The organism is Gilliamella apicola (assembly GCF_003202655.1).
GTDB classification, from domain to species: domain Bacteria; phylum Pseudomonadota; class Gammaproteobacteria; order Enterobacterales; family Orbaceae; genus Gilliamella; species Gilliamella apicola_R.
Genome location: NZ_QGLR01000010.1, coordinates 1 through 57,671 on the forward strand (window position 1 = coordinate 1; position 57,671 = coordinate 57,671).

General features: G+C 34.1%; 53 protein-coding genes and 1 tRNA gene (1 of these 54 running past the window's edge). 23 read left to right on the plus strand and 31 right to left on the minus strand.

The genetic code is table 11. The features are described from left to right. From DKK70_RS08185 to DKK70_RS08200, 4 genes are all read right to left on the minus strand, one after another. The coding region (locus tag DKK70_RS08185) for a DUF6531 domain-containing protein (RefSeq protein WP_146210854.1) at positions 1 to 1,680 on the minus strand (1,680 nt) is incomplete at its 3' end. A 29-nt stretch (positions 1,681 to 1,709) separates the two neighbouring features. Further along, positions 1,710 to 2,444, minus strand: coding sequence for a DUF4123 domain-containing protein (locus DKK70_RS08190; RefSeq protein WP_110433559.1), 735 nt, complete (start codon positions 2,442 to 2,444; stop codon positions 1,710 to 1,712). Positions 2,445 to 3,166: 722 nt separating this feature from the next. After that, complete coding sequence (locus tag DKK70_RS08195) at positions 3,167 to 3,955, minus strand: acid phosphatase (RefSeq protein WP_110433560.1); 789 nt, start codon at positions 3,953 to 3,955, stop codon at positions 3,167 to 3,169. A 299-nt stretch (positions 3,956 to 4,254) separates the two neighbouring features. Continuing rightward, positions 4,255 to 4,971, minus strand: coding sequence for a GntR family transcriptional regulator (locus DKK70_RS08200; protein ID WP_110433561.1), 717 nt, complete (start codon positions 4,969 to 4,971; stop codon positions 4,255 to 4,257). Positions 4,972 to 5,228: 257 nt separating this feature from the next. Between DKK70_RS08200 and DKK70_RS08205 the strand changes: the two genes are divergently transcribed. Together DKK70_RS08205 and DKK70_RS08210 are read left to right on the plus strand one after the other, a co-directional pair. Beyond that, positions 5,229 to 6,557, plus strand: coding sequence for a 6-phospho-alpha-glucosidase (locus DKK70_RS08205; protein ID WP_110433562.1), 1,329 nt, complete (start codon positions 5,229 to 5,231; stop codon positions 6,555 to 6,557). 113 nt (positions 6,558 to 6,670) lie between these two features. Next, positions 6,671 to 8,269 (plus strand): alpha-glucoside-specific PTS transporter subunit IIBC, encoded by a 1,599-nt coding sequence (locus DKK70_RS08210; protein ID WP_110433563.1) that lies wholly within the window; start codon positions 6,671 to 6,673, stop codon positions 8,267 to 8,269. 157 nt (positions 8,270 to 8,426) lie between these two features. On the opposite strand, the gene DKK70_RS08215 is transcribed toward DKK70_RS08210, so the two are convergent. Beyond that, positions 8,427 to 9,263, minus strand: coding sequence for a hypothetical protein (locus tag DKK70_RS08215; protein WP_110433564.1), 837 nt, complete (start codon positions 9,261 to 9,263; stop codon positions 8,427 to 8,429). A 697-nt stretch (positions 9,264 to 9,960) separates the two neighbouring features. Beyond that, the gene (locus DKK70_RS08220) at positions 9,961 to 11,403 is read right to left on the minus strand and encodes a sigma-54 interaction domain-containing protein (RefSeq protein ID WP_110433565.1); all 1,443 of its coding nucleotides are present in this window, start codon (positions 11,401 to 11,403) and stop codon (positions 9,961 to 9,963) included. 159 nt (positions 11,404 to 11,562) lie between these two features. Here DKK70_RS08220 and DKK70_RS08225 point away from each other — a divergent pair, with 159 nt between their 5' ends. The 6 genes from DKK70_RS08225 (at position 11,563) to DKK70_RS08250 (ending at position 17,183) form a co-directional block, all read left to right on the plus strand. Next, positions 11,563 to 12,357, plus strand: a complete 795-nt coding sequence (locus DKK70_RS08225) for an AraC family transcriptional regulator (protein WP_110433566.1) — start codon at positions 11,563 to 11,565, stop codon at positions 12,355 to 12,357. A 315-nt stretch (positions 12,358 to 12,672) separates the two neighbouring features. After that, on the plus strand, positions 12,673 to 13,938 hold the full coding sequence (locus DKK70_RS08230; protein WP_181415951.1) for an L-cysteine desulfidase family protein: 1,266 nt from the start codon (positions 12,673 to 12,675) through the stop codon (positions 13,936 to 13,938). A gap of 21 nt (positions 13,939 to 13,959) precedes the next feature. Next, the gene (locus tag DKK70_RS08235; protein WP_110433567.1) at positions 13,960 to 15,192 is read left to right on the plus strand and encodes a M20 family metallo-hydrolase; all 1,233 of its coding nucleotides are present in this window, start codon (positions 13,960 to 13,962) and stop codon (positions 15,190 to 15,192) included. 46 nt (positions 15,193 to 15,238) lie between these two features. Further along, positions 15,239 to 15,754 carry an L-2-amino-thiazoline-4-carboxylic acid hydrolase gene (locus tag DKK70_RS08240; RefSeq protein WP_110433568.1) on the plus strand — a complete coding sequence of 172 codons (516 nt, stop codon included), beginning with the start codon at positions 15,239 to 15,241 and terminating at the stop codon, positions 15,752 to 15,754. Beyond that, positions 15,751 to 16,455, plus strand: coding sequence for a DUF5058 family protein (locus DKK70_RS08245; RefSeq protein ID WP_110433569.1), 705 nt, complete (start codon positions 15,751 to 15,753; stop codon positions 16,453 to 16,455). Before DKK70_RS08240 ends, DKK70_RS08245 begins: the two co-directional genes overlap by 4 nt. 14 nt (positions 16,456 to 16,469) lie before the next feature. Continuing rightward, positions 16,470 to 17,183, plus strand: coding sequence for a hypothetical protein (locus DKK70_RS08250; protein WP_110433570.1), 714 nt, complete (start codon positions 16,470 to 16,472; stop codon positions 17,181 to 17,183). Between the two features lie 54 nt (positions 17,184 to 17,237). Here the strand turns inward: DKK70_RS08250 and DKK70_RS08255 are convergent. Further along, a tRNA-Leu gene (locus DKK70_RS08255) sits at positions 17,238 to 17,324 on the minus strand. 390 nt (positions 17,325 to 17,714) lie between these two features. Between DKK70_RS08255 and DKK70_RS08260 the strand changes: the two genes are divergently transcribed. Then, the gene (locus DKK70_RS08260) at positions 17,715 to 18,650 is read left to right on the plus strand and encodes an alpha/beta hydrolase (protein ID WP_110433571.1); all 936 of its coding nucleotides are present in this window, start codon (positions 17,715 to 17,717) and stop codon (positions 18,648 to 18,650) included. A gap of 131 nt (positions 18,651 to 18,781) precedes the next feature. On the opposite strand, the gene DKK70_RS08265 is transcribed toward DKK70_RS08260, so the two are convergent. From DKK70_RS08265 to hemA, 3 genes are all read right to left on the minus strand, one after another. Beyond that, positions 18,782 to 19,024: a zinc ribbon domain-containing protein gene (locus DKK70_RS08265; RefSeq protein WP_110433572.1), complete on the minus strand. Its 243-nt coding sequence runs from the start codon at positions 19,022 to 19,024 to the stop codon at positions 18,782 to 18,784. A gap of 118 nt (positions 19,025 to 19,142) precedes the next feature. Further along, complete coding sequence (locus tag DKK70_RS08270) at positions 19,143 to 19,436, minus strand: DUF1289 domain-containing protein (RefSeq protein WP_110433573.1); 294 nt, start codon at positions 19,434 to 19,436, stop codon at positions 19,143 to 19,145. A 34-nt stretch (positions 19,437 to 19,470) separates the two neighbouring features. Further along, complete coding sequence (hemA, locus tag DKK70_RS08275; RefSeq protein ID WP_110433574.1) at positions 19,471 to 20,742, minus strand: glutamyl-tRNA reductase; 1,272 nt, start codon at positions 20,740 to 20,742, stop codon at positions 19,471 to 19,473. Between the two features lie 157 nt (positions 20,743 to 20,899). On the opposite strand from hemA, the gene lolB reads away from it, so the two are divergent. Together lolB and ispE are read left to right on the plus strand one after the other, a co-directional pair. Further along, positions 20,900 to 21,520: a lipoprotein insertase outer membrane protein LolB gene (gene lolB / locus DKK70_RS08280; protein ID WP_110433575.1), complete on the plus strand. Its 621-nt coding sequence runs from the start codon at positions 20,900 to 20,902 to the stop codon at positions 21,518 to 21,520. Positions 21,521 to 21,531: 11 nt separating this feature from the next. Next, positions 21,532 to 22,374 carry a 4-(cytidine 5'-diphospho)-2-C-methyl-D-erythritol kinase gene (ispE, locus tag DKK70_RS08285; protein WP_219999728.1) on the plus strand — a complete coding sequence of 281 codons (843 nt, stop codon included), beginning with the start codon at positions 21,532 to 21,534 and terminating at the stop codon, positions 22,372 to 22,374. Between the two features lie 80 nt (positions 22,375 to 22,454). On the opposite strand, the gene DKK70_RS08290 is transcribed toward ispE, so the two are convergent. Next, entirely contained in the window at positions 22,455 to 23,105 is a 651-nt protein-coding gene (locus DKK70_RS08290; protein WP_110433577.1) for a DUF421 domain-containing protein, read from the minus strand. 350 nt (positions 23,106 to 23,455) lie between these two features. On the opposite strand from DKK70_RS08290, the gene DKK70_RS08295 reads away from it, so the two are divergent. Then, a complete protein-coding gene (locus DKK70_RS08295) occupies positions 23,456 to 24,514 on the plus strand; it encodes a bifunctional transcriptional activator/DNA repair enzyme AdaA (RefSeq protein ID WP_110433578.1) in 1,059 nt (352 codons plus the stop codon). Between the two features lie 190 nt (positions 24,515 to 24,704). On the opposite strand, the gene DKK70_RS08300 is transcribed toward DKK70_RS08295, so the two are convergent. The 3 genes from DKK70_RS08300 to DKK70_RS08310 are packed head-to-tail and all read right to left on the minus strand — an operon-like array spanning position 24,705 to position 28,231. After that, positions 24,705 to 25,388: a response regulator transcription factor gene (locus tag DKK70_RS08300; RefSeq protein ID WP_110433579.1), complete on the minus strand. Its 684-nt coding sequence runs from the start codon at positions 25,386 to 25,388 to the stop codon at positions 24,705 to 24,707. Then, positions 25,369 to 26,835: a sensor histidine kinase gene (locus DKK70_RS08305; RefSeq protein WP_110433580.1), complete on the minus strand. Its 1,467-nt coding sequence runs from the start codon at positions 26,833 to 26,835 to the stop codon at positions 25,369 to 25,371. The genes DKK70_RS08300 and DKK70_RS08305 overlap by 20 nt, the downstream gene beginning before the upstream one ends. Positions 26,836 to 26,893: 58 nt before the next feature. Beyond that, complete coding sequence (locus DKK70_RS08310; RefSeq protein ID WP_110433581.1) at positions 26,894 to 28,231, minus strand: vWA domain-containing protein; 1,338 nt, start codon at positions 28,229 to 28,231, stop codon at positions 26,894 to 26,896. Between the two features lie 263 nt (positions 28,232 to 28,494). On the opposite strand from DKK70_RS08310, the gene apt reads away from it, so the two are divergent. The 3 genes from apt (at position 28,495) to DKK70_RS08325 (ending at position 31,511) form a co-directional block, all read left to right on the plus strand. Beyond that, complete coding sequence (gene apt / locus DKK70_RS08315) at positions 28,495 to 29,040, plus strand: adenine phosphoribosyltransferase (RefSeq protein WP_110433582.1); 546 nt, start codon at positions 28,495 to 28,497, stop codon at positions 29,038 to 29,040. A 248-nt stretch (positions 29,041 to 29,288) separates the two neighbouring features. Then, complete coding sequence (gene ddaH / locus DKK70_RS08320) at positions 29,289 to 30,059, plus strand: dimethylargininase (RefSeq protein WP_110433583.1); 771 nt, start codon at positions 29,289 to 29,291, stop codon at positions 30,057 to 30,059. 42 nt (positions 30,060 to 30,101) lie between these two features. After that, complete coding sequence (locus tag DKK70_RS08325; protein ID WP_110433584.1) at positions 30,102 to 31,511, plus strand: basic amino acid/polyamine antiporter; 1,410 nt, start codon at positions 30,102 to 30,104, stop codon at positions 31,509 to 31,511. A 251-nt stretch (positions 31,512 to 31,762) separates the two neighbouring features. Here the strand turns inward: DKK70_RS08325 and DKK70_RS17180 are convergent, their stop codons facing one another. The 3 genes from DKK70_RS17180 to nfi all read right to left on the minus strand — a co-directional run bounded on the left by DKK70_RS17180 (position 31,763) and on the right by nfi (position 33,409). Then, on the minus strand, positions 31,763 to 31,888 hold the full coding sequence (locus DKK70_RS17180; protein ID WP_258363918.1) for a hypothetical protein: 126 nt from the start codon (positions 31,886 to 31,888) through the stop codon (positions 31,763 to 31,765). A gap of 113 nt (positions 31,889 to 32,001) precedes the next feature. Then, positions 32,002 to 32,790 carry a tRNA1(Val) (adenine(37)-N6)-methyltransferase gene (locus tag DKK70_RS08335; RefSeq protein ID WP_110433586.1) on the minus strand — a complete coding sequence of 263 codons (789 nt, stop codon included), beginning with the start codon at positions 32,788 to 32,790 and terminating at the stop codon, positions 32,002 to 32,004. After that, complete coding sequence (gene nfi / locus DKK70_RS08340; protein WP_110433587.1) at positions 32,738 to 33,409, minus strand: deoxyribonuclease V; 672 nt, start codon at positions 33,407 to 33,409, stop codon at positions 32,738 to 32,740. The genes DKK70_RS08335 and nfi overlap by 53 nt, the downstream gene beginning before the upstream one ends. Positions 33,410 to 33,463: 54 nt before the next feature. Here nfi and DKK70_RS08345 point away from each other — a divergent pair, with 54 nt between their 5' ends. Then, the gene (locus DKK70_RS08345; protein ID WP_110433588.1) at positions 33,464 to 34,045 is read left to right on the plus strand and encodes an IMPACT family protein; all 582 of its coding nucleotides are present in this window, start codon (positions 33,464 to 33,466) and stop codon (positions 34,043 to 34,045) included. Between the two features lie 623 nt (positions 34,046 to 34,668). On the opposite strand, the gene DKK70_RS08350 is transcribed toward DKK70_RS08345, so the two are convergent. The 5 genes from DKK70_RS08350 to DKK70_RS08370 form a co-directional block, all read right to left on the minus strand. Further along, complete coding sequence (locus tag DKK70_RS08350) at positions 34,669 to 35,679, minus strand: hypothetical protein (protein WP_110433589.1); 1,011 nt, start codon at positions 35,677 to 35,679, stop codon at positions 34,669 to 34,671. Positions 35,680 to 36,144: 465 nt separating this feature from the next. Further along, a complete protein-coding gene (locus DKK70_RS08355; protein ID WP_110433590.1) occupies positions 36,145 to 37,122 on the minus strand; it encodes a hypothetical protein in 978 nt (325 codons plus the stop codon). A gap of 501 nt (positions 37,123 to 37,623) precedes the next feature. Then, entirely contained in the window at positions 37,624 to 38,259 is a 636-nt protein-coding gene (locus DKK70_RS08360; protein ID WP_110433591.1) for a hypothetical protein, read from the minus strand. A gap of 213 nt (positions 38,260 to 38,472) precedes the next feature. Then, positions 38,473 to 39,264, minus strand: a complete 792-nt coding sequence (locus DKK70_RS08365; RefSeq protein WP_146210855.1) for a Vgb family protein — start codon at positions 39,262 to 39,264, stop codon at positions 38,473 to 38,475. A 36-nt stretch (positions 39,265 to 39,300) separates the two neighbouring features. After that, positions 39,301 to 40,494, minus strand: coding sequence for an MFS transporter (locus DKK70_RS08370; RefSeq protein WP_110433593.1), 1,194 nt, complete (start codon positions 40,492 to 40,494; stop codon positions 39,301 to 39,303). Positions 40,495 to 40,716: 222 nt separating this feature from the next. Here DKK70_RS08370 and DKK70_RS08375 point away from each other — a divergent pair, with 222 nt between their 5' ends. Then, entirely contained in the window at positions 40,717 to 41,610 is an 894-nt protein-coding gene (locus DKK70_RS08375) for a LysR family transcriptional regulator (protein ID WP_110433594.1), read from the plus strand. Positions 41,611 to 41,784: 174 nt separating this feature from the next. Here the strand turns inward: DKK70_RS08375 and DKK70_RS08380 are convergent, their stop codons facing one another. The 9 genes from DKK70_RS08380 to DKK70_RS08420 all read right to left on the minus strand — a co-directional run bounded on the left by DKK70_RS08380 (position 41,785) and on the right by DKK70_RS08420 (position 51,350). Continuing rightward, positions 41,785 to 43,182, minus strand: a complete 1,398-nt coding sequence (locus tag DKK70_RS08380; RefSeq protein WP_110433595.1) for a glycoside-pentoside-hexuronide (GPH):cation symporter — start codon at positions 43,180 to 43,182, stop codon at positions 41,785 to 41,787. An 83-nt stretch (positions 43,183 to 43,265) separates the two neighbouring features. Beyond that, positions 43,266 to 44,723 carry an MFS transporter gene (locus tag DKK70_RS08385; RefSeq protein WP_110433596.1) on the minus strand — a complete coding sequence of 486 codons (1,458 nt, stop codon included), beginning with the start codon at positions 44,721 to 44,723 and terminating at the stop codon, positions 43,266 to 43,268. 152 nt (positions 44,724 to 44,875) lie between these two features. Then, a complete protein-coding gene (locus DKK70_RS08390) occupies positions 44,876 to 46,123 on the minus strand; it encodes an AGE family epimerase/isomerase (protein WP_110433740.1) in 1,248 nt (415 codons plus the stop codon). 46 nt (positions 46,124 to 46,169) lie between these two features. Then, complete coding sequence (gene dhaM / locus DKK70_RS08395; protein ID WP_110433597.1) at positions 46,170 to 46,556, minus strand: dihydroxyacetone kinase phosphoryl donor subunit DhaM; 387 nt, start codon at positions 46,554 to 46,556, stop codon at positions 46,170 to 46,172. A 15-nt stretch (positions 46,557 to 46,571) separates the two neighbouring features. Beyond that, a complete protein-coding gene (gene dhaL / locus DKK70_RS08400) occupies positions 46,572 to 47,150 on the minus strand; it encodes a dihydroxyacetone kinase subunit DhaL (RefSeq protein WP_110433598.1) in 579 nt (192 codons plus the stop codon). Between the two features lie 12 nt (positions 47,151 to 47,162). Then, a complete protein-coding gene (dhaK, locus tag DKK70_RS08405) occupies positions 47,163 to 48,152 on the minus strand; it encodes a dihydroxyacetone kinase subunit DhaK (protein WP_110433599.1) in 990 nt (329 codons plus the stop codon). A 14-nt stretch (positions 48,153 to 48,166) separates the two neighbouring features. Further along, complete coding sequence (locus DKK70_RS08410; RefSeq protein ID WP_110433600.1) at positions 48,167 to 49,306, minus strand: glycerol dehydrogenase; 1,140 nt, start codon at positions 49,304 to 49,306, stop codon at positions 48,167 to 48,169. A gap of 340 nt (positions 49,307 to 49,646) precedes the next feature. After that, the gene (locus tag DKK70_RS08415; RefSeq protein ID WP_086358135.1) at positions 49,647 to 50,426 is read right to left on the minus strand and encodes a DeoR/GlpR family DNA-binding transcription regulator; all 780 of its coding nucleotides are present in this window, start codon (positions 50,424 to 50,426) and stop codon (positions 49,647 to 49,649) included. Between the two features lie 24 nt (positions 50,427 to 50,450). Beyond that, the gene (locus DKK70_RS08420; protein ID WP_110433601.1) at positions 50,451 to 51,350 is read right to left on the minus strand and encodes a sugar kinase; all 900 of its coding nucleotides are present in this window, start codon (positions 51,348 to 51,350) and stop codon (positions 50,451 to 50,453) included. 150 nt (positions 51,351 to 51,500) lie between these two features. On the opposite strand from DKK70_RS08420, the gene yihU reads away from it, so the two are divergent. From yihU to DKK70_RS08450, 6 genes are all read left to right on the plus strand, one after another. Continuing rightward, positions 51,501 to 52,385 carry a sulfolactaldehyde 3-reductase gene (gene yihU, locus DKK70_RS08425; RefSeq protein WP_110433602.1) on the plus strand — a complete coding sequence of 295 codons (885 nt, stop codon included), beginning with the start codon at positions 51,501 to 51,503 and terminating at the stop codon, positions 52,383 to 52,385. Between the two features lie 19 nt (positions 52,386 to 52,404). Next, entirely contained in the window at positions 52,405 to 53,280 is an 876-nt protein-coding gene (locus DKK70_RS08430; protein WP_086357967.1) for an aldolase, read from the plus strand. A 170-nt stretch (positions 53,281 to 53,450) separates the two neighbouring features. Continuing rightward, positions 53,451 to 55,466: an alpha-glucosidase gene (locus DKK70_RS08435; protein ID WP_110433603.1), complete on the plus strand. Its 2,016-nt coding sequence runs from the start codon at positions 53,451 to 53,453 to the stop codon at positions 55,464 to 55,466. A 211-nt stretch (positions 55,467 to 55,677) separates the two neighbouring features. Then, positions 55,678 to 56,589, plus strand: a complete 912-nt coding sequence (locus DKK70_RS08440) for an aldose 1-epimerase (RefSeq protein ID WP_110433604.1) — start codon at positions 55,678 to 55,680, stop codon at positions 56,587 to 56,589. A 240-nt stretch (positions 56,590 to 56,829) separates the two neighbouring features. Next, entirely contained in the window at positions 56,830 to 57,324 is a 495-nt protein-coding gene (locus DKK70_RS08445) for a GNAT family N-acetyltransferase (protein ID WP_110433605.1), read from the plus strand. A 52-nt stretch (positions 57,325 to 57,376) separates the two neighbouring features. After that, positions 57,377 to 57,671 carry the beginning of a rhomboid family intramembrane serine protease gene (locus DKK70_RS08450; protein WP_181415952.1) on the plus strand. It continues 431 nt past the right edge of the window, so 295 of the gene's 726 nt are visible here — the first part of the coding sequence; its start codon is at positions 57,377 to 57,379; the stop codon falls past the right edge of the window.

Consider the following 57,671-nt stretch of genomic DNA (forward strand, 5'->3'; position numbering starts at 1 on the left):
CAGACCACAATTGAACTCCACCGCACTGGTTCGGTAAAGCCGCTGCCAAACAAAAGGGAACTGGCTAAATAGGGTATCATCAACTAAGGTTAATAGCTCTTCACCGGTTAACATTGATACCGGATCGAGGTTTGTTGAATGGCTGTTTCCTGTCGCATTTGGTTTTTCATGTAGCGTTTCCGGGGCGGTGTTACTTATATTATTATTTCTGTTTAATGTTACGCCGCTTTCATCTTTGCCTGCATTCGTTACTACGTTAACTCGTTTCGTTTCTAATCCGATCGCTTCGGCTGTTGAACCGCCTACATTTTCCACTATAGCCTTTTGTTCATTTGCGTTAAAAAATTCAATAAAACGTTCAGGAAGCGAACCAACTATTTCCGCAGTAGTTGCTTTTTCAACTGAAGTTTTGGTTGATATAAAATTCTTGCCTTTTTCCAGTAAATTAGCGGTGGTTCGACTGATTGCTGAAGAAGAGGCTCGTAAAACGCTCTTAGCAATAGGGAGCGCTTTACCTATTACATAACATTCGGCAAAAAACTGTGCCACATCAACGGCAAAATCAAAAAAATCTTTACCCAATAAATAAGCTTTATCATTTGGCGACTGTATTTCATACCAATACTCAAGGGCGGCCGTGATAATATACAGATATACTTCATCTTGAACAAAAAAATAGATGTCTTTTATTTCGTTTTCTGTTTTTGGCGGTTCTGATGGCTCTTGTGTTTGGTATGATGACAGACACGATTCCAATAATTTCTTGCCTGCACCCTGCGCAATTGCTGGACTCATTGGGGTATATTGTGAACCCAATATGGCGGCATGGTGAGTGGTGAGATTCCATCCATCGATAACAGGTTTTTCAGCTTTTTTGGCTACTTCTACCCCGCGATCCACAACCCCCTCAAAAAAATCACCACCAGTTACCGTTGCTAATGGGTTTTCGGTTGATCTAGGATTATTTTCAATTCGTTCAACAACTTTAGCCATAGCTTTATCAAAGATTTGCCACCGTTGCTCATGAACATTGTCCCATTCGGATTCTAAAAATTTAGATAAATGTTGAATAATACGTTTATAACCATTTAGCCACTCATCAACTTGTTGTTGATTTGTAAAGGGGTCGATACGAACATAATAACGCTTGCCGGGTTGACAGCCATCAATAACGGCTTGGCCGTTATCATCCAATTCAAATGGGATTGCATTTTTTTCATCGGGAGAATATTCGGTATAAATCTGGTAATCATTTTCATCGAAAACTTCTTTTTCTAATTGCGGCAAAAGTTGCCCTTTCAAGTTACCGACTTTAATAAATCGTTGACTACTAGGCTGTTTGTCCTTCTTTTCAGGCACACTGAAAAATACAGAGGTTGAGAGTTCAAATCCATATTGAATAATAATCTGTTTATTTAAAGGACACTGTGCAGTTATTCCACTTGCTTGCCCATGACGTCTAAACTGATATATCTCACTTAAAATTCTCGAAGCCTTTTGCCCTCGCGTTTCACTGAGCTTATCATTTAATGCTAATATCTGAATACTGCTTGCCACGCCACTTTCTTGTAATTTCTTTTTATATTTATCGTGAACAGAGTGGTCGATATCGTCTAAAATACGAGAGAAACGTGCTAAGACTGGCTGTAAAACTTCTTGTTTTAGATTCTTTTTATCCATATTTTATATCTCTGTGAGGTACTGAGTTTTTATAATGTGTATTTAATTAGCTGTTGAATCGCTTTACTTACGCCGTTTTCACCCTTTTCAATAACAAGATGCGATAATAGATGTACTAGCTTTTTATGTATAATCTCCTCATCAAATTGAAAATAGTAAGTTGGATACTCTTCCTGCAAACATTGGATAATATTATCAATTAAAGGTGTCTTATTTTTTTGCAATAGATAATCGATAAGTTCAGCCGGTACTTGCCACCAAGGGGAAACTTGCGCCTCTGCCTGTAGTGGAACAAAAACAGTAAAAGGTTCACCATTGATCCAGTAAAAGGCAAATGCCGGTAATACCTCAGCCCAACTATCGGCCATAAAACGGATTTGTTCAGCCAAATAGGTACCATCCCAGTAGCGAAAAAAGACCGTTTCACCATCAGGCATAATCACTTGGGTTAAACTGCGCAGATGAGCACAAATCGATTCAAAGGGCAAATGTGAACGTGCCAACCACCCCCAATTCTGATATTCAGTTTGGCTGACCCAATTTAAAAACGGACTATTTTCATCAAGTTGGACAATCATTGGCATCACACTATGCCAATTAGTATAGGGCGTACCGGTATAAAGCCCATGAGGAGTTTGCGAGCCATCAGTCACATAATAGTTTTTCACTGACTGCGCATCACTGACATTCGATAACACCGCATAGAGCGGCATCTTTGCCGTGGCTGTTATTTGACTCCAGTCTGATAGTGCAAGCTTAGTCATCTTGACCTCTTAATCAACACCGATAACTGATAATGTCATTGACTTGATTATAGGTGCTTTAACTGCATAAGGCAATTATATGATTGGTTTAATAACGGATAAAATTTAAGCTAATTCATCGCATAAATATTGAACAATAAATGCAAATATAGCTATTTAAGCATATCAAACACTCCTTTTTGACTGAGTAAATACCTCGGGTAGCTGATATTAAAAAGCGATCTCAATACATTAATAACGCCGCGGCGGGTAAAATAGAGAGATGGAGTGGCGTTATGAATTACTTTTAGCAACTAATTTGCAGAAATTTTAGTAATGTGGTGTTCAAGAAAAGTAATTAACCTATTGGTCGGCGGGATTATGAAAATGATGGTTAACAGATCGATAGTAACTTTGATTTAGCAGCTAACTTAGAGATTTTATGTGTTTTTTGGATAATATTGTGAGGAGCATCACTATACTCGAATAACAATAAATATTCGACATTTCTAGTTGAAATAGCAAATGAACGGATTGAAATTTTATCCTAAGATTTGTCAAAACTACGCTAAACGGCAGCGCCAAACTAAAACAAGTACAAGTGTGCTTAGCAAGTTTTGCAACAGCTATATAGTTAATCTTATTGTGAAAAATATCCTCATTCAGCTAAAACCCTAACGATTTTAGCTGAATGAGGATATGCATAAAGATATTATTATAATTGTCTAAAAAAATTAAAATTTTTATTTCAATAAACTATATTGTTGATTAACCTCTTCGGTTGCCTTACGGAGGTCTTCTTGAAATTGTGGAATACTTTGTAATTTGGAATATTCCACTGCCCCTACCATTCTACCGGCGTCAACATCGCTCTGCCAATGTGCACCACAGATCATTCTACTTTGACCAAATTCATAGCCTCGTTTAATTATTGCTTCCGCATGTGAAGGAGAAATTTGTGCAAGTACTAAAGCTAATGTCCAACCATAAGCGGTATGACCAGATGGGAATGATCCGTTATGCCGTAATCGATCCTCTTCATCAATAGGTTGACAGGAATGATTGCCGAAATAGACAAAAGGTCGTTTTCGCATATAAAACTCTTTAGCAGTTTTGGTGGCATTATCTGCTGAATCTACCAGTAAATCACCAAGCATTTTGTATAGCGTTGGCGTTGTTTGCGGCGAGATAGTGATACCTAACGGTTGAGAAAAAATTTTAGCCACATTAGCAATATGCAAATCAGCATCCATTGTTGCCTGCTGCCAACGTTCGGTACCTTTTAAATTATAACCATGAAGATAAGCAAGTTTATCGGCTTCAAATTCTGGGTTTTCTTCTTCAGGATAAACCGGCAAGTACTCTTTACTGCTGACGGCTTGCTCGGCAGTGTGATAAGTAACCCCTACTTCATGTCCTAAAAAATCTTCGGTTGATCCTTTTTGAAAGGCGAATGATGAAGAAAAAAATAGAGAACAATAGAGTGTAGGGATGAATATTGCTAGTTTTTTTATCTTTAGATTTTTAGCCATTATTTACTCCTATTTTCAGATAAATGATTAAACAACAATGAGTTAACTACAATGAGCTAACTGCAATGAGTTAACTACAAAAAGATTTAGCAAACTTAGATAAAGTTGATTAATAAAAAATAAAAATAGTGACTATCTTAAAAAGATACAGCGCAATAAACTGCTTAACGGTATGACACAATATAAAAATTATGAAAATTATAAAATTTAATAAGATTAAATACCATTTATACCAATGGTATTTATTAACATATGTTTAAAATAATTTTAATTGATTATCCATATTTTTCAAATAACAATTAATCTAATCCCCTTCGTGCAATATATTCAAAACGATATTGAAAACCTCTTAAATACTGAATACTGTATTCAAAAGTTTCTCCCGTTTTTAATTCGCTAACCGATCGAAGCCGTAAGATTGGATGATTAGTTTCTACATTTAGATGTTTGGCAACAATCGTGGTGGCTAAGACGGGTTTAACATCTTGTCGACTATGAGAAATTTGGTAACCTTTCTGCTGTTCAACATAATGATATTTTGATGATTCCATGACCTTAACACTAAGATCGGGGAAGAGTGAAAGTGGCATATAACTTTGCTCTAAAATTTCCGGTTCATTATCAATAGTTCTGATCCTTACTATAGAAAAAATTGATGTGCCAACTTCTATTCGCAATTGTTTCGCAATTGTTGGTAGAGCTTGTTCTAACTGAAAATGTATTACTTTTGTACCAGCAATTCGACCTAAAGCTGTGATATTCTCATCAAATCCCTGTAATTTAATCGCATCATGCTTTGCTGAGTGATACTTAACATATGTACCGCTACCTTTAATTCTTTCAACTAATCCTTGATTTTCCAGCTGTTCAAGCGCTTTGCGAATAGTGACACGACTTACTTTATACAGTTCTTGTAAAGCTTGTTCAGTAGGTAATACATCCTCTAAGTCTAATTCCCCAGAATAAATTTTTTGTTCAAAAGTCTCAGCTATTTGTCGGTAAAGTGGTTTCGCCATTGAATATCTCAGCAGAATAAATTTGTCTCATCTTATCATCTAATTTATGAAATATCATCAGATGATAAATTTCTTATTAATCTACATAAAAACATATAGTTCCTAATGATTTTAATCCTAACAAGTTTATAGACACCAGAAATATTTTGTGATCTTTTTCACATTTGTATTAAATAAGTATTATTTTGCTAAATACTTATTGATAACATATTTGTATGTTATTTGTATTTTGTTCAACATTACTATTAGGAAATAATATGAAAAAGATTAATTTAACCGTTGTCGGCGCAGGAAGTACTTATACTTTGGGTATTATGAGCAGTCTTGTTAGCGAAAAAGCCAACTTCCCTTTAAGACGTGTGGTTTTCTATGATATTGATGCGCCACGTCAAGAATTGAATGCAAAAGCCACTGAAATCATGTTTAAGGAACTTTATCCGGAAATTGAAGAATTTATCTATACCACAGACAGAAAAGTAGCCTTTGAAAATTCAGATTTCTTTTTTATGCAAATTCGAACCGGTGGCTTGAAAATGCGGGAACGTGATGAGCAAATCCCCCTTTCGCATCAATGTGTCGGTCAAGAGACCTGTGGCGCAGGTGGCATGGCTTATGGTTTACGATCTATTGGAGATATGATAGATCTTATTCGTGATATTCGATGCTATCAGAAAGAGGCTTGGATCTTAAATTACACTAACCCTGCCGCTATCGTTGCCGAAGCTTTAAATCGGGAATTTCCGGATGACAAGCGAATTTTAAATATTTGTGATATGCCAGCAGCCATCATGGTAAGTTATGCCAAATTACTTGGCTGTGAAATTTGGGATTTTGTCCCGGAATATTTTGGTCTAAATCACTATGGTTGGTTTACCAAAATAAAAAATAAACAAGGTGAAGATCTTACTCAAAAGATAAAAGATATTATCTTAAAAGATGGAATTACCGCAGTTGATTCGGTTATTGCCAATGATCCTTCTTGGCAAGCGACCTTTAAAAATATGGAAGTTATGTTAAGGGATAATCCAGAATTCCTACCAAATACCTATCTCCAATATTATCTCTACCCGGAAAAAATGGTCAGTAAAGAGGATATCAATAATACTCGTGCTCGTCAGGTGATTAATGGCCGAGAAAAACAGGTATTTGCAATGTGCCGTCGCATCATCGAAAACAATTCAATTCAAGGTGAAGATCTTCATGCTGATATTCATGGTCGTTATATGATCCGCGTAGCTGCATCCTTAGCCTATAACAAAGGCGATATTTATCTGGTCATTGTGCCTAACAATGGAGCCATTAATAATATTCAAGATGATGCCATGGTGGAAATTCCTTGTATGCTCACTTCCGATGGTCCTAAAGCCTTTGCTATTGGAAATATTCCAACCTTCCAAAAAGCCATGATTGAAATTCAATTAGGCTATGAAAAACTGGTCGTTGACGCTTGGTATGAGGGTTCGAAACAAAAACTTATCAATGCATTAACCCTTAATAGAACCGTGGTTAATGTCCCTAAAGCAAAAATAATCGTTGAAGAGATATTAAACGAAAATAAGCAATATCTACCGCAATTTTTTAAATAATTAATTTAACTGCAACCTACCGCACTAGGGTTGGTAACCAACCTTAGTGTTAGCATAAGTTGTTAGCAAATTAAAGTGAATATTAATCAACATTTTAAAGGATTAATGTCTATATGAGAAATACAATTCAACGCTTTGGCGCAGCAATGTTTGTTCCGGTTTTATTATTCCCTGCTGCCGGTATTTTATTGGGTTTAACGGTTGTGTTACTTAATCCCCATTTATTTCCTTTCGCTACCGAAGGTTCATATTATGTAAAAATTCTTGGTATACTGCAAAAAGCATCAATGGTTGTATTCCAAAATATGCCAATGTTATTCGCGCTAGGTTTACCCATTGCTTTAGCCAAAAAGGCATCTGGTCGAGCTGTGTTAGCTGCTTTTATTTCCTATTTAACATTTAACTATTTTATTGGCGGAATTATTGACGTATGGAGTGAACAACTAGGAATAAATTATCAGGTCGGTCAAGCCGGATTGATTGAAATTTGTGGCGTGCTAACTCTTGATACCTCAATTGTTGGTTCAATTTTGACGGCTAGTTTTACTGTTTGGTTACACAATCGTTATTTCGATTTACGTTTACCGGATTGGGCGAATGTCTTTACCGGCACGCCGATTATTGTCGTCCTTTGTTTTCCTTTAATGTTAATTTTGGCTATTTTAACCGTTCTTGTTTGGCCGCCAATTCAAAGTGGAATACAAAGTCTGCAAGTAATTATTCTTAACTCTGGTCCTGTTGGTGTTTGGCTGTTTACTTTCTTAGAACGCATCTTAATTCCAACTGGATTACATCATTTTGTTTATGGTCCAATTTATTTTGGTCCGATCGTTACTGACGGCGGTACGGTCAATTATTGGATCTCACATATATCAGAATTCGCAAATAGTACCAAACCATTAACTGAACTCTTTCCGCAAGGTGGATTTATGCTTATCGGTATGGGCAAAGTATTTGGTTGTACCGGCATCTCTATGGCTATCTATTCAACAGCCAAACCTGAAAATAAAAAAATGACCTTTGGTCTATTAATTGGCGCAACCGTCACGGCTATTTTGACCGGTATTACAGAGCCGATTGAGTTTACTTTTTTATTTATTGCACCAATGCTGTTTTTTGTTCATGCCCTATTAGCTGCCACAATGGCAACTGTGATGTATCTCTTTGGGGTATCAGGAAATTTCTATTTAGGTATTATCGATTTTATCTTCCAAAATTGGTTACCATTAGGCGCTAACCATTGGGCAACTTATATCATTCAAATAGTGATTGGTTTAATTTTCACGGCAATTTACTTCTTGGTATTTAAATTCCTTATTCTCAGATTTAATCTAATGACACCAGGACGTTCCGATAGCAATAGTAAATTATTTAGCAAAGCAGATTACAAAAACAGTAAATCTGAAACATCCAATCATATAAATAACGATGAAGAGAGAGAGTTTAGTGAAGCTAAAGAAGAAACTGATGTTATTAAGCAAAAAGCGATAGCTTTTCTCGAAGGATTAGGCGGAAAAGATAATATTACCCATTTAACCAATTGTGCAACTCGACTACGTGTGCAAGTGGCAAATCCTGAATTAGTTTACGATGTTGAATATTTTCAAAGTTATGGAGCCATTAATGTCGTTAACAAAGGACAAGCTATTCAAATTATTGTCGGTTTAACTGTTCCTCTGGTCAGGGAGGAAATTAACGCTTTAATAAAATAGATGGTCTGATAATGTGTGAAAGGCAGTATAAATATCATTTGATTTTATATTGCCTTTTTCTTGATAAATAACATGAGGTAATAAAAAATGATAAAGTAACTCAAGGAATAATAATCCTAATTATCTAATACTTTAATGCTACATCAGAAAAATAGGTTTAATTGATATCGGTCGTATTACATAAATACTTTAACCATTTGCGAATATCAATTTTTTTACCATCTTCCAATTCGATTTTAGACTTTATATTATCAATAGGCAGAAAAATATATTTTTGCCGGTTAATATTTTTTATTATTAATTCTTGATAATCATTATGAAAAATACAGTATTTTTCGACTTCATATAATTCCATTTTATTATCAAGTAAAATTGACATTTTTTGTGGAGGATTAAATGTAAAGCTAAATTTCTCATTGAGAGATAATTGTTTTTTTACATGATCTGCAAACTTAAATATTCGTTTTAATTCCAGTTTTAGAACTTCTTTACATAGAGATTTAAAATTATACTTTGTGCCATTAAGGCTAATTTTAATTTTTGAATTGGGTTCATTAATTGCTAGTTGTTCTAGTCTCTCGCCATTAGCAACAGAAAAGTAAAAAATACCATCATCTTTCAAGATTAATTGTTTAATATAACCAGTAAGTTTTTTTTTCTCACCTTTAATAGTTGCGAAAATTGCATCACCTTCCCATAAAATAGCAATGCCCTGCTTCATTTCATAATTTAAAAATTCATAATTTTTTTCATTATTATTAACCGTTTTTATTACCTCAGGCTTAACCATAGTTTTAAGTACCCATTTATCATTAAATATCTTTTTGATAAGTAATAAAATCAGGCAAATAACAACGGCTATTATTGAAACTATTTTCAAATAAGAAACATATTCAGTCACAGAATCTTTATTAAAATATTCGATTAAACTAAAGATATTAAAAAGTGAGAAAAATAATATTAAAAATACCTTGGTTGTTATTATCTTTTTCATTGATTCCGTTCCTATAAAAATTCAGTTTATATTTAAATATATTGTTTTAAATATATTGCTTTAAATATCAAAACTAATAACCATTTTCGCAACAAATAAATTATCCGTTATTTAAGCGGAATAAGATAATGATATTTTTAATACCTGCACTTTACTAACCATCTGTTGATGAAAGGCAATTGTTCATTATTAGCTGCGGACAGATCTATTATACCAATAATTATCTGACTTTTTAGCTTTTCTCATTTGCCAATATCAGCTAAATAAATTATTACTATTTATTGCTATCAATAAATTGAATTTAGTTTTCACGTTATTTTTACTATATACCGTCTGAGACTAGCAACTATCTTTGTTATCTTTGTGTTATCGTCATAAATATAAATATTTACTACAGAATATTTTTATCTTAGCAGTTAAAAGCGAAATAACTCTATTTTTAATAGCAAAAATATAACCATTATGCACTTTTAAATTTTACTCAACTAATTTGGATTAACTACTTTCGATTGGAGTGACTGCCACATAAACAAATAATGGAGAACCGGACTTTTAACTTGGTTATCCTAATATTGCTCGTACTAAATAATTTAAGAGTCATATCCGACTCTGTTATTAATCACCATTAATCTGATTTATCTTAATATTTCATTTAGTGCGATAGTGTTGGTATATAAAATTTTAGTCATACGAACTATTACCTAGCTCTATACTCTGCCATTTTACGATATAGCGATGATATAGAGATACCTAGTTTGTTAGCTAACTCTCTTTTTTCGGCGGTTGTATTAGCTTTTGCAACTAAAGAAGAGAGTAACTGACTCTCCTGTTTTTTTATAATTGATTTAAGTGGTTTTTCAAGTTCAGAATTAGCATTAGAATCAGTATGAAGATAATTAGGTAAATTGTTTATTTTTATAACACCATTATCATTATCATTAACATTAATTAAATATTCGACCACATTTCTTAACTCTCTAACATTTCCCGGCCAAGAATAACTTTTCAAATATTTAATAGTTTGAGAACTTAAGGTGATTTTTTTATGAAATTTTTGATTAAAATATTGCAAAAATTCATTGAGTAATAGTGGAATATCATTTTTTCTTTCTCTTAATGGTGGAATAGCAAATGGAATCACGTTAATTCGGTAATAAAGATCGGCTCGGAATTTTTTTTCTTTGATAAGTTGTAATAAATTCTGGTTAGTTGCACAGACAATCCTCACATCAATAAGTTGATCTATTTTTCCGCCAATGCGTCGAATGGTTTTATCTTGCAGAACACGTAACAATTTTGTTTGTGTGAGGAGCGGCATTTCACCGATTTCATCAAGAAATAAAATACCTCCATTTGCTAATTCAAACTTACCCACCTGCCCTTCTTTGTTGGCCCCGGTAAAAGATCCTTTTTCATAACCAAAAAGTTCACTTTCGATTAGATTCTCTGGAATTGCTGCGCAATTAAGCGAAACCATGGGTTGGTTATTTCTATTGCTGGTTTGATGAATAACTTTAGCTAATACTTCTTTTCCAGTACCACTTTCGCCGGTTATTAGAACTGTTGAATCTGAATTAGTCGTTAGGCGAATAATATTCAACATTTCAATAATGTGTGGATCTGCGCTAATAAATTCGGTTTTATTAGAATTTTCTGGCCGATCCACTATATTAATATTCTTATTGTTTATATTATTAACTTTAACGAATTTAAATAACTTGCTCTCTAATAATGTACTTATATGTTTTAAAAAATCGATATAATTAGCACTATTAAGCATAAGTTCATTTTGAGCATTTTGATCAAAGGCAATCATACTGATAATACCAATCACTTCATTATCATAGTAAATGGGGTAAGCAATATCTGCCATCTCGCTGCAAATATTGAATGATCTACAATTAGCACAAGAATTATAGTGTTGATTCTTGGTCATAATGGTCGGTTGCCCAGTTTCTAACACTTTACGATAAAGATTGGCATGGCTAATTTTTTGGCCTATCTGATCAAAATAGAGACTAGTGCCAGCAATACGTATAAGATTCTTATCAACAACGGTAATATCTGTTTTTGATACTATTGAAACAATATTCACATAGGATTGAATAAATTGTTGAATGTGATTTAATGACATTTCCATATTTTCACCATTCTTAAATTACTTGATAATCAAAGTATTTACACGTTACTGGATCATTGTTTCATTATTTGTTAAATTCAATATATTAAAATCAAGACATTATATATCGCAAAACCGCCATAAAAATAGTTGAATACAATTAATGTGATAGAGGTAACAATGAAATCAGTTAATAAATCCATTTTACCTGCTTATAAAGGTTGTTTGTCGGAACCTATTTTACCTAGAATTGTATTTATGCCGAAAAATAGTATTTACCCTAACCATTTACACGATTATGGTGAATTTAATTTTTGTTATCGGGGGGTATTAAATATTCAAATTAATGAAAAACATTTTTTAGTTCCACCTCAGTATGGTTTATGGCTACCTCCAAGGATCGAGCATATCGCCTCTAACGATGATGAAGTTATGCATTGTTCTCTTTATATTTTATCCGAATATTGTGATGGATTACCTACTGAACCAACAATCCTAATCCTCAATCCGTTAATTCGTAGCATATTATGGTATTTACAAGAAAAATCAGTGATCGATCTAACATCGAATAAGGATAAACGGTTATTGCAAGTTTTAGTCGATCAATTATCAGAAATGCCTAAAGTTGCTAGTTATTTACCTATGACAAACCATCGAATTCTAAAGCCGATTTTACAGTTTTTAGATAAAGAACCAAACTCTTCACTATCTTTACCGGATTTAGCTAAACAATTTAATACCACTGAAAGAACATTAATTCGACACAGTAAAAAAGAATTAGGCATGACCTTAAGTGAATGGAAACAACGCTTAAGAATTATTAAATCATTATCGTTACTTGACACAACAGATTATACAATTGAATCTATTGCATTTGAGCTTGGTTATAATAGTGCCTCTGCTTTTAGTTCGGTCTTTAAAAAATTAATGAAAATGTCCCCGATGGAACTGCGCAAACAGTTAAGGGATTTTTAATTGATTATTTTTTAGAGAATTATATCGAATTACATTTTTCTCATTGACAATTCCCATTTTTAAGAATTTTTAAAATTTAAAAAACAACTTAATTTTCAATTAATTAATATATTCATTACGCTTATTCAATCTTAAAAATAATAAATTTCAGTTTACCTTCATCCTATTTACAATATTTCTTCGAATAATCATAATTTTGTGAATAAAAATAAATTGCTTATTATTCAATAAACTATTCACAACTTCGAATCAAAAATATCAGTTTGGCATAAAAATTGCTTTTAATGGTTAAACCAACATAACGGGAGCAATATTATGACTAATGATATAAAACTAATTCAATTACTTCGCGATGAAATGGTACTGGCATTAGGTTGTACCGAACCTATTGCAATTGCCTACGCCGCTGCCCTAGCAGCCAAACACTTAGGACATCTACCGGATAGAATCATCGCTGAATGTAGCGGTAATATGATCAAAAATGTAAAAAGTGTAATTGTACCTAATTCTGATGGCATGAAAGGTATAGATACTGCTTGTTTAGTTGGCGCTTTTTACGGGGATGCAGATAAGAAACTAGAAGTATTATCACAAGTAACCAAAGAGCAGGCCAAACAGTGTCGAAAACTTAGGGAAACAATACCTTGTGAAATTAAATTACTAGAAAGCCCCCATACCTTACATATTCTTATCAGTACCTTTTATGGCGATAATAAGGTTAGTGTTGAGATTCAAGATAGCCATACCAACGTAGTTAAAATTAGTAAAGATGGTGAAATTCTACAATCTAAAAATAGTGAAACATTAACCGAACATCCAACCAATCTATTAGAAAATATCACTATTAAAGACATTATCAATTTTTCCCGTTTCTGTGATTATTCCCCCCTCATCGATCTTTTAGAACTTGAAATTGAGTGTAATTCACGTATAGCCAATGAAGGGATCAACAATAATTACGGTGCTAACGTGGGTAAAATAATTTTAAACACATCTAATGGTGATCTGAAAAACCGCGCTAAAGCTTTTGCAGCAGCAGGATCTGACGCACGTATGAGTGGTTGTGATTTACCGGTAATGATTAATTCCGGAAGTGGAAATCAAGGATTAACCGTTTCATTACCTATCATTGTTTATGCCGATCAATTAAAAACCTCGCAGTCACAACTTTATCGAGCACTTATTTTAAGTAATCTCATTGCATTATATGAAAAGTCCTATATTGGCAAACTTTCTGCTTATTGTGGTGTGGTTTGTGCAGCTAGTGGTAGTGCGGCAGGTATTACTTTTTTGATGAATGGCAATGATGAACAAATTGAAAACGCTGTTATTAATACATTAGGAACACTATCTGGTATGGTTTGTGATGGAGCAAAAGCCTCTTGTGCCGCCAAAATCGCCGCAAGTGTTGATGCAGCAATTACTAGCCATGAGATGGCAATGTTAAATAACGCGCTACACGATGGCGATGGAATTGTTAAACAAGGTTTGGATAAAACCGTAAAAGCAGTTGGCAAGTTAGCAAATCATGGCATGCGTATAACGGATAAAGAAATTTTGAATATTATGTTGGAAAAGTAATTAGCCAACCAAGGAGAAAAAATGGCAAATCAGAATCGTCTTGAACAAGACATCGAAACATTACGCAATATATCTGACCCTTGTGATGGTGGTGTCACACGTATTGGGTTAACGCCCAGATATCGTCAGGGGGTTAACTACATAAAGGCACAAATGCAAGCTGTAGGATTAACAATTCGTGAAGATGAAGTTGGTAATGTTTATGGAATAATGCAAGGAACTCATCCTACATTGCCAAGCATTATTAGTGGTTCACATTTAGACACGGTGAAAAATGCTGGAGCTTTTGATGGAATTGCTGGTGTGGTTTGTGCCCTTGAAGTGGCGCGAATGCTAAAAGAGCAAAATATTCAACTTAAACACAATTATGAAGTTGTGGCATTTGTTGAAGAAGAAGGTACTCATTTTGGTACTGTTTTGCTGGGTAGTCGGTATATTACCGGAGAGTTAAATGAGGTTGATAAAGATCGTTTAAGAAATGATGAAGGTCAAACCTTACGCCAAATTTTACAACAGTACTCTACCGGCGTAACGACAATTTCAGCCAAGCGCGATCCCCAAACCATCAAAGCTTTTTTAGAGCTACATGATGAACAAGGTCCGGTGCTTGAAGCGACTAAAACTGATATAGGCATTGTCGATAATATTGTAGCAATTGGACAATTAGTGATAACTATCACAGGTTTTGCCGGTCACGCGGGGACTGTACCGATGACTATGCGCCAAGATGCGGGTATTGCAGGCTGTCAATTTGTTAGTCACCTTAACCAATACACCTTACGCAAATATGCTGAACAGGCCACTTTGACGGTTGGCAAATTTAGTCTATCCCCGAATTCTGCTAACACTATTCCAAATCAATGTACGTTCACTTTAGATATTCGTTCTGGTGATGAAAAGATTGTACATAATATCATCAAGCATGTGAGCTCATTAGCGCTAATTATCAATGATGAATTCAATGTAGTTTGTGAAGTTAAACAAGTTTCTTTCAAAGATCCGGTTGTAATGGATAGCGGATTACGACAATTACTACAAGCAACAGCTGAAGATCTAGGATTATCTGTGCGCCATTTAAATAGTGGTGCAGGTCATGATGCCATGATTATGTCTGGGATATGTCCTACAGCCATGATATTTATTCCTTGCTACAAAGGTATTACTCATCATCCAGATGAAAATGTGACTTGGCAAGATATGGCTAAAGGCACTGATGTTTTATTTAACACCATTATTCAACTTGATAAGAAATAAAGTATTTTCATACAACTTGAATATGTAATTTAGAGAGGAAGCAAAAATGGAAAATAACAATAAAATTGAAAGCAATAGAATTGCAGATGATTTAGAACCTGTCTCAATGTATCAAATCTTTGCCAGAATGTTTATTCATCTTGCAAAAGAGATCGTTGAGGAATTTGGTGAAAAAGGTGAAGCAGCCGTTAAACGAGGGGTATGGAATTTTGGTGTTGAACGCGGGAAGGATATTGCTCGGCGAGCTCATGTTCGGGGACAAAAAAATGATAGTGATAATTATTTAATTAGTTATGACATGGATCGTAGTGATGAGTTTGAAAGTATTGATACTTATGGGGATGGCTATGTAGAACAATATTTTACGCGTTGTGTATTTGCAAGTGAATTCCAAAAAGCCGGAATGGAAAAATATGGTTGGCTCTATTGTGAAATGATTGATCCAGCAATTGCTTACGGGTACAACCCTAACTTAGAGTGTATTCATGAGAAACACTTCTTTACTGATAATGTATGTACCTTCTGTTTTAAAATGAAAGATTGCAAGGGGAGTAAATCATGACAGAACAATATAGTGAAATAGCCAATAGTCTTCTTTTATGGTTGGCTGCGGCTCCTGCTCTCTGTTTCGTATTTCTTCAAGCATTTTTATTCTTTCGTAAAAGTGTTAAAACGGCTAAAAGTATTGGTATTACCGATAAACAGGTTAAAAGTGCTATCCGAGGGGCATCAATTGCCTCGATTGGACCATGTTTTATGATGTTGTCTGGAATTTTAACCCTAATGTTATACGTTGGTGCGCCAATGGCATGGATGCGTGTTGATTTTATTGGCTCAGTGGCTGATGCTTTGATGGAAGCTGCATTTACCGCCGATGGCATGGGGATAACATTAGGTAATAGTGAACTGGATGTAAATTATCTGTGTGCTACGGCAATCGTTATGACAACTTGTGGGTTGCCATTCCTACTCTTTGTCTCCTTCTTTGCGCATCGTATGGATAAAGTAAATAAATTTATGTCAGGGGGAAATGTACACTTAATCCCAATAATTGGCGGCGGAGCAATGATTGGTAGCTTTGGGGCGCTAACCATGAACTTTGCTTATCCATTAGGTGCTAACACCATTGCCATTATCTGTTCAGCAATCAGTATGACGGCCATTGTGTTATATAACCGCAAAGCTAATATTCAATGGTTAAAAGAATGGGGATTAACTATCTGTATGGTAATTGGAATGACGGCGGCAGTTATCGCTAAGTAAATAAAGGAACTATTATGACAAAAATAAACACAACCAAAATTTTTGATAAAGATTATATGCCGTATATTGTCAGTCGGGGCAAATGGTGTACACGTTTAGTTTTACTAGTCGCTTATTTACCTGTTTTAGTATTGTTATTTTACTTTGATGCCCACCCTACTTCAGACAGTATCTTTACTGGTATGGTTTCGATGTTATCCATTTTATTGCCTTGGTATGTTGTTGATCCGATTTCGTTACAATCAATTTTTGGTGTACCCGGTATGTACCTTTCTTATATGGCTGGAAATACCAAAGAGGTCCGTGTGCCAGCATCTACACAAGCATTAAATGCAGCCGGTTACCAACTGGGAACTCAAGAAGGAACAATTATTTCGGCAATAGGTATTTCAACCTCAACTTTTATTAGTTTAACTTTGATGACATTTTTAGCTATTTCAGGACAAGTCATTATCCAAATACTTCCACAACCAATTCTTGACGCATTACAATATTTATTACCAGCATTATTTGGTGCACTTTTCACTGATCGCTTATTAAATAGTCCAGCAAAACTATCCCTAAGTTCGTTACCAGTGATATTTATTGTCAAAGTATTGGCTGTAATGGGTATATTTACCGTTTTACCGTTTGGTGGAGGCTATGCTTCTATCATTATTTGCGTAATAACATGCATGATATTAGCAAAAATGCTTTGTGCAAAGAAAATAGTCGATGAATCCTGTTAGTTATTAATGAAAAAGAGTTTATCTAATTTTTATTAAGCTGAGTAGAACAAGAAGTGGTGCCAGTGGTCGGACTCGAACCGACACGCTTTTAAGGGCGGCGGATTTTGAATCCGCTGCGTCTACCAATTTCGCCACACTGGCATTAGAAGTGTAAATAAGTAAACGTGGGCATTATACTAAGGTTTGTGATATCTGCAACAATTATTATCATTAACCGCTTTGTTTGTCTAAAAATCAAGCTATTATCAGCATTTATATCCTTTAGGTTTAATATGATAGATATGTCTCTATAACCGATGGCTATATAGCAATATAGCAATATAGCAATATAGCAATATTTTGAATAACAGATTTTGTATATTTATTTATGCCAAATAAATTATCTTTAATCAGATGCTATAATTCCATCTGAAATTACTCTAGGTTAATAATAATGTGACAGAGTTCAAAAAATCCAATCTTTATTCCCTAACAATGATTATCAGCGGTATATGATTGCTCAATCTGTTAATCAAAAAAGAGAATCATCCTATGAAATACAACCTTTGTAGTTTTTTAAAAAATATCTTTTTAGTCTGTGTCTTATCTGTCTTATATGTGACAAACTGTTTTTCATCACAGGGTATTATTGATTCTAGTAAAACAATCAAAAGTCAAATTTTAGGTAACGATGTTCACTACACGGTATATTTGCCTCCAGATTATAATAGTTCTAATAGAACCTATCCTATTTTTTATTTTTTACATGGCGGTGCGGATGGTATTCATACCGATCCTTATACTCAGGGTAATTTACAAGCTCATTTAGATAATTTAATCAATTCTGGAAAGATAACGCCCATGATTGTTGTCACACCTGATGCTACTAGAAATGGGTCTTTTGAAAATAATACCTATTATATGAACGATGCTGATGGCCAGTATCGTTATGAGGATATGTTTATCAAAGAATTCATGCCTCAAATTGAAAAAAACTACAGAGTAAATAATTTACCCAAATTTAGGGCTATCGGAGGTCTTTCAATGGGTGGATTTGGCGCTCTTCATTATACCCTAAAATATCCTGGATTATTTAAAGCAACAGCGGCCTTAAGTGGAGCTGTAAGAACCAAAGAAGAAATAATTTCAATGGATATGAATAAATATAATCGACGTTATGGTAAAGCATTTGGTTTAAACCTTGTAGGCGAACGCAGAGTAAATAATAAATTTTATGAAGATTTTGATATTTTAAATACTACATCAAATAAGTTGGCGTCAGAGGGCTATTTTTATCTTGATTGCGGTTCTAAAGATGACTTTCTTATTGGTAATACCTTATTAAGTCTTAATCTAAGGAAAAATAAAATGAATTACACATATATTGTTCGAGATGGTGGCCATGACTGGTCATACTGGACTTCTGGATTTGATGGCATGCTGCTCTTTATTAGCCAGAAAATGCAAGATTTTAGATTTATAGATTAAGATTGGTTTTAATTTCAATTAACTTTTTAGTTTAAATGAATTTACTAAATAAGCAGACAACTCTGCTTATTTAGCTAATATTATTAGATTTAATCAATAAAATTTTTCTAGGTTAAAAAATAAATACTTTTTTACCACTTCCGTTTCCAAGCAGGTAATTTTTTTAATATTACATATGCAGTATGTTTTGCTATTGAATAATCGATATGATGATTATTAGCATAACGCAGAGCAACTTCTTGCCATTTCTCATCAAACGTTTTCATTGTGCCATCATTATGAGCGCAATGTTTACAGTAATTTTTAGACAAGTCATGCAAAGGATAATCACCAAGTGAAGTCATGGGCATGCCACAAGCAATACACATTTTCATATTTTAAATCCCAATTAGTTAGCGATGGTAATTAAAATAAATCGCCATAATGTGGTTAAAAATGCTACTCCGAGTTTGGCTGGAATACAAGTAATATAAGAAAATAGATATGTTAATATTAAAAAATAAAATCCATTTGTGCCGATTGAGTATTTGATAAACTATTTTGTTGTTGTAGTTGTTGTAGTTGTTGTAATTGTTGCTGTCGATGTTGCTGCGCTAATTGATAACGACGCCTTAAAGATCGCTGTTTGCATAATCGCAAAATTTGCTGTTTTTGACTATCTGAAAATGTTAACCAATTGAATCTTTCCTCTCGAGAACGAAAACATTTGATACAGTAACCTTGCTTATCCGTTTCACATACACGGCTACATGGGCTTTGTATGGCAAAAAATTCAATTTGATCCAATTTTACATCTTCCTATGATGATCAATAAGGTCTATTAAAGATCTTCTAAACCTAATCCTTTACTTAGTACTTTAAAACAATCTTCACAATCATGTGTTGCCGCATCAAGTAATATTTGTGTTGGTGCATGGATTAATTTATTGGTCAATTTATGTGAAAACTCAAAAAACACCTCATCAATATTGGCACCCTGTTTAATGGCATTTAATGCTTTTAACTCCAATTCCCGTTTGATGATTTGCGCATTATGCCGATACTGTTTTACGTATTGCACTGCATGTCTGGTTTTTAACCACTCGATATATAATTCGGCTTGTTCACGAATAATATATTCAGCTTCATTTGCGGCAATAACTCGTTGCTCTAAATTATTTTGAACAGTTTGTTGTAGGTCATCAACAGTATAAAGATGAATATTTTTAAGTTGACTAATTTCAGATTCAACATCACGAGGAACCGCTAAATCGATAAATAACATTGGGTTATCGTTTCGTTCATGCAATGTCCGCTCTACCATTCCTTTGCCAATAATGGGTAAAGGGCTAGCTGTTGAACTAATCACAATATCCACATCTTTAAGTCGATTAGCAATATCCGGTAAAGAGATGATCTCGGCATCAATAACTGACGTCAATTTAAGGGCTTTCTCGCGGGTACGATTAGCCACAATAATATGTTTGAATACATGTGACTTTAAGTATCGTGAAATAAGTTCTATGGTCTCACCTGCCCCTACTAGCATTACACTTAACTCAGCGGTATTAGGAAATAGATCGCGGGCAACCAGACAGGCAGCATAAGCCACTGAAGCGGTATTGGCGCCAATATTAGTTTCGGTGCGAACAATTTTGGCGACATGAAAAATCGATTGAAAAAGTTTTTCAAGTTGAGCTGACAAACAATTATTTTGTTGAGCGAAACAATAAGCTTGCTTCACTTGACCAAGAATTTGAGGTTCGCCAATAATTAATGAATCAATACCGCAAGCGACAGACATAAGATGTTCCACTGCTTGTTGACCTACATAGCAATATAGCGAGTCTTGAAAAACCGCCAGATCAATGTGATGAAACTGGGCTAACCAATTTTCCACAGATTGCTTTAGGCGAATAAAATCAGCCTCGTGTTCATAACTTAGATAAATTTCGGTACGGTTACAAGTCGATAAAATGGCACATCCATCAACTAGAGGATGCTGATAGAGACTATATAATGCTTTATCAATAATCTCATTAGAAAAAGCGATTTTTTCTCTTAAAGCGACAGACGCACTTTTATGATTTACACCTAATACTGTAATAGACATTGCCTTGATTCTTTTATAATAGTTTATTAAAGCGTCTTAAATTGTTTATTATAGCCAAAAAAATTATAAAGGTTAATGACAGTTACCTTTTCTTATTCGTAATATTATCAGCTATAATAACTCCCTCTTTGGACCATAACTACCTGTGAGTTATTTTATGACAAAAATCAAATTTGCCCTTTTTTTAATATTGCCACTAATGATTACCGCATGTCAATCAACTAAACATCAAACTAATACATCTATTGAGCAACAATGGCAAAACCATCGACAAATTCTTGAACAAATTAATTCATTCCGAGTTATTGGCACCATTGCCCATACCGGAACAGCAACGAAGAGCTATGGTCGTTTTTTAATTGACCAACAATCGCCCGATTATTATGAAGTGAAACTAACGACTCCAGTTGGCACCAATGTACTAACATTAAAATCTAAGCCTGATTATGCCGAAATGATCGATAAAAGTGGCGGATATTACACTGATGTTAATGTTGAGCAATTAATGAAAAAAGTATCTAACATCAACATCCCGCTTAACTCACTACATAATTGGTTAAAAGGCTTTTCAAATGACAGTCAGCTCGATAAGTTAGACAGTTTAGGGAGACTTGTTACCACTTCATTTATACAGAATGATAATAAATGGCAATTGAAGATCCCAAGCTACGCAACTTATACTTTTAAAAATCAGAATATTGATTTACCGGCGATCATTGAACTTTCACAAGGTGATGAGCTTATTCGTTTAAAAATTATTAAATGGACTTTGAAATAAAGGATACAAGCATGAATCATTGGTTATCACCGGCTAAATTAAATTTATTTTTATATATTACTGGTCGCCGCCCAGACAATTATCATAATTTACAAACCTTATTTCAATTTATTGATATTTGTGACAAGGTAACTTTTTCTGTGCGCAATGATGGTAAAATAAAATTATTAACACAATTTGACCATATTCCTGAGGCTAAAAATTTAATCACTATTGCGGCTCAGCGATTAAAATCCTACGCTAACAACAGCCAACTTGGTGTTGATATCGCTATAGAGAAGATAATCCCAATGGGTGGCGGGCTGGGTGGCGCGTCGTCCAATGCGGCGACAGTTCTAGTGGCTTTAAATCAGTTATGGAATTTAAATATTAAACAACAGACATTAATGAAAATAGGTCGTTCAATCGGTGCCGATGTGCCTATTTTTATTTATGGTCACGCCGCCTTTGCTGAAGGTATTGGCGATCAATTTCAACAAGTTACTATCCCTGAATATTGGTATTTAGTTAGCTACCCTAATATTGAAATTTCAACCGTTAAAGTATTTAATCATCCTAAATTGCATCGTGATACACCAGTACGAACTATTGATCAGCTTATGGCTACTCCTTTTGATAAATTTAGTAACGATTGTGAAAATGTAGTACGTCAATGTTATCCTCAAGTTGATCAACTTATCGCTTATCTGTCGCAATTTGCACCAACCAGATTAACTGGCACAGGTGCCTGTGTTTTCACGCGTTGTGACTCAGAAGAACAAGCATTATTTATACAAAATGAACTTAAATCCTTGGCTGTTAAAAGCTTTATAGCTAAGTCATTAAACACCTCGCCACTTTATGCAGACCACTAATTTTACTTAGCGCCCCTAATTAACCATACAAATCGAATTAAGTTGTATGGTTAATTATTCTAAAAATTAGAAATCTAAGGTTAACTTACCGCATCGTTAGGAATAACAAACAGGTGATGATCATAATATTCAACACAATAAAGCCCTTCGAAACTTTTGTAACCTTGTTTAGCTAACTCGGTTTTTAACCATTTTTCATCTTTACCTAGTTGTTCTAGAATATTGTCAACCGGTTGTTCATTTTCTAGGACGATAACCGATATATCTTTATCCCCTTTCTTAACGATTGATAACTGTCCATTCGGTTCCAAAATTGCTTTCTCGACACTATGAATGTTAAAAACATTTTTCATTCTTAACAGTACGGCAAAACTGGCCAGATCTAAATTTATTGCAGTGAAGGCATCCAATTTTAATTTCCCATGATCCATCAATATTATTGGATTACCAACAATAAATGCCTTAGCATTTTGACTGCGTTTTTTTAGATAATTTGAGGTATACATGATTGCCGTCCACATCAACAATACGATGATAAAATCATAGATAGTTAATTTGGGGTTATAGATAATGCCACCAGCAATGCCACCTAAAATCATATTCCCTATAAAATCAATACTCGACATTTGCGACAACGAAGTCTTGCCGGTTATTTTTAAAAATAACACAATGCAGATAAACACAACTAATAGCTTTATAGCAATAATAAGAAAATCCAGATAACTAAGCATAGTACTCTCCAAAATGTTAAATACCTTGGGTAATGAAAACAATTTGTACTAAAGTTAATAATGCAAATGGATAAAAATTTTTAGTGCTTAGACGAGATATTAACCACAATACCGGTAAATAAAGGCATAACTATTCAGTTTTGATGGCTGAAAATATGCATAATAATGATTGATGCATCAATATTAAATTGGATATTGATTATTTTAGCAATCGATTTTTATTAAACAGCTAAAATATTTAGTCAACAGAGTAAATAAAAATAGTTGTCAATTTTTCGGTTGCACAGCTACTGTCATTTTTAATAAGCTTAATTAACCATCTAGCGAAATTATTATAGAAGATATATAAGATGTTAATAACTAACTCTAAGCAAAAAGAGGTTTATTACCAAGCTTTACTTAAAAGAGATCACAATTATGTTGGGAGCTTTTATGTTGGCGTCAAAACTACTTCGGTTTTTTGTATTGCGACTTGCCGAGCCAGAAAACCGAAATTTGCCAATATTGACTTTTTCTCTTCATTCAAATCTGCACTTGATGCGGGTTATCGACCATGCAAAATATGCAAACCAACCGAAAATGCTAATCAAGCACCCGAAGAGATAATTAAAGCCATCGCAATGATTAATAATCATCCTAAAGAAAAGATCACCGATTATCAATTAAAGCAAAATAACTTAAGTCCTGAAACAATTCGCCGTTGGTTTAAAAAACATTATGGAATTACTTTCCATGCTTATCAACGAATGTACCGAATTAACCATGCTTTTCAAGAATTAAAATCAGGAAAAAACGTAATCAATACTGCATTTGATACGGGTTACAACTCGTTAAGTGGCTTTGGTTATACCTATAAAAAAATTATGAAAAAGTCACCATCAGCAGAAAATCAGCAAGATGTCATATTAATCGACAGATTAACAACACCTTTAGGCCCTATGTTTGTTTGCGCAACCAATCAAGGAATTTGCCTATTAGAGTTTGTCGATCGAAGAATGCTAGAAACAGAATTTGAACAACTGCAAAGTTTACTTAAAATGAAGATTATTTTTGGCGAAAATCAACATATCCAACAAGTTAAAGTTGAAATTGCTGAATATTTTGCTGGAACAAGAACTCACTTCACCGTTGCTTTACATACACCTGGTACCCTATTTCAACAAACCGTCTGGGATTGCTTAAAACAAATTCCCTATGGCGAATTATCTACTTATAAACAGCAAGCACAGAGAATTAATAATCCACTGGCAATTCGAGCAGTAGCCAGCGCAAATGGTAATAACCGCGTTGCCATTATTGTTCCTTGTCATCGAGTAATAGGTTCCAATGGTGAGCTAATGGGTTATGGCGGCGGATTAGAGAGAAAAAAATGGTTAATTGAACATGAAAATAAAAATCGTAAGAACTGATAATTACTCAAAAAATAGTTATCAGTTAGTCAATACCCAAAACTCAATTAAAAAAGTTTTAAATTTTTAGAGACATAAACCTTCAGAAAGATCTGATGCCAAGTTACATCTAACAAGAATTAGCGTAATTTACTTCTGAGCGGTTACTTTAAACAACGCAAAATTCAGATCAATAATGTGTATGGCAACTTTAATGCCTATAACCAATCCCATGAATTGTTTTGATTAAAATTGGAATCGTTGGGTTAATTTCAATTTGTTTTCGCAATTTTGAAATATGTTGATCGAGTGTTCGGCTATTAGGCAAATAGTCATATCCCCATACATAATCAAAAAGCATATCTCGCGTAACAACTTGATTTTTATGTTGATATAAACACTGCAAAATCTTAATTTCGCGCAATGTTAATTCAATAATCTGATCATTCCTTTTTGCATATAATTCAGTAGGATAAACATTTAAATCACCAAATTGAAAATAATCCTCTTGGGAAGTATTAGCGTTTTTTAATTTTAAATAACGTTTAGCAATAGCCTTGATTCTCGCTCTAAGTTCATGAATACCAAAAGGCTTATTCATATAATCATCAGCACCAAGTTCTAAACCAATTACCCGATCAATCTCTTCATCTTTAGCGGATAAAAATAAAATTGGCACATCTTCATCTAATTTACGGATAGCACGACAAACAGAATAACCATCAAGCTCGGGCATCATAATGTCTAAAATAATAAAATCGGGTTGATGTTGTTCAAATAGTTGAAGTGCAACTTTACCATTAGCCGCTTTGATAATCGTATAGCCCTCTTTTTCTAACAGATCTGCCATACCATTAAGAATATGCTTATCGTCTTCAGCAATTAAGATTTTCATTTCCCTGCTCCGTTAAAATAAGTGAAAATGCCATCCCTGGATTTTGATTGATAACTTTAATCTCTCCGTGGATCTGATTTGCTAACTGATTAGCAATCGTCAAACCTATTCCTGTGCCAGAAACCCCTTCGGTTATCGATGAATTGACGCGGTAAAATGGTTCAAAAATCTGTTTCAATAAATGATTGGCAATGCCTTCTCCATAATCACGAACCGTAATTATTACCTGTTTTCCAGATTTGATTAAAGATAAATCAACTTGTTTACCATTTGCAGCATATTTTTCGGCATTGCTCAAAAAATTATTGAGAATTTGCATTACACAATCTTCATCAGTATCGACAATACAATCACTATCAAGCTTAATGATGTTAAGCTGTAATGATTTAGCTGCTAAAATAGGTTTAAAGGTGTGATATATCTGCTTAAGTAGTAAGGTTAAATCAATCGATCTTATATTTACGCTATTAGGTTTATTAAAAGTTAACACATTTTGCACCAATCGAGTTAGTCGTTTACTTTCAGCACTGATTATATGTAGATAATCTGGAATTGGCGCTGGTTCATCTTCTAAATACTCGGATAACATTTCAGAATATAGCGTGATATTGGTCAAAGGAGTTTTAAATTCATGTGAAACTTGCCCAACAAAACTCACCTGCTGTTTTGCTAAACGCAAAGTTCGACTATATTCTCGATAGGCGTAGCAAATAAGTCCAAGCAGAACAATAAGGAATAAACCAATAACACCTGTACCTAGCAGATATAAATTAACTAAGTTTGGTGAGGGATAATAATAAGTTAAATGCCAATTTTGCAAGGGATAATCAAGGACAATCGAAATTTCATTATCAAAAATTTCCCCATTGCTATAAATCTGTTTATCACCGTCGGATAATCTAAAATTATCCTCAAAAGCTTGTTTATCTAATAAACTGATAACATCAAATGAAAATTTGATATTGGAAAGTTCAAAACCAATAATATTATCCGACTTAATTGACCAATAAATTAAGTGGTTATACATTTGATACCAACCAGAACTTGGTTCAAATTGTTCAGAATGATCTTGTTGCTTAAACAAAACCGAATTGTCCATTGCAATTGATTCAACCAACTTATGCCACTGAGAATCATCAAAATCACTTAAAAATAAAATCTTATTTTTATTGACGATGAAAATATTCTTAATATCAGCTTGCGTAGCTAATAAATCGTCAGCTTTATCATTGTTGTTATCAATTTGTGATGCCAAATTACTTAGATAAGATAAGCGCTGATTTAACAACGATTCAATCGATAATTTGATATTATTTATACGGCTTTTCACGAGTAAGGTTTCATTATTTTCACGCAACAAAACTTCATGCTCGACACTTCGCCAACCTAAATAGCTGATGAATGCCATTAATACCAATAAAGATAAAATCGTTGTTAATTTTTTCATAACTATTTTTTCATAACTATTTTTTCATAACTATTTTTTCATAACTATTTTTTCATAACTATTTTTTAATTACATTACTTTTTGATTCAAATTGTTGTTGAGTCATTACTTTACGGGAAACATTGCTATCCTGATTTTTAACTGCATCAACCATAATATTATTTTTCTCAATTTGACTATTTATTCTTGCTTTTGATGAAGGTGATATCATCATGTTTGAAAATGATGCTAGTCTACTACTATTTTGCATAAGCATTTCTTCTGCTTCCGCATGCATTCCTTTATCGTAAAGCGACAAAGCTTCTTCATTCGCAAGAGTCACTTTCTGTATTTCTGACTCAGCTAAAACATCTTGAATTATAGAATCTTGAACTAATTTTTTATTGTCAGTATAAGCAATGCTAACCAATTGAGTTTCATGTTCCGCTTTATTGACCAATAAATTATCATATTTTAAATCAATTTCAGCTAATGCCTTACTTTGACCTACTTTTCCTTCCTCCGGAAGCACCTCTAGCAATACATATTTTTCTTGATTTGAAAACAGTTGATTCATTTTAACCGTGACTTGATTCCCTTTAATCACCCCATCGCGACCAAGTAGACGCACCGGTTTAACACCCTCTTTCAATTGAATAGTAATAACAACATCTTGAGCAACTGTGGACATTACATCAGTAAACTCGTGAACAAACACATTTTCAAGCTCTGATGAGTTATTGACAAATACATGATTACCATCACTATAACTGGCGATCGATGACATTAATAATTCATTATAACCTGAGCCAATCCCCATGGTAGTGATCGCAATATTCTTTTTCGCTGCAATAATTGCCAACTCAGATAGCTCATTGACAGAACTTGGTCCAACATTAGCTTCACCATCAGAGAGCAAAATAATACGATTAACTTTATCTTTGGTAAGCTGATTTTCAACTTGCTTAATTCCTTTACTCAAACCGGCAAATAGAGCCGTTCCTCCACCGGCAATAACATTCTTATTAATAAGTTGAATGATTTTTTGTTTATCTTTTACTTTGCTTGCAGGAACAATCACTTCTGCTTCGCTATCATAGGCAACAATAGATAATGTATCCTCTTCATTCAACAAATTGACCGCAAAAATAGCTGCTTCTCTCGCTTTTTCAATGCGATCGCCACCCATTGAACCTGATCTATCAATAACAATAGCTAAATTAAGCGGTACCCGTTTGTTGGTATCAACTTTTTGACCAGTTAACGAGATTTTTAAGTAATTTGCTTCTGGATTACCTTCTAGAATAATTGGTGAAGACAATTCTGAACGAACTTGAATTTGTTTAATTGGTTCAGCGTGGCTAAATAAGCTACAGACTGAAAGCCCTAACATGGCAAATAGTTTAATAAATTTCATTGTGTTTCCCTTACTTTGTAGAGTTTATTTAATTATTCACCAATTGCCAAATAAACTGTCTAATTAATGTATTTATTTGTAAAAAGTTGTAAAAAAATATACCTGATAAAATAATACCTAAAAAATCTCCCTATTAGTACTGAAACTAAGCAAACTCGCTATTTTACGGTGCGTTAACTGTTTGTTTATTGCCAGTCTAAAGGGCAAAGGTATATAATAAAAAATTAGTCGCTCTTAAAGAGAATAGTTAGAGAACATTTACAATGACTCAATCAAAACTTGAACTTATTAAAAATAGTATTATCACCATCCCCAACTACCCTAAGCAAGGTATTTTGTTTCGTGATATCACCAGTTTACTTGAGAACCCAATCGCTTTTCGAACCGCTGTCGATCTTTTAATTGAACATTATAAAGATAAAAAAATCGATAAAGTTGTAGGTACTGAAGCGCGTGGTTTTATCTTTGCCGCACCGCTTGCTTTAGCATTAGGCGTTGGTTTTGTACCAGTAAGAAAACCGAATAAGTTACCGCGTAACGTATTTAGAGAAGAGTATCAACTCGAATATGGTACTGATACCTTAGAAATGCATTGCGATGCGATCAAACCTAACGAAAGAGTTTTAATTATTGATGATTTACTTGCAACCGGAGGCACTGTTGCCGCTACTGCAAAATTAATCCAAAAAGCGGGTGGGATCGCTGAAGATGCTGCTTTTGTCATCAATTTACCTGATTTACATGGTAAAACTAAATTAACCGAAATGGGCATTAATTGTTATACCTTAGTCGATTTCGCCGGTGAATAACACTTATTTTTTAGGGCGAGCTGTCGCCCTAAAAAATAATCTACTATCTTAATTTATTAATTTCTTTATTTTCCCAACTAACAATTCTTAGTTAAGCCACATCAATATTTTCTTTATAACCAATTCACCTATCTCCTAACAGACAAATTTGCATGTATATGCACAAACTATCTATTTTAAGCTTGATTTTGTTTTTAAAGTGAATTATTATTCAAAAATAACGCATAATTATTTTAAAGGATTTAATAATGAAAAAATTTAGCCATATTATTGCAAGAACACCAGCAAAATCGTTAATTAATGGTCTAACTTCGGCTAATTTAGGTAAACCGGATTATCAAAAAGCATTAGATCAACACAACAACTATATCCGTGCTTTACAGCAGTGTGATGTAGATATCACCATTCTGCCTGCCAGTGAAGAATTTCCTGACTCTGTTTTTGTCGAAGATGTTGCGCTTTGCACACCGCATTGTGCCATTATTACTAGGCCTGGCGCTGAAACTCGCCGAGCCGAAACAACACTCATTACTGAGGCAATTAATCGCTTTTATCCGAATAAAGTTGAATATATACAAGCTCCCGGCACCGTCGAAGCGGGTGACATTATGATGGTCGACAAGCACTTTTACATTGGTTTATCAGCACGAACCAACCAAGAAGGTGCTAAACAAATGATAGCTATCTTAGAAAAATATGGATTATCAGGTTCTGTAGTAACTTTAGAGAAAGTATTACACCTAAAAACTGGCCTCGCCTATTTGGAACACAATAATCTATTAGCCGCAGGGGAATTTATTACTAAACCTGAGTTTCAACATCTCAATATTATTGAAATACCTGAAGAAGAAAGCTATGCGGCTAACTGTATCTGGGTTAATGAACGCGTCATCATGCCGGCTGGTTATCCAATAACTAAAGCAAAAATTGCCGCTCTAGGCTATCAAGTGATCGAGGTTGATACTTCAGAATATCGTAAAATTGATGGCGGTGTAAGCTGTATGTCATTGCGATTTTAACCAAACAAATAAAATTTAATCCAATAAAAGAAAGAAAACGATATGAATACACCAGTAAGAAAAAAGCTTGGTATACTTCCCCTCACTTTACTGGTGGTAGGAAGTATTGTTGGTAGTGGCATTTTTAGTCTGCCACAAAATATGGCCGAAGGATCAGGTGCTGGGGCAATTTTAATTGCGTGGGTGATAACCTTATTCGGCATGTTCTTGCTTACCCGAATCTTTCAATATCTTTCAATCCGATTTTACAAAATCAATGAAGGGTTATATGGTTATGTGCGTGAAGGATTCGGTGATTATATCGGTTTTAATGCGGCTTGGGGATATTGGATCTCCGCTTGGATGTCATGTACTAGCTATTTAGTCATTCTATTTAGTGCCTTAGGATCATTTGACTGTTTCGATTTCTTTGGCAATGGTACAACTATTCCAGCCGTCATTGCCGGACTTATCTTTTTATGGATTATCCACTTTTTTGTTATAAAAGGTATCTATCAAGCTTTTTTACTTAATTGTTTAGTGACATTAGCTAAAATTGTCCCTATCTGTTTATTTATTGTTTGTGTCGTGTTAGCGTTTAAAGTGGATACATTTAAGATGGACTTTTGGGGGACACCACAATTAGGGTCAATCCTTGACCAAATAAAAAATACCATGCTTTACACCGTATGGGTCTATTTAGGGATTGAAAGTGCAACCGTCTATGCCGCTCGTGCTAAAAACATAATCACTATAAGTCGAGCCACCTTTTTTGGTTTTGCCATTACCAGTCTATTATTAGTCTGTGTTTCGGTACTATCTTTAGGTATTGTCCCTCAACAGGAACTTGCCGAAATGAAAAACCCTTCAATGGCATTAGTGATCGAGCATGTAGTCGGGAGTTGGGGAGCGAAATGTATTAATATCGGTTTGATTGTTTCGGTCTGTGGTGGCTTATTATCTTGGTTAATGTTAGCGGCTGAAATGCTATTTCTAGCCGGCCAAGGTAATCAACACACCGTGCCTAGTTGTTTTGGCAAACTGAATAAAAACAGCACACCAGCCAATGCATTATGGTTAACTACCGGTTTAATTAGTGTACTGATAATTCTGGCGCATTTTTATCAATCGGGTTACAACACCCTGATTCAATTATCAACCTCAATGGTGCTTATCCCTTACCTACTATCGGCACTGTTTGTATTTAAACTAGCCATCAGACAACAAAAAAAATATCTACTGTTTATTGGTGGATTGGGTTCAATTTATGGGTTTTGGTTGATCTATGCTGGTGGTGTATCTTATTTGTTACTTTCAATGATCTTATATAGTGTTGGCTTGCTGTTCTACCTTTATGCCAGAAAGCAGCGACACCTTTCCTCTTTTAGCTATCTACATGACAAAATTTATGCCGTTACTATCGTTATACTTGCTATTATAGCGATAATTTACTTCTACATTATTCCGCAATAATGCATAAAGGTGTTATTTACAAAACAAATAAAAATCAGCTAACCATTGGCTTAATTGTTGAGAATAACGCCTATCGTCATCCCGCATACCTAATGATTAACGTTGAAAATTATCATTTTGATCGAATGAAAATGCCATCAACGATAATCAGTAATCTTTATCCGCCGTATATTTTACTAGCATTTCAGAATGTAAATATAACTGATTTAACTCAGATAATTATTTGAATTAGTCAACAAAATGATAAGACGTTATTTACGAAACAAATAGAAATCAGCTAACCACTGCCTAAATTGTTGAGAATAACGCCCATCGTCATCCCGCATACCTAATGATTGACGTTGAAAATTATCATTTTGATTGAATGAAAATGCCATCAACGATAATCAGAAATCTTTATCCGCGGTATATTTTACTAGCATTTCTGAATGTAAATATAACTGATTTAACTCACATAATTGTTTGAATTGATCAGCAAAATGATAAGACGTTATTTACGAAACAAATAAAAATCAGCTAACCACTGCCTAAATTGTTGAGAATAACGCCCATCATCATCCCGCATACATAATGATTGACATTGAAAATTATCATTTTGATTGAATGAAAACGCCATCAACGATAATGAGAAATCTTTATCCGCGGTATATTTTACTAGCATTTCTGAATGTAAATATAACTGATTTAACTCACATAATTGTTTAAATTGATCAGCAAAATGATAAGGTAATACTAAACAAAATAGTCCATTTGGTTTTAATAAACGCCTCACCACATCTATAAGCTGTTGATAATTCAAACTCTCGGTATAACGTGCCAATTGACGTTCGGTATTTCGGCATTCAACGGCTGATTGAAAATAAGGAGGATTAGAAACAATTAAATCATAACAGCTGTGGTCATCTATTCTAAATTGATTAACATCGATATTTAATGCCCGAATCGTTAGAAAATTGGCATTTAAACTATTTTGCTGACATTGAGCTACCGCTTTGGGATCAATATCGATTGCATCGATTTGACATAAACGGTTCTCTAAACGTTGTGCTAACATCAAGGCAATAACACCACAACCGGTACCAATATCCAAAACATTTTGTACATCAAAATTAATGGGTGTCCATGCCCCTAGCAAACAACTATCCGTTGTCACCTTCATTGGACTTTTATCATGGGCAACAAAAAAACGTTTAAAGGTAAATCCACCTTGTTTTAACGGTAATTGATTATTTGGCATGATTAAACTTTCTAAATAATGGCTTATTTGAGGCAATTGCATCCGCCCAGCGAGTTGGTTCTGGTAATCGATAACCTCGTAAACATTGTTTTACCCAATGTAATGCGCTAATTTGGCTAATTTTGTGTCCTGCGGAAATAAATAACGGATTACAGTTATTTTTACTTTGCAATACCCAACCTATCTGCTCTTGTTTATCGAGTAAAGGCGTTACCTTTCCAGCAAGTTTAGGTTGCACTTCATACTGCCCACATAACTTGCTTTTTGCAACGCCAATCGTTGGCATATCTAACAATAGCCCTAGATGGCTAGCGATACCTAATCGTCTTGGATGTGCAACTCCCTGCCCATCAACCAATAATAAATCGGGCTTTTGTTTTAACTGTTGCCATGCATTGAGCAAGGCAGGATATTCACGAAAAGACAAATAACCCGGAATATAAGGAAAACTAGTTTCTAATCGAGCGATATGATACTCAACCACCGCAAAATCAGGATAAGTCAACGTCACTATCGCTGCACGTGTTACCGTACCATCTTGTTCAAAACCAACATCTGTACCACCAATTAGTTTTATTGTTGGATTAAAATTATCCACCAAGCTTACCTGCTCGGCTAATTGTTGTTGTGAAAGTTTTAATTGTGCTAAATTAATAGACATTTCAATTTTGCTCAGTATTATGAGTTGCAATAAAACAATTTTACCAGAATAAGTATGCCTTATACATTAGCAAATCTTAGCCAATTAACCGAAGAGATAAAAAAAAGCCGCTTTATAGTCAACGCGGCACCTATTATTAATGCTCAACAAGCTGCTGAATTTATCGATAATATCAGTGACCCTAATGCCACTCATAACTGTTGGGCATGGAAAATCGGCCAACAATATCGTTTCAACGATGATGGCGAACCAACCAGCACCGCTGGCCGCCCTATTCTATCTGCCATTGAAGGTCAAGATTGTGATCAGGTGGTGGTGGTGGTTACCCGCTACTTTGGTGGTATCAAATTAGGTACCGGCGGATTAATCCGCGCTTATGGGGGTTCAGCTAGCCACTGCTTACAACAAGCAGAATTGATCGAGCTTATTGCCAGAATATCATTACAATTTCACTGTTATTATAATGAATGGCCAATTATTGAAAACCGTTTGAAAGATCTCAATGCAATTATTGAACAGCAAGATTTTGATGCTGAAGGTGTCAAAGCGACTATTGCTATCACACAAGACAATTTACCAACCCTTAAAAAGAGTATTAGCGATATCACCCGCGGAAGAGTGGTGATTGAAATTTAAAAATGTCAAAATAATAAAAGAAACCAAAAATCGGTAAAATGTAAAGTAACTATTTTATTGATAAAACAGTTTGTTACAATCAAGTACTACTGTTTTTACTTTTACCTTCATTTTTAATATCTATTTTTAATATCCGTTTTATTCAAACTTTTATAAAAGGTTTTTCTATATTTAAAATCAGTTAAAGAATCAGATGAATAATCAAGCAAAATTAATCGCCATTGAAGCAAATTGGAATTGTCTAATCTATTATGACAAGTTTTATAATTATGCGAAATCATCATTGCGGCAAAACAAAAATACAAAATATTAAAACTAATTTATTAATTAGTTTTAATATTTATAAATACTATAAAATGAGTTATCAATAAGTGTCGGCAATTTTTCACAAAAAAGATTTATCTGCTAGTGAAAATTTTTTATTGATTATTTCTTTGAATTTTGGTGAATTTTGAAATTTTATAATAGATCCCATCATTTTATATATCTGTAAAAGCGACATAAATATGCTGCCACAAAAATGCTGATATTTTCACAAGTTAAATAGATTTCCTGATCAAATTATAAGAACTGATTTTAAGGAAAAATGCTTCACACTTATTATTATGAATATATTTTTTCTATTATTTTTTAGCCAATTCTTTTTCAATTCGAATTAGTTCTTGTTTAAGCCCTTCTATCTCACACGAATAAAGATCATGAAAGTATGAGAAGGGACCGCCTTTAATATAATCAAATCTAGGCATTGTTAAACATGACCTATCTAACTTTTTCTTAAATAATGAAAAAGCGTTTTTAGAAGCTTGGGATTTTTTTACCAGCAATGTTGTGTTCTTTTTTACTTCATTAAAATAATATTTATAGGTATTTTGGTTATTACACTCAGTATTAAATTCTTGTTTACACCGCTGAACTGAGTTTTTATCGTAATTTGAATTGGCAAATACAATCAAATTATCAGGAAAATTCATTTGTTCACTTTCTGTTTTAACCTTTATTGCCTCAAATTTCAAATTTTTGAGGTCTATTTTATAATGCGCCCATAACCTCAACCAATCACCTAGGTCAGTAACGCCATGATTTATAATAAAAATATTAAATTTTTTATCAATATAAAAACTCAGTCCATCTGTAAAACCACTATCTCCTATTTCGAACCAACTAACAGTTAAATGATCAACGATTTGATTGTCTTTCTCCAGAAATAAAATATATCTGGAAATTTTATCATAAGCATCATAACTGGTAGGATCTGAAATAGGTTCTCCTCTTAAGTTAAGGGAAAATTCTTCTAAAAATAGGGAAAATTGCTCTGATTGATAAAGATATATTTTTTTCTCTGACACAGATTCTTCTTTTTCTATATTTTCAGGTGTATCTGAGTCAGAAGTAGAATCAGAAGATGCTAGAGGGCAGTTTTTTATAGAATTTTCAATATCTAAATCTGTATAAGCAAGCGAATAATCAAAATAACATTTTTTATTTATAGCTTTAATATTGGACATATCTTTTATTTTTGACCAGCCAAATGGTAATAATGAGTTTGAGGGTTTAGAAAATGCAGTTGGTGTGAGTACAATCAATAAACATAATCCAACAAATAATTTACTTTTAATAAATTTTATTATTGCCATGTTGAAAAATTCCTTTTATTTCATCCCAATATAAAAAGATATATTTTATTAATAAAATTCGCCGAAATCCTAATGATATGAATTTTTTTTTAATAATTAACAAATAACAAGAATAATCATTGTTGTTCATTTTTTCTTCATGATACTTATTGGGCTAGATAATGTAAATGACTAGTTTCTTAATTAATTTAACATTTATAAATACTACAAAATGAGTTATCGATAAGTGTCCGCAATTTTTCACAAAAAAGATTTACCTGTTAGTGAAAAATTTTTATTGATTAGCTCTCAGATTTTTGGCGAATTTTGAAATTTTATAATAGATCCCATCATTTTATATATCTACAAAAGCAGCATAAAAATGCTGATGTTTTCACAAGTTAAATAGATTTCCTGAACAAATTATAAGAACTGATTTTAAATAAAAAAAGCTTCACACTTATTATTATGAATATATTTTTTCTTTTATTTTTTAGCCAATTCTTTTTCAATTCGAATTAGTTCTTGTTTAAGCCCTTCTATCTCACACGAATAAAGATCATTAAAGTATGGGAAAGGATCGCCTTTAATATAATCAAATCTAGGCATTGTTAAACATGACCTATCTAACTTTTTCTTAAATAATGAAAAAGCGTTTTTAGGAGCTTGGGATTTTTTGACCAGCAACGCGGTGTTCTTTTTTATTTCATTTAAATAATAGGTATAAATATTTCCGTCATGACACTCATTATTAAATTCTTCTTTTAAACACTGTTGAACAGAATTTTTATCGTAATCAGCATTGGCAAATACAACCAAATTATCAGGAAAGTTTATTTGTTCCCCACTTGTTTTAACTGTTATTGCCTCAAATTTCAATTTTTGGGGGTCTATTTTATAATGTGCCCATAAACTCAACCAATAACCTTCCTCGGTAACGCCATGATTTATTAACCAAATGTTAAATTGTTTATCAATAAAATAACTCAGTTCATCGGTAAAGCCAAAATCATGAGTATGGTGCCAACGAATTGTTAACTCATCAACAATTTGCCCTTCTTTTTCAAGAAATAAAATAGTTGTAGGGCTATTAAAATATGGATCAATATCTGGGTCTGTTATAGGTTTTTCCTTTAAAAAAAGAGAAAAATTATCTGATTGATAAAGGTATTTTCTTTCAACTTGTGAATAGTCTTCTTGTATTTCTTTAGGTTCTGCAATATCAGATGAAGATTCAAAAGGACAGTTTTTTTCAAAATATCTTTTTTCTCGTTTTGTATGATCAGCAAAAAAATCATATTCACAATATTTATTTATTGCTTTAATATTAGACATATCTTTTATTTTTGACCATCCATATGGTAATGAATAGCTTACTGACTTAGAAAACGCAGTTGGCATGAGTACAATCAATAAATATAATCCAACAAATAATTTACTTTTAATAAATTTTATTATTGCCATTTTAAAAAATTCCATATATTTCATAACACTATAAAAAGATATATTTTATTGATAAAATATGCCGAAATACTAATGATATGAATTTTTTTTAATAATTAACAAATAACAAGAATAATCATTGTTGTTCATTTTTTCTTCATGATACTTATATTGTAAATTATAATACCAAAATATTGTAATAATATTCGGTTGCAAATAGTTTGTTTTTTGTTAACGCTATACAAGAAATAGAGTGGTGAAAAGATCAGAAGAGAGGACTAATTCACGGAACTTACCTCTATATCATGCTTGGCTTGGAAAAGTTTTGCTTCAGTTAACATCTCCAAGTTATTACAAAACATATTGGTTATTTAGAAGAAGAACAATTAGTAATTTATTTAATGATTTTATAAAAATTTCAAAACTCAAGATTATAGCGATGGTAATCTATTTCGCTTGAATAGTTTAGATTACCATTTAATCACTATGTGAATTGGTTTAATTATAATGGATTGTAATTGATTACCTAAATGCTATAAGATCTTTATATTGTTGATCGACAGCATGCATTAACGATAAAATTTCCTCGTCACCATTAATAAAAATATAAAAATTATCCAAACGAGGATAATATTGTTTAAAAAACTTCCCTTTTGGCGTACGAGCAGGGCAAAAGTTAAAACCCAATGCTTGAGAACTACAGCCCATACACATAAAATCATCCCAATAAAAAATACCATCCATTTCGGGCGATTTTATATAAATACCTTCCTGAAAAAAAGCACAATAACACTCTACCGGCCACTGCACTTTTTTATAGATTTTCTTAATTAAGCGGATCTCAAGATAGATATAGAGATAAAACTGTATAAAATAAATTATAATCCCAGCTTCAATCAGAGGAATAATTCCAAGAAATCCTTTAGCAAAATTGGTTGCAGCTATCGGGATAGCATACAGAAAAATCATCACCACAAAGACAAAAATCAAGCCAATAAATAGCATGAATAATTTTCTCGGAAAATAGAGACGATGAATAATACGAGGAATTTTTGCAAAAAGCGCAGCTTGAGATCCAAATGTAATAGTACGTTCAAATAAAAAATGAGCCTTATTAGGATTAAATGCATAATAAGGCTCTTTAATTCTTTGTTTCATTTACATTCCTAAATAGTATTTTAATTCTGTTTAGCAGTTGCATTATACAACATAATGAATTATTTTAAATTATTCATTATGCTATATGTTAGATAATGTAAATGACTTTAATAAGTGAGTTAAAATTTAAATCTTAAAAATTCCTATTCCTTTATATTTTTTATATTAATCCACTCAATAATCAATAAAGCGAATTAATGAAGCTATCAGAGTTTAATTTTGCTTAAACTCATAGACACTTCCGTCACCCCATGTTCCAATATAATAATGGTTATTGTGATAAGTTAATGCGACCGCACCAGATAAATTATTGACTAAATTTGTTACCTTTTTAGTTTTCACATCAACGCTTCTCACCATTCCGGCACCATTGTCAATAACCGCTACAACATCTGGAGCAACTAAAGCAATACCAACACCTGGGCGAGTGAATTCTGCACCTAATTCTGTTTTATCACCATTTGGGCTAACCATAGTTAAACGGCCACTGTATTGCGAAACCACTACACTATTATCAGCTAATTGAGTAACACCAACTGGAGTGGTTAATCCACGAGCAATAATACTTTTTTGTTTGGTTTTAAGATCAAGAGAAACTATTTCACCAGTTGAGCGATTGGTAATGAGTAATTGACCTTGATTAGAAAAAGCAATACCAGTAGGTGTATGATAACCATCAGATATTTTTTCTGATTTACCATTACTATTAATTTTTAAAATATAATCATCACTATATGATGAAACATATACATTATCTTCTGCATCAATAACGATGCCAGCTGGTGAAGATATCCCTGAATAAAAAGTCTCTTTGTCACCATTAGGTTTGACTTTGGTGATTGAATTACCCGACCAATTGGTTACATACATTACTCCCTTACTATCAAAGGCTATACCGGTTGGTGCACTAAAACTCGAGGAAATCTTGGTTAAATCTGCCATACAAAATGCTCCATAAAAACAGCAAAATATAAATATCGATAGACGAAATAGACTTTTTTTCATTTTTAATTCTCCTTACTTATAAATAATTAACTTTACTCAATATCTTTCTTTGTGTTTAACAAGTTGAATACCAATTAAAGTTAGGATTAGATTAACTACTGTAAAAAAAACACAAACACTTATTGCCCCACTCCAATCATTATTTTGATAAACGATACCGAGTAAATATGTGCCAATACTGCCGCCCGCCAGACAAGCGAGTAAATATAGAGAAGAAATCGCACCTCGAGAATTAATTGGCACAATTTTATTAAGCATGGCAATAACTAATGGTTGAATAGCAAAGACAAATAGAAATAGGCAAAAAATTCCTATTGCAATAACAGACAAAGATGAACTAAATCCGATCGTGACAACAGAGATACATACCGCAAGCAAGCAAATAAGCAAAAGGTATTTTTCATTAACAATTTGCGATAACTTACCGCTAATTATGCTGCCAATTACCGCACTAAGACCGGCAAAGTTAAGCCATCCTAAAACGGTTGAAGAAAGGTAAAAAGGCGCGCCCTTTAAATAGAAAGTGAGTAAAGAAGATAACCCCAAATAAACAAAAAATAATAAAAATCCAACTATTAAAAAAATAACGACTATTTTATCGAGTAATAATTTAATCGCTGCCAAATAAGTGCCAAGTACACTGGTAGTTGAATTTGGATTTACTGATTGCTTTATACCGAAAGGAACAAAGAGACAGGTTACAATTATCAAGCCGGCATAAATGGTAAATGCAACTTGCCAAGACCAAAAATCGGTCAACATCGCGACCACACTGCGGCTAAAAATAATGCCAACAATCGAAGCTGAAATCATAATTCCCATTGCTTGGGGTAATTTTTGATTCGGAGTATTTTTAGCGGTATAAGCAAACAACGCCGCGGGAACAGCTGCGGCAAAAAAGCCGATTAATGACATAATGACTAAATATAAATTAAAATTATCAATAATCACCGACAAAAATAGACAACAAACCGCCCCAATACTACCAATTAGAACTAATAATTTTGTTGAGACTTTATCTGATAGCGGACCATAAATAAAAAACGAAATAGCGTAAAAAAAGCAAGATAAACTAAACACATTTCTGGCTGCTAAAATATCAATATGATAACTTTGTGATATTTCTTGAAAGATAAGTTGGCTGATATAAACCGAGCCGACTAGTAACACGATTAATAGCGCTGATAAGATGAGAGTCGATTTGGTCTGTATAAATTCTTCTTTTGACATTGCTTCAAGAGTATTGATTGATTAATTGGCTAGGAGATTAACTAATAAAACGCTTATTTAGAAATACATATTTTGTTATACGAAAATCGTATTGCAGAAAAAACATGATAAACCAATGCAAATGATAACAATCTCATTCATAATATCCGAATAATCATTGCGGTTTATAAATTACATAGCATCTAAACCTCCGCAAAAAGCCGATTAGGGACAGTAAAAATTATGGATATCTATAGCAAAAGATTACCAACAATTAAGCAATTACAATATTTTGTTGCAGTTTGTGACGAGCTCAGTTTTACTGGTGCAGCTAAAAAACTTGGTATTAGCCAACCTCCTCTTTCAACGCAAATTAAAAATTTGGAAGAAACCCTGCAAAGCCCGCTATTTTTAAGAAATACGCATAACATTGTATTAACCAACGAAGGTGAAATATTAAAACTAAAAGCAAAACAACTATTAAATGATCTTTGTTCTATAGTTAAATCAACCAGCAATGATGAAAAGGTGCTTATAGGCACAACTAAAACTTTAAGCTTTGACTATATTCCTTATTTCAAGACGTTTTTAACGGAGTTTGCTGATGAAACTGAAATATATAAGCACAACTACACATCTAAAGAGTTGCAGCTTGAATTACATAAAGGCAATATCGATTTTGCAATTGTTTCTGACGCCAGAGATTTTACTGAAAACTCACTGCTAATCTATCAAGAACCATTAACCTTGGTTTTACCCGTTAATCATCCATGCAGCAAACAAGACAAAGTAAACCTAAATGATGTACTTGATTTACCACTATTTTGGTTTAAACAACACTCAAATCCACTTTTTTACGACCAATGTGAACAGGTTTTTAATAGCTTAAACCATCCATTACAACGTCGTACTGAACTCGCGGATAATTTATCGATGCTACTCGAAGTTGCATTAGGGAATGCAATGATGCTTTTACCACAATCTATGGCACAAGCAAAAGTCGATGGCGTGACCTATAAAAAATTGATTAGCAATCAAGATAAAAAATTAAAAATAAATATCTATCTTATATGGCGTAAAAACTTAAAAATGACGGCGATTAACCAGGCAATAATTAATTATTTCCAACAAAACTAAAATATAAAAAACAGAAGTATAAAAAACAGAAACATAAAAAATAAAAGTATAAAAAATTAAAATCAAATCGGCAAAATCGCTTTCTTCCATTTTCGGGGAATATTCAAATTAAAAGCAGGCGTGGTATAAAAGATCATCCTGCTTTTACTTAAATATCATTCATCATAAAAAATATTACTTTTCGGCATTCCTTTTAGACAATTCACCAATAATCTGTTTATATTTATCATTCCAAAGAGGATAGAAGAAATACATAAAGACTATTGTTAGAATAGCCAATGCTCCCGGATAAATATAGATAAGACTACGAATACCAAACAGTGCATTTTCACTTTGTTCAGCATTCGGTACATATCCAACAAACGCTAATACAATTCCAGGAACAAAACCAGCTATTGCTTGGGACAATTTACGGAAAAATGTATAAGATGAATAAACTAACCCTTCTGCGCGAATGCCTGTTTTCCATTCACCATATTCAACAGCATCGGATATTAAGGCCCAGTTAAGAGTATTTATGAATGAACTGCCTAAGAAAGCTAAAGAGGCAAAAGCAACAAAGGCAAAAGGAGAATCGACCACAAAGAAAGCTGTTAAATCAGCCGCAGCCCAAATTACGCATCCAATAATATATAACCAAACTTTATCAATATATTTGACTAGATTCGGGACAATAATTGTACCAATAAATACTGAACCAATTGAGAAGAATCCCATATAAGGAATGATAGACGTATCATGTAAAGTGTATTGAGCAAAAAAGATCTGAATTGCCAATTTTACATTGTAGGCCGAGAAGGTAAAAACATTAACTACACAAAGAATCAATAATGGTCTATTTTTTAGTAATGCACCATAAGATTTTTTAAGAACTGCTTTAGATAATTTTTCTTTCGGTTTGATGACGTAATGCTCTTCAACATTCTTGGCTGAAAGCATAACTAAACTGGCACCAGCAATACCAAATATAGTTACTGCGGCAAGATACCCTGTCGATTCATTATCAAATAACCATACAATAGGCATAAATGCTACGGTAGCAATAAGTAACCCTAGTGTTCCACCAGCTTGTCTAAACGAAGCTAATATGGTTCTTTCTTGGGAGTTTTTAGTCATTGCCGGTACAATCGAACCATAAGCTATATTACCAATCGAATAGACAGTACCAAAAATCATGTAACTTAGATAAGCGAGAATAATTTTCCAAGTTAATGAGAAATTTGGTATTGAAAAGGTAGCAACTAATAGTAATGCTAATGGAATGGCAGAATAAAAAATGAATGGTCTAAATTTACCTTTCGGACCAATATTCATGCGATTATCTATCCATGTACCAACAGAAATATCAGCAAAAGCATCCCATACTTTTGCCACTAGAAATACTGAACCGGCCCAAACACTCGGTAGTCCTAAATGATCGGTAAAATATTTTAGAAGATAGAGTTGCCCCATATCAAACAGAAAATTATACCCAGTATCTCCTAATCCATAAAAAATACGTTGTCTGACATTTGTTTTCACCGGTGTTAAAGATGAATCATGTCCTTGTGAAACGGCTATATCTTTTGGCATAAAAGCCTCCATAATTTGACTAATTTAAAACATTTAATCCTAATGGGAGGAATTTTCATGTTCCTCCAAGTTTTCTTTAAAAATTAACTTCTTAGTCTTGCAATTACCTCTTCGTCTTCTTTATCAACTGGATTGTTTAGCGGTTCCCATTTAATTAAGTAACATGTGCAAAAACCTATTAGCGGAACGATTGCTAAAAGATAAAATGCGGTTATGCCAAATTTGTACCAAATCAATGGCCAAAAAATTACACCTGCTATCCCCCCCATTCTTAAAACTGCATTGGTAAAACCGACTCCAGCTGCACGAATACTAGGTGGATAAGATAATGTGGCAATGGTGATGCCTAAACCTGCTGGACCTGCCGCATGAGAAAAAATCAATGTCATAAGAAACAATAAGGTGAGAAAAGTGCTTGATTGACCAATAAAACCTAAGGCTAATAGAGAGAACATGACGAAAATAAAACCTAACATGCTCTGTCGTCTTGTTCCTAAGTGAGCAATGAGTAAGGAGCCAATAATCGCGCCAGTTAACCCGGCTAACATGTTGACCGATGCTGTACCTAATAAAGTAGCCGATAAGTCGCCAGCCAGCATACTAATTAAGATAACCGGCAGATATGCGCCAACCGCGTTGTATTGCCATGATTGCATTGTGGCAATAACACAAGAAAGAATTGTTCTTTTTAAATATTTTTTTGAAAATAAAATTTTATATTGGGCTAGTTTACTGATTTTTTCTTGTTTTAAGTCATTGTTGAGATTTGCTATAGTCGCAAATTCAGATGTAATATTAATCTCAATTTGATAGCGTTTTTTTATAACTTGATATAACTCTTTGGTACGTTTAACTCTAGCAAGCCAAATTGCTGATTCACCAATCAGACGATAGCGTAAAATGATGATACTTATGGCAAAGATTGCACCGATAAAAAATGCAACTCGCCACAGTTTCATTTCACTAATTCCAAATTTGAATAAAATAAAGAGGACTAAATAGACAAATGTAGTCGTTAAAAACCAAACTACTTGCCATAGGTTTACTGAACCACCTGATTTTTTGGATTTTGTCCCTGCTAATTCAGCAACGGCACTGGTTGATAATGGAAAATCAATACCTAACCCTGTACCCATCATTAAAAAAACAAAAAGTAAAACCCAAATATTAGTGACAACAGGTAAAATTAAGGCACCAATAATCCACAAGCCTACCGATAATAAGAAAGCCCGTTTTTGGCCAATTTTATCAACGGTCGACTGAGCAACTAATCCCCCTATCATCAGACCGATGAAAAAAACGGAATTAACGGTAGCACTAAAGGTTGGTGAAACGGTAAATTCTTCTGCTATATATTTATTAGCAAAAGCCATGATCACAACTTGATATGCGTCAAGAAAAACTCCACTAAGGGCAAGAAAAAAGATAAAAAAATGTCGCTTATTATTGGGAGCATGTTCATTAATTATATCAATGACATCTTGTGTACTGTTGACATTAAAAAAGCTTTTAGATTCATCAGATTGTTTAAAATCCGCCATGATTACCTCTATAAATTTTAGGCAAAGAGATACCTGCTGTATAAATTGCATCTATACAGTTTTTAAGTTGTTTGTATTAATTAATTGAACTTTACGTCAGTAATAATTCATCATTTGAGGGATAATTAGTTTTATCCCTCATGTTATAAAATTTACTGAACGTTTTTATCCAATAACCCTGCCGCTAATGCAGGAGCTAGTCCCGGAGTTAAAGGTAATCTAGGTATCACTAAACAATGCAGTAGATGATAAATATCTTGTTTACCATCCCATACTTTATTAGATACATGATTATTGGTGTCGAGCTCTTGCCACCAAGAACCTGTTTCATAGTCCATTAAATAAGTTCTGCAGTAATCCCAGAAGCGTTGGTAATATTCTTCATATTGAGGATCCTTAGTAACATCAAAAAGTGCATAAGCGGTTCCCATAGCCTCAACAATAACCCAGCGAATCCTCTCTCTTACAACTGGTTTACCATCCCAATCAACGCTATAAACAAAACCTGGAGCACCATCAACTGACCATGCATCTCTAACACCTGCAGCAAATAGATTTTTGGCATCATCCAAGAGCCAGTCAGGTGTTGGCATTTTATTGGCTAATAAGGTGGCGCGAAGATGTAACATCAAACGTCCCCACTCAACCCAATGTCCCGGTGTTCCGCCGTATGCACGAAAATGACTTGCAGGATTTTCCTTGTTATAGTCAAGAATAGGTTTCCAATTAGAATCAAAATGTTCATTAACTCGATAATGGTTATTTCTCGCTACATCATGAATAATGACTGAAGCAATGCGAATTGCCCGATCCAGCCACTTTTTATCTTTAGTTACATCATAAACAATAAGAAAAGCTTCTACGGCGTGCATGTTTGCATTACCACCACGATAATCTTCTGTCTTTGTAAATGTTTCATCCCAAGACTCTAAACACATCTGTTCTTTTTCACTCCAGAAATATTTTTCAATGATTTCTATTGCTTCAATTAATAATGCTTTAGCTTTAGGATGACCGGTTGTTACTGCACTTGCTGCACCTAATAAAACAAAGAAATGTTGATAACCTTGTTTCGAAGGATCAATAACTTTGCCACTATTGATATCAATATTGGCATACCACCCACCATTTACCTTATCTTTTAATGGCCCATTTAATGCATTAATACCATGTTCAACTAATTCATAAGCGCCTGGTCGTCCCATCAAGGCGGCTACTGAATACACATGAATCATGCGTGCGGTGATCCAAAGTTGAGTTCCCATCTCTTGTCGAACATTACCATTATTGCCGATCCAGCCGAAACCGGTTGGTACAACGGCTTTTCGACCAAATTCAAAAATACGGTCAGTTTCATTTTCCAACCAACGATTGTGTGCTTTTGTATTAATCCAACTCATCATTCTGATTTACCTCTAATTAAATTTTTATCCAATCACGTTATAACTATTTACTCATTGATTTTAATTCTTCAAAAATTGATTCAAGACTATCAATACTTTCAATTTGAACTGCAGCCATAAATGCACCTTCAATCAATGGGCAATTAACGATATAAACTTTTTGTTTAATATCTTCATCAAGCATATCCACTGCTGTTTCTGAACTCATTACGGCACTGCCCATATCAGTGAAAACAAGAATGGCTTCATCCGATTGGCGTTTTTGAATAATTTCATATATTGCAATTGGATCTGTGCCTAAATTGCCATCAGATGTTCCACCGAGAGAAAAAGTAGTTACGTTTTCTTGATTCAATGCCATTTCATCAATCATCTCTTTCAAACCGTCGGTTATCTTCTTACTGTGAGATACGAGAATGAAACTTATCACTATTAATTTCCTTTTTTATAAAATATTTCTTAGCATCGCTGTGAACAAAAAACCGCTTGAAACCGAACCTGGGTCTAGATGATCAATTGAACGTTGTGCCAAATAAGAAGCTCGCCCCTTGGTTGCCATCATTGGTTTTGTTGACTCAACAGCGCTATCTATTACTTGTTGTGTTAACTGATTTGCTAACAAACTTTTACTAACCGGCGCCCACACATCAACCATAGTTTTTTCACCACAAGTAGCCTTTCCTCGTTTAATGATGCCATTAAGTCCTGCTTGAATAATGGTTGGTAACTCATTGGTTTCTTTAGCGGCTTTTGCCATTTCCATAAAAGCCGAACCATATAGTGGGCCTGAAGCTCCGCCAATATTCCCCATAAGTGCCATCGCAGTAATCCTAAAAACATCAGAAATTGTATTAGGTGGCGTTTTAGCAAATTCCGTTTGCATGGCAATAACACCTCGATTCATATTGTTTCCATGATCACCATCACCAATTGGTGTATCAAGTTCACTTAGATAAGCCTTATTTTTTTGAATTACATCAGCAAAATCATTTAGCCAATTTAAAACGTTTTTTGTATCAAGCATGATTTTTCCTTTTTACCAAGCTAATGTCGTTACAGAATAGTTAAGCTTTTCGAGCCAATCGTTATCTACTATCTTCATCAGTGTTAATGACACTCCAGCCATATCAATTGCTGTCATATAGTTACCAACTTTGGTAAAGACTACATTGAGGTTTTCTGTCTCTAATTGACGCAACACGTCATTAGCAAATACGTATTGTTCCATTAATGGCGTAGCGCCTAGCCCATTAATCAAAACGGCATATTGTTCATTTTTTTGAAATGGAAATGCGGCTTTCAATTTACTAATTAGTTCTTGTGCTAAAAATTTGGATGATTGTAATTTTTCTCGCCTATATCCCGGTTCACCATGAATGCCAACACCATATTCAATTTCATCTTCAGCAAGAACAAACCCTGGTTTACCTACTTCCGGAACGGTAGCGCCAGAAAATGCCACGCCAATTGTTTTAATATTTGGAATAATTTTTGCTGAAAGTTGTTTGATTTCAGCTAAACTAGCACCTTGTTCACTAGCGGCCCCCAAAATCTTATGAACTAAAATCGTTCCAGCAACACCACGTTTACCTTGAGTATAAGTACTATTTTCAACAGCAATATCATCATCAACGATACAGCTATCAACTTTGATACCCTCCATTTCAGCCATATCTTTAGCCATTTCAAAATTCATAATGTCACCGGAGTAATTCTTAATTACTAGAAATACGCCTTGACCAGAATCCGCGGCTTTAATAGCGTTAAAAATTTGATCTGGTGTTGGTGAGGTAAATACTTGACCACAGACAGCAGCAGTTAACATACCTTGACCGACAAAACCCGCATGAGCTGGTTCATGACCACTGCCACCTCCACTGATAATTGCTACTTTATTGATGGCTAAATTTTTTCTAATGACTATTTGTGAATCAGCAACTCTTGCCAATAACGTAGGACTACTAGCGATTAAACCGTCAATCATTTGATTAACAATATCAGATGGGTTATTAATCAATTTTTTCATTGTGTTAGCTCCTATTAGGCAAATTTGCCGGTAGTTTTGTAATTTTTGCCAATACTATCGGCTAGCAAAATTGCCGCTTTTACTCCCTCAACTGTTACAGGGAATGGCATGGAGTGAATAGATTCTTCAGGAATAATCGTTTTTTCAGCCACTGCTGTGAGTTGTTGGTCTGAAATGGTTTTTACACCAATATCTTCAAGACAAATTGGCAGATTCACTGATAAACAAAAATCTAAAACTTCTTTAAGTTCTTCTTCTGGTGAATTTTCTAATATAAGTTGTACTAAAGTACCGAAGGCAACCTTTTCGCCATGATAATAATGATGTGTCTCTTCAAGAATGGTTAATCCATCATGAATAGCATGCGCGCCAGCTAAACCACCGCTTTCGAAACCAAGTCCTGAAAGCAAGATATTCGCCTCTATAACATTTTCCAATGCTGGTGTGACTACTTTATCGATACAAGAAGCCTTAGCTTTTTTACCGTCTTTTAATAAAGTCTGATAACATAATGTTGCAAGTGCATAAGCTGCTAACGTTGGCTTTGCTCCTTCGCACAATTGTTCCCTTACTCCACATGGTAATCCGGCATTAATATTGGCATAAGATTTTTGATTTGCTCTCGCTTCAAAATAGGTTGAAAGAGCATCCCCCATTCCAGCGACTAAAAACCGAACAGGTGCTTGAGCGATGATGTTAGTGTCAATAAGTACAACACTTGGACTTTGTTTGAAATAGGCATAATCATCAAACGCACCATCTGGGGTATATAAAACTGCCGAATGGCTTGTTGGAGCATCAGTGGCTGCTATCGTTGGTACAATAATAACCGCATCACCTTCTGCCACACATTTAGCTGTATCAATAGCTTTCCCGCCACCTAAACCTATCGTGCAATCACACTGTTCAGTTATTGCTAATTTTTTCAGACGCTCTACTTCGATACGTGAACATTCACCATTAAAGTCGGCGGTAATAAATACGCAATTATATTTTTCTGCCGTATAATCAAGTTGCTTACGAACTCGTTCAATATCTGATTGATTACCAATTAATAAAGCTTTTTTTCCAAAACTTGCGACAAAATACCCTAAATTTAATAATTCATTTTCTCCTTGAACATATTTAGACGGCGATATAAATGCTTTTCTCATAATTTTCCTCACACAACGAACCATATCAAACAAATAAGATCATAAAACAACTATATTAATGACAAAAACGAAAATAAACGCAACATAATTGTGCCAATTTTGTGATTTAGCGCAAACTTTTAATCAAAAAAGAATAGTTTTAGTGGTTGAAATTGTTTTTGAAAGGAAAAAAATGATGTAAAAAAAAGAAAATTGAACAATAATAAACAATAAAGAAAAAATAACTTAAAATTTAGTCATATCAAAGGATGAGTTTACTAATCTCTCTATTAACTCATAGTAAGAACGAATGAAATTATATCGAAAAAACGATATTGTTATTGATTAAAAATAAAAATCGCTATTTTTTAGCGATTCTTAATTCAACTTTATTTTCTTTTAGGATATTAATGATATTGGCGGGTGGTTTGCTGTCAGTGATAAAGGTTGAAACTTGCTTCAAGTTACCGATTTCAATTGCCGCTGATGCATGAAATTTTGTATGATCACCAATTAAAATAAAATTTCGAGAATGTTCAATCATCGCTTTAACGACGGCAACTTCATTTATATCAAAATCTAATAAAACACCATCGGGGTCAATAGCTCCTAAACTGGTGATAAGATAATCGGCACGAAATCCACTCACCAATGAAAGTGCACTTGGCCCCACAATGCCACCATTATGCGAACGTAAAATACCACCTAGCGTTATTACTTCGAATCCTTTATTTTGATATAGAATATTAGCAACTCTTATGCTATTGGTGATTATCCGCAAGTTATTTTTATTTTTTAAAGCCTTCGCAACAAACTCAACGGTAGTACCTATTGTAATAAATAACGTAGCACCATCAGGGATAAAATTGGCAACTTCATTGGCAATAGTGGTTTTCTCTTCGATATAGGCTGTTTCGCGTTTAGAAAATTCTGTATTCATAATACTTGAAATTCTTCCTGCTCCACCATGATGTCGAGAAATTAAACCAGCATCATTTAATTGACGAATATCTCGTCGGATGGTTTGTGGTGTAACATTTAGAATTTTGGCTAATTCTTCATTACTGATATATCCATTTGACATAACAAGAGATATCAATTTATCATGCCTTGGATTTCCAGTTAACTCTACATATTCCACCACAAATTACTCCTCATCTTATATTTATTTTTGACGTTCAGTTAAAAATTCATTTACTTGTTTTATTGATGGTATTCCAGCGCGGCCACCAGCTTTAGTACATTTTAATGCTGCAACAGCACATGCAAATTCTACTACTTTATTAATGGAATATCCATTAGCTAGCGCAAAAGCAAATGCACCATGGAAAACATCTCCCGCGCCAGTAGTATCTACCACGTCAACTTTAAATCCTTTATGCCAATACTGATTTGCTTCTTCTAACCATAAACAACCTTTATCCCCCAAAGTGACATATACTTGCCCTTTTGTAGATTTTTGTGCTTGTTTTAAGGCTACTGCTACTTCGTCCTGAGCCGTCATTTTTAATAATCCGGGTTCAGAAAAAGCAGCATGACTAGATAAACTAACTAACGGTTTAATATCTTGTGGGGTAACGTCAGCATCTAAAACGGTAGGAATATTTAACTGTTTTGCTTTTTTAAAACAATATTCGGTACCTTCTGGCCAACGAACATCAGCTAAAATGACATCGTAACTTGAAAAATCAATATCATCTAACCACTTTGTATCGCTTAATAAATCAGGACTTGGATAATTAATAATCAGACGCTCGCCGTGTTTATCAACCAAAATAGCTGATTGTGATGACCTTGCATTAGCATATACTTTTATCAAAGAGGTATTGACACCATAATTTGCTAGCTCTGACAATATGACTTGACCTGCGCCATCATCGCCAACTCGACCTATAAAATCAACTTTAGCACCCAGCTTAGCAATGGCAACCGCTGCTGTTGCAGCGGGTCCTCCACCTATTTCTTTATAATCATTTGCTACAAATTTACCATTAACTTTTGGGATATCATTAACATAATAAATTCGATCTTGTACTGCTATACCCACGCATGCAATTTTAATCATAAAACACTCCTTTTGTTCGTTTATATTCTTAAATATTCGTTTAATTTTAATTTAAATAATTTTTTAAAAAAGTGATCAAAATCACTTTACTAAATAAAAATTACAAATATGATAATAAAGGAATTAAAACGAACATAAAAGAGGTTTAAAATGGCAAATATTGGTTTCATTGGTCTTGGTCAAATGGGCAGTCCTATGGCTAAAAACCTAATTAAAAAAGGGCATCAAGTTGTAGTATATGATATTAATAAACAAGCAGTTAACGAATTAACTTCAGTAGGAGCTATTGCGGCAGACTCACCAGCCAAGGCAGCGAAAAATAATGAATTTATTATCACCATGCTGCCTAATGGTAAATTAGTCGAACAAGTTATTTTTGCTGAAAACGGAATAAAAGAAACCATAAGTAGTAATGCACTACTTATAGATATGTCAACAATCCATCCATTAGAAAGTGATTCAATTCGCAATCGACTTGCCGCAATAAATATAGAATTTATGGATGTTCCTGTCGGGCGAACATCCACCAATGCTATTGATGGAACATTACTGATTTTAGCTGGTGGTAGCCAAAGTCAAATCGATAGAGCTTCGGAAATATTACTTTGTATGGGATCTGAAATTATCAATACCGGAGGCCCAGGCAGAGGAATAAGAGTAAAACTTATCAATAATTTCATGAGTATTGCATTAAACGCATTATCCGCTGAAGCTGCCACACTTTGTGATGCATTAGAGTTACCATTTGATGTTGCGATGCAAGTGATGAGTGGCACGCCGGCCAGTAAAGGACATTTCACTACAACTTGGCCAAACAAAGTTTTAAAAGGTGATTTAACACCAGCATTCATGATTGATCTTGCTCATAAAGATTTGGGTATAGCGCTTGATGTAGCTAACCAACTCCATGTGCCATTACCTATGGGAGCTGCATCACGTGAAGTTTATAGTCAAGCAAGAGCGATGGGACGAGGCAAACAAGACTGGACAGCAATTCTTGAACATTGTCGTTTTTGTTCAGGTTTGAAAAAATAATAAATTATAGGAGAAAAAAATGACTAAATATACAGTAAAAGATATCGCCAGAAATTCAGGCGGGTTTGCGATGTTGGCGGTAGATCAACGAGAAGCAATGCGACTAATGTTTGCCGCGGCAGGCATGTCTACCCCTATAAAAGATGAGGTATTAACTGATTTTAAAGTTAATGCAGCAAAAATTTTAACACCTTATGCTTCAGGTGTATTGGTAGATCAACAATTTTGTTACGACGAAATTATCAAACAAAAAGCGGTTGATAAAAATTGTGCACTAATTGTTGCCGCAGATGATTTTATTCCCGGTAATGGTATCCCCGTTGATAAGGTGCGTATTGATAAAAATGTCAATGCAGCTCAAGTAAAAAAAGATGGAGCTAAAGCACTGAAATTATTGGTACTTTGGCGACAAGATGAAGATCCTAACGAAAGATTAGACATGGTTAAAGAATTTAACAAAATCTGCCATGATGCCGGCCTAGTTAGTATTATTGAACCTGTAGTCCGTCCACCAAGAACAGGTGACAAATTTGACCGTGAAAAAGCAATTATCGATGCTGCAAAAGAGTTGGGGGATTCTGGCGCGGATTTGTATAAAGTTGAAATGCCACTTTTTGGTAAAGGTCAATCTAATGATTTACTCAAAGCATCGCAAAAACTAAATGAACATATCAATATGCCATGGGTAATTTTATCTTCTGGGGTTGATGCAAATTTATTTGCCAGATCTGTGCGTATTGCGATGCGTGCAGGTGCATCAGGTTTTCTTGCCGGACGAGCAGTATGGGCATCTGTTATTGGATTACCTGATACAGAATTAATGCTTAAAGATATTTCTGCACCAAGATTACAACATTTAGGCACAATTGTTGATGAGATGATGTCTTCTCGGTAAATCTAATACATCAATATGTATAAAGTAATTGCATGACAATAAGTCATGCATAAACCTCATTTAGATGTATTTAAAGATAAGTCTAATGATAATAAGGAATTGATCATATGGTTTATTAGCTTTGTTAGAAAGCGATTAACCGTATTATTTAAGTTATAGAGGATGGCACCATGAAAATAAGCCTTATCAATAATGGATTTGAAATAACCCAAAACGAAAAACAATTATTGGTACACACAACTGAAAACCCTGCAATATTTGTCGGAGTTGGCCAAGAAAAAATGGAAATTTATCGTGGCAATTTTGATATTCACGATTATATAGAAGAGCGTATTCCACTTCGTTTCGCGAAAATTACTGACAATATTGTTGAATTTTCATGTGGAAAGGATAGTCCCGTACAAATAACAATGAAAATAACACATCAAAATAATTTAGACGCCTTATTATCATTTGAAAGTCAAAACCAGCATTTAAATCGTTTTTGGATCCGACTATCCGCCACACAAAATGAGAGAGTATGGGGATGTGGTGAACAGATGTCATATTTGAATATGCGCGGACGCCATTTTCCACTCTGGACATCAGAGCCTGGTGTCGGGCGTGATAAAACCACTGAAATAACCTTCCTCTCAGATAAATATAATAAAGCAGGAGGCGACTATTATCATACCAATTACCCACAACCGACTTTTATTTCATCCAATCATTATGCATGTCATATCAATACCACCGCTTATGCTGATTTTGATTTTAGGAATAATGATTTTCATGAATTACAAATTTGGGAAATTCCACAATCAATTGAACTTTATAGTGCCCCAACCTACTTAGATATTGTCGAAAAATTGAGTTTACGCTTTGGTCGACAACCCAAATTACCAGAATGGGTTTATAACGGAATTATTTTAGGTTTAAAAGGCGGCGAAGAAAATACTTTTTCCAGAATGGAAAATGCGATCAAAAAAGGCGTACCGGTTGCAGCTGTATGGAGTGAAGATTGGGTTGGTTTACGTATTACTTCGTTTGGTAAACGGTTATTTTGGGATTGGAAATGGAGTCGAAAACGTTATCCTAATTTAGAGCAAAAAATAAAAGAGTTAAAACAAAGAAATATTCGTTTTATGAGTTATCTCAATCCCTATTTATGTAATGATGGTGAATTATTTCCAATCGCCAAACAAAAAGGATATTTTGCATTAAATAAAGATGGTGATGTTGCTTTAGTTGATTTTGGTGAATTCTATTGTGGTGTGGTTGATTTTACCAATCCTAAAGCATGTGAATGGTATAAAGAAGAAATAATCAAAAAGAACTGCTTAGATCTCGATATTTCCGGATGGATGGCCGATTTTGGTGAATATCTACCGACGGACAATATCTATCTGGCAAATGGCGTTGAGGCCAAGCTAATGCATAATGCGTGGCCAACATTATGGGCAAAGGTCAATGCAGAAGCTATCGCTGAAGCGGGTAAAACCGATGATGTAACCTTTTTTATGCGAGCTGGTTATACCGGTGTGCAAAAATATTGTCCATTACTATGGGCTGGAGACCAATCTGTCGATTTTTCACGCCATGATGGATTAAATACGGTGATTTGTGCAGCACTATCCTCGGGATTAATGGGTAATGCTTATCATCATAGTGATATAGGTGGTTATACAAGTTTATTTAACAATCGTCGTAGCAAAGAACTTTTTGAACGTTGGGCTGAAATGGCCGCATTCACACCTGTTATGCGAACTCACGAATGTAATAGACCTGATGAAAATTTCCAATTCGATCATGATCCTTCAACAATTGCCCATTTGGCAAAAATGACCAACATATATCGTCATTTAGTACCCTATGTTAAAGCATTAGCTGATGAAGCTAGCGAAAAAGGTTATCCGTTACAGCGTCCTTTGTTTGTCCATTTTGAGCAGGATATCAATACTTATGATATTCAAGATCAATATATGTACGGCAAGGATCTACTTGTTGCTCCCGTTCATCAGCAAGGTGTAACAGAGTGGAAAGTTTATTTACCTGCCGATGAAACATGGATTAATGTTTGGAGCAAACAACAGGTACAAGGCGGTCAATTTATCACGGTCGCTGCTCCTATCGGTCAACCGCCGGTATTTTATCGCAAAACCAGCAAATGGAGTGACCTATTTGCAGAAATTGCTGCTATCAAATAGTCAAAAACGCTATAGATAGTGATAACAAAGAGCGATAGTTAAAACTTATTCGCTCTTCAAACTAAAATTCATAGTCAAAATTGTCAATTACTTAAAGATTAAATTAATTAACATCAGCGAACTAAGAAAACTTATTAAATAGAAATTGAACTTCTTGGTCTATATCTTCTTTGAGTAACACAATTTAGCTAACTATTATTAAGGTTTGCTCATGAAAGAGAATAACGTAACCCATCTCAATATAGTATTTATTAAAAAGGGAGATATAGAAATAGGATTACTTCCTGAATTAGGCGGCACTATCGCATTTGCCAAATATAAAAATCTTGACTTTATGCGAGCATGGACTGGAGAACTTACACCTAGACGAACTTGCTGTTATCCCCTTGTTCCGTTTTCAAATCGAATTGCCAATGGTCAATTTTCGTTTGCGGGGAAATCCTATCAACTGGCGAAAAATTTTGCTGATCATCCTCACACAATTCATGGCATAGCATGGCAAAAACCTTGGGAAATCATTGAACATTTGCAAGATAAAATTATTTTAGGTTATCAACATCGCCCCGATATTGACGGGATTGATGGTTGGCCATTTTCATTTTCAGTTATACAAACAGTAGAGATTTTTGAAAATAGCTTACTAGTCAAGATGGATATAACCAACAATGACAGTTGTGATATACCAGTGGGATTTGGTTGGCATCCATTTTTTCCTCGACATGATGATGTATTATTGCAATTTGATGCAGAACAAGTGGTTATCAATAACGATAATATGTTACCTGAAAAAATCATCGATATACCTGATGATTGGAATTACCATAAACTGAAACAATTAGGTGAACCAAATCTGGATAATTGCTTCGTTAATTGGAACAGAAAAGCAATAATACAATGGCCGACTAAAAAATTATCGTTAACATTAACTGCTACAATACCATTAGCCTACTTAGTTGTCATGACCCCTTCGGCACCAATGAATACCTTTTTTGCTGTTGAACCGGTGAGCCATATTAATAACGCCATCAACAGTAATACACCATTGCATAATGGAATCCAAGTGCTAGCAAGTAATCAAACCCTAACTGGTGAGATGCAAATGCAACTTGATGAAATAAATTGATTATTTAAATAGAACTTAAATCATAAAAAGCTAGTTCCCGCCAAAAACTTCGTTCCTTACTTTTTTAGGCAGATTATTTATTTAAATGATTGAACAAAAAATATTAAGGAACGTTTGTTGGGGAACAATTATTGCAGTGATTATGTGCTTTTAGGTTATCAAATCATCTTTAACTAATATTGCTTGCCTGTGGTAAAATCATTACAATAAAAGCCAATTAACCACTATCTTTTTTACCGTATGATTACCTATACAGATGCGACCTTAGATGATTTACCATTTATCGTGGAGGTTTATAATTCGACTATTGCCAGTCGTCAGGTAACAGCAGATTTGCAGCCGGTGTCGGTTGAAAGCCGTTTTGCATGGTTTGAACAGCATAATCCGCAGAAGCGTCCGCTTTGGTTAATCAAATATCATAATCAACCTTGTGGCTGGGTTAGTTTGTCATCTTTTTATGGTCGTCCAGCTTACGATAAAACAGTTGAGATAAGCCTATATATTCATCAAGATTTCCGGGGCAAAAAAATCGGTCAAACCACAGTGGCTAAGATAGAATCATTTGCTAAACAAGCTGGTATTGAAGCCATACTCAGCTATATTTTTGGACATAATATTGCTAGCTTAAATCTTTTCGAAAAAATGCATTATAAGCAATGGGCATTACTGCCAAAAGTTGCTGAACTTGATGGCGTTAAACGTGATTTGGTTATTTTAGGCAAACGTTTAGATTAACCCTTTTATCTATCTTAATTAGATATTTTTTTTAAAAAGGATGACTCAATTCATGAGCAATCTAAAAAATCTCGAATATTTATTTCATCAAGCCAAAATTACTAGTATTTTAATCTTGCTTAATGTTGCCTGGTTTGTAATTTCACATCTCCTTGATTCACGAGCCTTTATGAACTATACAGAAATGGCCTTTCTTATTGACTGGGGCGCAGATGTTTCACTGCTCACCTTTTCCGGGGAGTATTGGCGCTTACTGACCAATATTTTTGTGCATGCAGGATTAACCCATCTAGCTATGAATATGCTGGCGCTATGGAGCGTGGGGATTATTTTAGAACGATTAATTC

Excerpts from the sequence above, each read along its gene's own strand:
- DKK70_RS08190 (WP_110433559.1), bottom strand. The coding sequence starts at position 2,444 with ATGACTAAGCTTGCACTATCAGACTGGAGTCAAATAACAGCCACGGCA.
- DKK70_RS08195 (WP_110433560.1), bottom strand. The coding sequence starts at position 3,955 with ATGGCTAAAAATCTAAAGATAAAAAAACTAGCAATATTCATCCCTACA.
- DKK70_RS08200 (WP_110433561.1), bottom strand. The coding sequence starts at position 4,971 with ATGGCGAAACCACTTTACCGACAAATAGCTGAGACTTTTGAACAAAAA.
- DKK70_RS08205 (WP_110433562.1), top strand. The coding sequence starts at position 5,229 with ATGAAAAAGATTAATTTAACCGTTGTCGGCGCAGGAAGTACTTATACT.
- DKK70_RS08210 (WP_110433563.1), top strand. The coding sequence starts at position 6,671 with ATGAGAAATACAATTCAACGCTTTGGCGCAGCAATGTTTGTTCCGGTT.
- DKK70_RS08215 (WP_110433564.1), bottom strand. The coding sequence starts at position 9,263 with ATGAAAAAGATAATAACAACCAAGGTATTTTTAATATTATTTTTCTCA.
- DKK70_RS08220 (WP_110433565.1), bottom strand. The coding sequence starts at position 11,403 with ATGGAAATGTCATTAAATCACATTCAACAATTTATTCAATCCTATGTG.
- DKK70_RS08225 (WP_110433566.1), top strand. The coding sequence starts at position 11,563 with ATGAAATCAGTTAATAAATCCATTTTACCTGCTTATAAAGGTTGTTTG.
- DKK70_RS08230 (WP_181415951.1), top strand. The coding sequence starts at position 12,673 with ATGACTAATGATATAAAACTAATTCAATTACTTCGCGATGAAATGGTA.
- DKK70_RS08235 (WP_110433567.1), top strand. The coding sequence starts at position 13,960 with ATGGCAAATCAGAATCGTCTTGAACAAGACATCGAAACATTACGCAAT.
- DKK70_RS08240 (WP_110433568.1), top strand. The coding sequence starts at position 15,239 with ATGGAAAATAACAATAAAATTGAAAGCAATAGAATTGCAGATGATTTA.
- DKK70_RS08245 (WP_110433569.1), top strand. The coding sequence starts at position 15,751 with ATGACAGAACAATATAGTGAAATAGCCAATAGTCTTCTTTTATGGTTG.
- DKK70_RS08250 (WP_110433570.1), top strand. The coding sequence starts at position 16,470 with ATGACAAAAATAAACACAACCAAAATTTTTGATAAAGATTATATGCCG.
- DKK70_RS08260 (WP_110433571.1), top strand. The coding sequence starts at position 17,715 with ATGAAATACAACCTTTGTAGTTTTTTAAAAAATATCTTTTTAGTCTGT.
- DKK70_RS08265 (WP_110433572.1), bottom strand. The coding sequence starts at position 19,024 with ATGAAAATGTGTATTGCTTGTGGCATGCCCATGACTTCACTTGGTGAT.
- hemA (WP_110433574.1), bottom strand. The coding sequence starts at position 20,742 with ATGTCTATTACAGTATTAGGTGTAAATCATAAAAGTGCGTCTGTCGCT.
- lolB (WP_110433575.1), top strand. The coding sequence starts at position 20,900 with ATGACAAAAATCAAATTTGCCCTTTTTTTAATATTGCCACTAATGATT.
- ispE (WP_219999728.1), top strand. The coding sequence starts at position 21,532 with ATGAATCATTGGTTATCACCGGCTAAATTAAATTTATTTTTATATATT.
- DKK70_RS08290 (WP_110433577.1), bottom strand. The coding sequence starts at position 23,105 with ATGCTTAGTTATCTGGATTTTCTTATTATTGCTATAAAGCTATTAGTT.
- DKK70_RS08295 (WP_110433578.1), top strand. The coding sequence starts at position 23,456 with ATGTTAATAACTAACTCTAAGCAAAAAGAGGTTTATTACCAAGCTTTA.
- DKK70_RS08300 (WP_110433579.1), bottom strand. The coding sequence starts at position 25,388 with ATGAAAATCTTAATTGCTGAAGACGATAAGCATATTCTTAATGGTATG.
- DKK70_RS08305 (WP_110433580.1), bottom strand. The coding sequence starts at position 26,835 with ATGAAAAAATTAACAACGATTTTATCTTTATTGGTATTAATGGCATTC.
- DKK70_RS08310 (WP_110433581.1), bottom strand. The coding sequence starts at position 28,231 with ATGAAATTTATTAAACTATTTGCCATGTTAGGGCTTTCAGTCTGTAGC.
- apt (WP_110433582.1), top strand. The coding sequence starts at position 28,495 with ATGACTCAATCAAAACTTGAACTTATTAAAAATAGTATTATCACCATC.
- ddaH (WP_110433583.1), top strand. The coding sequence starts at position 29,289 with ATGAAAAAATTTAGCCATATTATTGCAAGAACACCAGCAAAATCGTTA.
- DKK70_RS08325 (WP_110433584.1), top strand. The coding sequence starts at position 30,102 with ATGAATACACCAGTAAGAAAAAAGCTTGGTATACTTCCCCTCACTTTA.
- DKK70_RS17180 (WP_258363918.1), bottom strand. The coding sequence starts at position 31,888 with ATGGCATTTTCATTCAATCAAAATGATAATTTTCAACGTCAATCATTA.
- DKK70_RS08335 (WP_110433586.1), bottom strand. The coding sequence starts at position 32,790 with ATGCAATTGCCTCAAATAAGCCATTATTTAGAAAGTTTAATCATGCCA.
- nfi (WP_110433587.1), bottom strand. The coding sequence starts at position 33,409 with ATGTCTATTAATTTAGCACAATTAAAACTTTCACAACAACAATTAGCC.
- DKK70_RS08345 (WP_110433588.1), top strand. The coding sequence starts at position 33,464 with ATGCCTTATACATTAGCAAATCTTAGCCAATTAACCGAAGAGATAAAA.
- DKK70_RS08350 (WP_110433589.1), bottom strand. The coding sequence starts at position 35,679 with ATGGCAATAATAAAATTTATTAAAAGTAAATTATTTGTTGGATTATGT.
- DKK70_RS08355 (WP_110433590.1), bottom strand. The coding sequence starts at position 37,122 with ATGGCAATAATAAAATTTATTAAAAGTAAATTATTTGTTGGATTATAT.
- DKK70_RS08360 (WP_110433591.1), bottom strand. The coding sequence starts at position 38,259 with ATGAAACAAAGAATTAAAGAGCCTTATTATGCATTTAATCCTAATAAG.
- DKK70_RS08365 (WP_146210855.1), bottom strand. The coding sequence starts at position 39,264 with ATGAAAAAAAGTCTATTTCGTCTATCGATATTTATATTTTGCTGTTTT.
- DKK70_RS08370 (WP_110433593.1), bottom strand. The coding sequence starts at position 40,494 with ATGTCAAAAGAAGAATTTATACAGACCAAATCGACTCTCATCTTATCA.
- DKK70_RS08375 (WP_110433594.1), top strand. The coding sequence starts at position 40,717 with ATGGATATCTATAGCAAAAGATTACCAACAATTAAGCAATTACAATAT.
- DKK70_RS08380 (WP_110433595.1), bottom strand. The coding sequence starts at position 43,182 with ATGCCAAAAGATATAGCCGTTTCACAAGGACATGATTCATCTTTAACA.
- DKK70_RS08385 (WP_110433596.1), bottom strand. The coding sequence starts at position 44,723 with ATGGCGGATTTTAAACAATCTGATGAATCTAAAAGCTTTTTTAATGTC.
- DKK70_RS08390 (WP_110433740.1), bottom strand. The coding sequence starts at position 46,123 with ATGAGTTGGATTAATACAAAAGCACACAATCGTTGGTTGGAAAATGAA.
- dhaL (WP_110433598.1), bottom strand. The coding sequence starts at position 47,150 with ATGCTTGATACAAAAAACGTTTTAAATTGGCTAAATGATTTTGCTGAT.
- dhaK (WP_110433599.1), bottom strand. The coding sequence starts at position 48,152 with ATGAAAAAATTGATTAATAACCCATCTGATATTGTTAATCAAATGATT.
- DKK70_RS08410 (WP_110433600.1), bottom strand. The coding sequence starts at position 49,306 with ATGAGAAAAGCATTTATATCGCCGTCTAAATATGTTCAAGGAGAAAAT.
- DKK70_RS08420 (WP_110433601.1), bottom strand. The coding sequence starts at position 51,350 with ATGATTAAAATTGCATGCGTGGGTATAGCAGTACAAGATCGAATTTAT.
- yihU (WP_110433602.1), top strand. The coding sequence starts at position 51,501 with ATGGCAAATATTGGTTTCATTGGTCTTGGTCAAATGGGCAGTCCTATG.
- DKK70_RS08430 (WP_086357967.1), top strand. The coding sequence starts at position 52,405 with ATGACTAAATATACAGTAAAAGATATCGCCAGAAATTCAGGCGGGTTT.
- DKK70_RS08435 (WP_110433603.1), top strand. The coding sequence starts at position 53,451 with ATGAAAATAAGCCTTATCAATAATGGATTTGAAATAACCCAAAACGAA.
- DKK70_RS08440 (WP_110433604.1), top strand. The coding sequence starts at position 55,678 with ATGAAAGAGAATAACGTAACCCATCTCAATATAGTATTTATTAAAAAG.
- DKK70_RS08445 (WP_110433605.1), top strand. The coding sequence starts at position 56,830 with ATGATTACCTATACAGATGCGACCTTAGATGATTTACCATTTATCGTG.